58 protein-coding genes and 3 tRNA genes (1 of these 61 running past the window's edge) are annotated in these 57,671 nt (G+C 48.7%); 4 read left to right on the plus strand and 57 right to left on the minus strand.

Going from position 1 to position 57,671, the window contains the following annotated elements; all coding sequences use genetic code 11:
- Positions 1-107: 107 nt before the first annotated feature.
- Positions 108-4,511 carry an ATP-binding protein gene (locus NTY76_00650; protein MCX5677607.1) on the minus strand — a complete coding sequence of 1,468 codons (4,404 nt, stop codon included), beginning with the start codon at positions 4,509-4,511 and terminating at the stop codon, positions 108-110.
- A gap of 325 nt (positions 4,512-4,836) precedes the next feature.
- On the opposite strand from NTY76_00650, the gene NTY76_00655 reads away from it, so the two are divergent.
- Positions 4,837-5,322, plus strand: coding sequence for a transposase (locus tag NTY76_00655; protein ID MCX5677608.1), 486 nt, complete (start codon positions 4,837-4,839; stop codon positions 5,320-5,322).
- Between the two features lie 48 nt (positions 5,323-5,370).
- On the opposite strand, the gene NTY76_00660 is transcribed toward NTY76_00655, so the two are convergent.
- From NTY76_00660 to NTY76_00730, 15 genes are all read right to left on the minus strand, one after another.
- Positions 5,371-5,456: transfer RNA gene (locus NTY76_00660), tRNA-Tyr, on the minus strand.
- A 22-nt stretch (positions 5,457-5,478) separates the two neighbouring features.
- Positions 5,479-5,554: transfer RNA gene (locus tag NTY76_00665), tRNA-Thr, on the minus strand.
- 36 nt (positions 5,555-5,590) lie between these two features.
- The gene (locus NTY76_00670; protein ID MCX5677609.1) at positions 5,591-6,451 is read right to left on the minus strand and encodes an NAD(P)H-hydrate dehydratase; all 861 of its coding nucleotides are present in this window, start codon (positions 6,449-6,451) and stop codon (positions 5,591-5,593) included.
- Complete coding sequence (acpS, locus tag NTY76_00675; GenBank protein ID MCX5677610.1) at positions 6,448-6,834, minus strand: holo-ACP synthase; 387 nt, start codon at positions 6,832-6,834, stop codon at positions 6,448-6,450. Before acpS ends, NTY76_00670 begins: the two co-directional genes overlap by 4 nt.
- Entirely contained in the window at positions 6,831-7,541 is a 711-nt protein-coding gene (locus NTY76_00680) for a pyridoxine 5'-phosphate synthase (GenBank protein ID MCX5677611.1), read from the minus strand. Before NTY76_00680 ends, acpS begins: the two co-directional genes overlap by 4 nt.
- A gap of 2 nt (positions 7,542-7,543) precedes the next feature.
- Positions 7,544-7,981, minus strand: a complete 438-nt coding sequence (locus NTY76_00685; protein MCX5677612.1) for a YbbR-like domain-containing protein — start codon at positions 7,979-7,981, stop codon at positions 7,544-7,546.
- 13 nt (positions 7,982-7,994) lie between these two features.
- Positions 7,995-8,795, minus strand: coding sequence for a diadenylate cyclase CdaA (gene cdaA / locus NTY76_00690; GenBank protein ID MCX5677613.1), 801 nt, complete (start codon positions 8,793-8,795; stop codon positions 7,995-7,997).
- A complete protein-coding gene (gene folP, locus NTY76_00695) occupies positions 8,795-9,631 on the minus strand; it encodes a dihydropteroate synthase (GenBank protein ID MCX5677614.1) in 837 nt (278 codons plus the stop codon). The genes cdaA and folP overlap by 1 nt, the downstream gene beginning before the upstream one ends.
- Positions 9,609-11,492, minus strand: a complete 1,884-nt coding sequence (gene ftsH / locus NTY76_00700) for an ATP-dependent zinc metalloprotease FtsH (protein MCX5677615.1) — start codon at positions 11,490-11,492, stop codon at positions 9,609-9,611. Before ftsH ends, folP begins: the two co-directional genes overlap by 23 nt.
- An 81-nt stretch (positions 11,493-11,573) precedes the next feature.
- Positions 11,574-12,572, minus strand: coding sequence for a tRNA lysidine(34) synthetase TilS (tilS, locus tag NTY76_00705; protein ID MCX5677616.1), 999 nt, complete (start codon positions 12,570-12,572; stop codon positions 11,574-11,576).
- A gap of 10 nt (positions 12,573-12,582) precedes the next feature.
- On the minus strand, positions 12,583-13,851 hold the full coding sequence (locus NTY76_00710; GenBank protein MCX5677617.1) for an NAD(P)/FAD-dependent oxidoreductase: 1,269 nt from the start codon (positions 13,849-13,851) through the stop codon (positions 12,583-12,585).
- Positions 13,832-14,236 (minus strand): 8-oxo-dGTP diphosphatase MutT, encoded by a 405-nt coding sequence (gene mutT, locus NTY76_00715; protein MCX5677618.1) that lies wholly within the window; start codon positions 14,234-14,236, stop codon positions 13,832-13,834. Before mutT ends, NTY76_00710 begins: the two co-directional genes overlap by 20 nt.
- Positions 14,237-14,254: 18 nt before the next feature.
- The gene (locus tag NTY76_00720; GenBank protein MCX5677619.1) at positions 14,255-14,578 is read right to left on the minus strand and encodes a hypothetical protein; all 324 of its coding nucleotides are present in this window, start codon (positions 14,576-14,578) and stop codon (positions 14,255-14,257) included.
- A 41-nt stretch (positions 14,579-14,619) separates the two neighbouring features.
- A tRNA-Met gene (locus NTY76_00725) sits at positions 14,620-14,696 on the minus strand.
- A 64-nt stretch (positions 14,697-14,760) separates the two neighbouring features.
- Entirely contained in the window at positions 14,761-15,081 is a 321-nt protein-coding gene (locus tag NTY76_00730; protein MCX5677620.1) for a hypothetical protein, read from the minus strand.
- A 377-nt stretch (positions 15,082-15,458) separates the two neighbouring features.
- Between NTY76_00730 and NTY76_00735 the strand changes: the two genes are divergently transcribed.
- The 3 genes from NTY76_00735 (at position 15,459) to NTY76_00745 (ending at position 16,967) form a co-directional block, all read left to right on the plus strand.
- Positions 15,459-16,004: a hypothetical protein gene (locus tag NTY76_00735; GenBank protein MCX5677621.1), complete on the plus strand. Its 546-nt coding sequence runs from the start codon at positions 15,459-15,461 to the stop codon at positions 16,002-16,004.
- Positions 16,005-16,013: 9 nt separating this feature from the next.
- Positions 16,014-16,376, plus strand: a complete 363-nt coding sequence (locus NTY76_00740; protein MCX5677622.1) for a hypothetical protein — start codon at positions 16,014-16,016, stop codon at positions 16,374-16,376.
- A 99-nt stretch (positions 16,377-16,475) separates the two neighbouring features.
- A complete protein-coding gene (locus NTY76_00745; GenBank protein MCX5677623.1) occupies positions 16,476-16,967 on the plus strand; it encodes a pyridoxamine 5'-phosphate oxidase family protein in 492 nt (163 codons plus the stop codon).
- Here NTY76_00745 and larE read toward each other — a convergent pair.
- The 41 genes from larE to NTY76_00950 all read right to left on the minus strand — a co-directional run.
- The gene (gene larE, locus NTY76_00750) at positions 16,964-17,764 is read right to left on the minus strand and encodes an ATP-dependent sacrificial sulfur transferase LarE (GenBank protein MCX5677624.1); all 801 of its coding nucleotides are present in this window, start codon (positions 17,762-17,764) and stop codon (positions 16,964-16,966) included. The two genes, NTY76_00745 and larE, sit on opposite strands and share 4 nt — an antisense overlap.
- A gap of 4 nt (positions 17,765-17,768) precedes the next feature.
- Positions 17,769-18,872 (minus strand): tRNA 2-thiouridine(34) synthase MnmA, encoded by a 1,104-nt coding sequence (mnmA, locus tag NTY76_00755; protein ID MCX5677625.1) that lies wholly within the window; start codon positions 18,870-18,872, stop codon positions 17,769-17,771.
- Entirely contained in the window at positions 18,847-19,896 is a 1,050-nt protein-coding gene (locus NTY76_00760) for an FAD:protein FMN transferase (protein ID MCX5677626.1), read from the minus strand. The genes mnmA and NTY76_00760 overlap by 26 nt, the downstream gene beginning before the upstream one ends.
- The gene (locus NTY76_00765; GenBank protein ID MCX5677627.1) at positions 19,893-20,987 is read right to left on the minus strand and encodes an AAA family ATPase; all 1,095 of its coding nucleotides are present in this window, start codon (positions 20,985-20,987) and stop codon (positions 19,893-19,895) included. The genes NTY76_00760 and NTY76_00765 overlap by 4 nt, the downstream gene beginning before the upstream one ends.
- A 5-nt stretch (positions 20,988-20,992) precedes the next feature.
- On the minus strand, positions 20,993-21,793 hold the full coding sequence (locus NTY76_00770; protein ID MCX5677628.1) for a dihydropteroate synthase: 801 nt from the start codon (positions 21,791-21,793) through the stop codon (positions 20,993-20,995).
- The gene (locus NTY76_00775) at positions 21,794-22,732 is read right to left on the minus strand and encodes a 2-dehydropantoate 2-reductase (protein ID MCX5677629.1); all 939 of its coding nucleotides are present in this window, start codon (positions 22,730-22,732) and stop codon (positions 21,794-21,796) included. It lies immediately after the preceding gene.
- 8 nt (positions 22,733-22,740) lie between these two features.
- A complete protein-coding gene (gene panB, locus NTY76_00780; protein ID MCX5677630.1) occupies positions 22,741-23,583 on the minus strand; it encodes a 3-methyl-2-oxobutanoate hydroxymethyltransferase in 843 nt (280 codons plus the stop codon).
- A gap of 28 nt (positions 23,584-23,611) precedes the next feature.
- Complete coding sequence (locus NTY76_00785; protein MCX5677631.1) at positions 23,612-24,403, minus strand: dihydropteroate synthase; 792 nt, start codon at positions 24,401-24,403, stop codon at positions 23,612-23,614.
- Between the two features lie 17 nt (positions 24,404-24,420).
- Positions 24,421-25,338, minus strand: a complete 918-nt coding sequence (locus NTY76_00790) for an acetyl-CoA decarbonylase/synthase complex subunit delta (protein ID MCX5677632.1) — start codon at positions 25,336-25,338, stop codon at positions 24,421-24,423.
- 1 nt (position 25,339) lies between these two features.
- Positions 25,340-26,029: an AAA family ATPase gene (locus tag NTY76_00795; protein ID MCX5677633.1), complete on the minus strand. Its 690-nt coding sequence runs from the start codon at positions 26,027-26,029 to the stop codon at positions 25,340-25,342.
- Between the two features lie 47 nt (positions 26,030-26,076).
- Positions 26,077-27,969 carry an ASKHA domain-containing protein gene (locus NTY76_00800; protein ID MCX5677634.1) on the minus strand — a complete coding sequence of 631 codons (1,893 nt, stop codon included), beginning with the start codon at positions 27,967-27,969 and terminating at the stop codon, positions 26,077-26,079.
- A gap of 1 nt (position 27,970) precedes the next feature.
- A complete protein-coding gene (acsC, locus tag NTY76_00805) occupies positions 27,971-29,308 on the minus strand; it encodes an acetyl-CoA decarbonylase/synthase complex subunit gamma (GenBank protein MCX5677635.1) in 1,338 nt (445 codons plus the stop codon).
- 24 nt (positions 29,309-29,332) lie between these two features.
- A complete protein-coding gene (locus NTY76_00810) occupies positions 29,333-30,523 on the minus strand; it encodes a glycosyltransferase family 39 protein (GenBank protein MCX5677636.1) in 1,191 nt (396 codons plus the stop codon).
- Positions 30,524-30,541: 18 nt separating this feature from the next.
- Positions 30,542-32,734 (minus strand): acetyl-CoA decarbonylase/synthase complex subunit alpha/beta, encoded by a 2,193-nt coding sequence (gene acsB, locus NTY76_00815; protein MCX5677637.1) that lies wholly within the window; start codon positions 32,732-32,734, stop codon positions 30,542-30,544.
- Positions 32,735-32,749: 15 nt separating this feature from the next.
- Positions 32,750-33,616 (minus strand): methylenetetrahydrofolate reductase, encoded by an 867-nt coding sequence (locus NTY76_00820; protein MCX5677638.1) that lies wholly within the window; start codon positions 33,614-33,616, stop codon positions 32,750-32,752.
- On the minus strand, positions 33,617-34,483 hold the full coding sequence (locus NTY76_00825) for a bifunctional 5,10-methylenetetrahydrofolate dehydrogenase/5,10-methenyltetrahydrofolate cyclohydrolase (GenBank protein MCX5677639.1): 867 nt from the start codon (positions 34,481-34,483) through the stop codon (positions 33,617-33,619).
- Positions 34,484-34,507: 24 nt separating this feature from the next.
- Entirely contained in the window at positions 34,508-35,116 is a 609-nt protein-coding gene (locus NTY76_00830; protein ID MCX5677640.1) for a cyclodeaminase/cyclohydrolase family protein, read from the minus strand.
- The gene (locus NTY76_00835) at positions 35,103-36,797 is read right to left on the minus strand and encodes a formate--tetrahydrofolate ligase (protein ID MCX5677641.1); all 1,695 of its coding nucleotides are present in this window, start codon (positions 36,795-36,797) and stop codon (positions 35,103-35,105) included. The genes NTY76_00830 and NTY76_00835 overlap by 14 nt, the downstream gene beginning before the upstream one ends.
- Before the next feature lie 24 nt (positions 36,798-36,821).
- Positions 36,822-37,469, minus strand: coding sequence for a ribonuclease HII (locus NTY76_00840; GenBank protein ID MCX5677642.1), 648 nt, complete (start codon positions 37,467-37,469; stop codon positions 36,822-36,824).
- On the minus strand, positions 37,414-37,815 hold the full coding sequence (rplS, locus tag NTY76_00845; protein MCX5677643.1) for a 50S ribosomal protein L19: 402 nt from the start codon (positions 37,813-37,815) through the stop codon (positions 37,414-37,416). The genes NTY76_00840 and rplS overlap by 56 nt, the downstream gene beginning before the upstream one ends.
- Position 37,816: 1 nt before the next feature.
- The gene (gene trmD / locus NTY76_00850; GenBank protein ID MCX5677644.1) at positions 37,817-38,503 is read right to left on the minus strand and encodes a tRNA (guanosine(37)-N1)-methyltransferase TrmD; all 687 of its coding nucleotides are present in this window, start codon (positions 38,501-38,503) and stop codon (positions 37,817-37,819) included.
- Positions 38,504-38,530: 27 nt separating this feature from the next.
- A complete protein-coding gene (rpsP, locus tag NTY76_00855; GenBank protein MCX5677645.1) occupies positions 38,531-38,782 on the minus strand; it encodes a 30S ribosomal protein S16 in 252 nt (83 codons plus the stop codon).
- Positions 38,783-38,845: 63 nt separating this feature from the next.
- On the minus strand, positions 38,846-40,111 hold the full coding sequence (murA, locus tag NTY76_00860; GenBank protein MCX5677646.1) for a UDP-N-acetylglucosamine 1-carboxyvinyltransferase: 1,266 nt from the start codon (positions 40,109-40,111) through the stop codon (positions 38,846-38,848).
- Positions 40,099-40,800, minus strand: a complete 702-nt coding sequence (gene prmC / locus NTY76_00865; protein MCX5677647.1) for a peptide chain release factor N(5)-glutamine methyltransferase — start codon at positions 40,798-40,800, stop codon at positions 40,099-40,101. The genes murA and prmC overlap by 13 nt, the downstream gene beginning before the upstream one ends.
- Entirely contained in the window at positions 40,797-41,870 is a 1,074-nt protein-coding gene (gene prfA / locus NTY76_00870) for a peptide chain release factor 1 (protein MCX5677648.1), read from the minus strand. The genes prmC and prfA overlap by 4 nt, the downstream gene beginning before the upstream one ends.
- Positions 41,871-41,876: 6 nt before the next feature.
- Positions 41,877-42,149 carry a 50S ribosomal protein L31 gene (gene rpmE / locus NTY76_00875; protein ID MCX5677649.1) on the minus strand — a complete coding sequence of 91 codons (273 nt, stop codon included), beginning with the start codon at positions 42,147-42,149 and terminating at the stop codon, positions 41,877-41,879.
- 79 nt (positions 42,150-42,228) lie between these two features.
- On the minus strand, positions 42,229-43,476 hold the full coding sequence (gene rho / locus NTY76_00880) for a transcription termination factor Rho (GenBank protein ID MCX5677650.1): 1,248 nt from the start codon (positions 43,474-43,476) through the stop codon (positions 42,229-42,231).
- Positions 43,467-44,057: a dephospho-CoA kinase gene (coaE, locus tag NTY76_00885; GenBank protein ID MCX5677651.1), complete on the minus strand. Its 591-nt coding sequence runs from the start codon at positions 44,055-44,057 to the stop codon at positions 43,467-43,469. Before coaE ends, rho begins: the two co-directional genes overlap by 10 nt.
- A gap of 1 nt (position 44,058) precedes the next feature.
- Positions 44,059-45,438 (minus strand): glycogen synthase GlgA, encoded by a 1,380-nt coding sequence (glgA, locus tag NTY76_00890; GenBank protein ID MCX5677652.1) that lies wholly within the window; start codon positions 45,436-45,438, stop codon positions 44,059-44,061.
- A gap of 31 nt (positions 45,439-45,469) precedes the next feature.
- Positions 45,470-48,136: a DNA polymerase I gene (gene polA / locus NTY76_00895; GenBank protein ID MCX5677653.1), complete on the minus strand. Its 2,667-nt coding sequence runs from the start codon at positions 48,134-48,136 to the stop codon at positions 45,470-45,472.
- Between the two features lie 185 nt (positions 48,137-48,321).
- On the minus strand, positions 48,322-48,525 hold the full coding sequence (locus tag NTY76_00900) for a hypothetical protein (GenBank protein MCX5677654.1): 204 nt from the start codon (positions 48,523-48,525) through the stop codon (positions 48,322-48,324).
- Between the two features lie 53 nt (positions 48,526-48,578).
- Positions 48,579-49,115 (minus strand): RNA-directed DNA polymerase, encoded by a 537-nt coding sequence (locus NTY76_00905; protein MCX5677655.1) that lies wholly within the window; start codon positions 49,113-49,115, stop codon positions 48,579-48,581.
- Positions 49,116-49,125: 10 nt separating this feature from the next.
- Positions 49,126-49,677: a reverse transcriptase domain-containing protein gene (locus tag NTY76_00910; GenBank protein ID MCX5677656.1), complete on the minus strand. Its 552-nt coding sequence runs from the start codon at positions 49,675-49,677 to the stop codon at positions 49,126-49,128.
- 362 nt (positions 49,678-50,039) lie between these two features.
- A complete protein-coding gene (gene avd / locus NTY76_00915; protein MCX5677657.1) occupies positions 50,040-50,378 on the minus strand; it encodes a diversity-generating retroelement protein Avd in 339 nt (112 codons plus the stop codon).
- 61 nt (positions 50,379-50,439) lie between these two features.
- Positions 50,440-52,047: an SUMF1/EgtB/PvdO family nonheme iron enzyme gene (locus NTY76_00920; protein MCX5677658.1), complete on the minus strand. Its 1,608-nt coding sequence runs from the start codon at positions 52,045-52,047 to the stop codon at positions 50,440-50,442.
- A gap of 166 nt (positions 52,048-52,213) precedes the next feature.
- Positions 52,214-52,495 (minus strand): hypothetical protein, encoded by a 282-nt coding sequence (locus NTY76_00925; protein MCX5677659.1) that lies wholly within the window; start codon positions 52,493-52,495, stop codon positions 52,214-52,216.
- Between the two features lie 4 nt (positions 52,496-52,499).
- Positions 52,500-52,787 carry an AbrB/MazE/SpoVT family DNA-binding domain-containing protein gene (locus NTY76_00930; GenBank protein MCX5677660.1) on the minus strand — a complete coding sequence of 96 codons (288 nt, stop codon included), beginning with the start codon at positions 52,785-52,787 and terminating at the stop codon, positions 52,500-52,502.
- Positions 52,788-52,886: 99 nt separating this feature from the next.
- Positions 52,887-54,464: a hypothetical protein gene (locus NTY76_00935; protein ID MCX5677661.1), complete on the minus strand. Its 1,578-nt coding sequence runs from the start codon at positions 54,462-54,464 to the stop codon at positions 52,887-52,889.
- Between the two features lie 96 nt (positions 54,465-54,560).
- Complete coding sequence (locus NTY76_00940; GenBank protein ID MCX5677662.1) at positions 54,561-54,929, minus strand: response regulator; 369 nt, start codon at positions 54,927-54,929, stop codon at positions 54,561-54,563.
- Positions 54,930-54,975: 46 nt separating this feature from the next.
- Complete coding sequence (locus NTY76_00945) at positions 54,976-55,674, minus strand: pseudouridine synthase (GenBank protein MCX5677663.1); 699 nt, start codon at positions 55,672-55,674, stop codon at positions 54,976-54,978.
- A protein-coding gene (locus NTY76_00950) for a hypothetical protein (protein ID MCX5677664.1) crosses the window boundary here: on the minus strand, positions 55,671-57,671 show its 3' portion. It continues 291 nt past the right edge of the window; only the last 2,001 of its 2,292 coding nucleotides appear in the window; the start codon falls outside the window, past its right edge — the gene reads right to left on this strand; its stop codon occupies positions 55,671-55,673. The genes NTY76_00945 and NTY76_00950 overlap by 4 nt, the downstream gene beginning before the upstream one ends.

The following is a 57,671-nucleotide window of genomic DNA, read 5'->3' on the forward strand; positions in this document are numbered from 1 at the left end:
TTAGGAAACCTGTGCTCTATCCATCTGAGCTACAGGGGCGAAATAATTAATTCACCGATAAATCGAGGAGATTATAACAATTATTGCAGCGGGTGTAAAGGAAAGAGTTACGCGGCCGTGAGGTAATTTTCAACGATGAGCTTATAACGCTCCAGGAGGCTCTCTGTCTTGAACGGTTCTATGTGTTTCAGATTAAGGCGTATCCGATCAAAAAATTCTATGGTATCTTTTCGGAGATATTCTTCCAGCTCTGTTTCGCTGATCGTTCCCCCATCCATTTTTTCCGGAGGTTCGAAGAGCGTCTTGATATACCGCAGGACACGATCGGCTGAAGAGCCGTCGTCTTTCGCCGCCATGGCCAGAGCAAGTCCCGCCACGCCTTCCAGATGAAGATAACCTGTTCCTTCAAACGCTCCTTTTTCGAGCACAATAAGGGTCGCCAGGTTATTGTTCCTCTCGGCCGAACCCGGCTTCCACATCTCTTTGTAGGTATCTCTATCTAAAATACATACGAGCTTTTCTTTGGAGTAATTTTTATCTTTATTTGTGCTCGATCGGGCGATCGTATCTGGGTCGCACACCTGTATCCCGCTTTCGGGAGTAAGTAAACCTTTCAAATGTTCCGCATCGATGTCATTAAAGAGCTTCTCCGAAATAAGAATAAGCGGTTGAGCGCTTTCGGCGGCAGCCATACGCTCATTGTGAAGGGATTCCAGATACGCTGGCATCTCATCCCGGACCAGCGTCGTAAGAATTTCTTTTAAAGCATCCGTGGTTCCCTCCTGTACCTGCGCCCCCTCCCTATAAGCTTTTACATGCTCTATGGCCTGCTTCATCCTTATGGGATCGACAAGAGGGCCGATACGACGGCGCAGGGCATCATCCAGGTAAGCGGCGGAGAGGTCTCCCGCCGCCAGATCTTCTTTGAGACGGTCCTGTATCGCAGCGGCCTTCTCCAGGTCGGAAATCAATCCATTGAATTCGTCCCAATAAGGAAACAGCCCTTGCGAAGGGTTCAGTTCCTGCGTTCGATCGACAAGATTGCGCTCCGTAAGAAGCGCGGCCCTTAGATCGGCAGTAATGTGGGATAGCCTCTGGACTTTATCGTTGAATAAGTCGATCTCATCCTGTGACACAGGCCAGACCGTCTCAGAATCTCCCATAGGAAGATAAATAGTGAATGTGCTTCCCTGCCCCACCACAGATTCCTCAAGGATAATCTGACCGCCGAGCTGAAGGGCCGCCTTGCGGGCGAAATAGAGGCCGAGCCCCGTGCCCGCAACAGTAGCTCTTGTCGCTTCAAGCCTGCTCTCCTGTTTGAAAAGATGATCTCTTCTATCGGTCTCTGAAATACCCACGCCTGTATCCCTAACGCTTATCCGTACATATTTCCCGTTTTCAGCCTTATCGACTGTAACCACAATCTCTTCTCCATCGGGCCGGCTATATTTGATGGCATTTTTTACAAGATCAGCGATAAGCAGAAACTTTAATATCTCCGGATCGGTGACCGCCCTGACCACAGCATCTTTGTGTATATACGAAACGACAGGTATTCTCAGCCCGCTGGCCCGGGCCTGATTCTCTCCCAGTGCGATGCTCTTGCCTATTACTTCAATAATATCTATCGGTTTTTTATTGATTTCCTGGGCAATAAGATAATCGGTAAATGGTATCGTCTCTTCGAAGATCGGAAGGTATCCGTTAATGTAGAAAGCTGCTATCATTCTTTTCTTTTCTTCCTCCGGTAATTTAGCACCGGCATCGTCATGCTCTTCTTCCAACCAGGTAAAAAATGGTTTGGGGTCATTTAACGCGCCGGGCGCTGATTGGATTCTCTCAAAAATATCTACATTGTCTTCTTTCCATTCCGATAATGCCCGCGTTATATCCCTGAGCAACGCGGGTATCTCTTTTACGTCTTTTTCTATAGATTCGAAATTTATTATGGCCTGTTGATATTCATGATCATTGATAATATCTCCCAATGTCATAAGACGCTGTTTCTCGAAAAAATATCGAGCGATGACAGCAAACGAATCCGCAAAATCCTTAACCACATTCTCTCGCCCGCCAAAGTGAGCGGCATATACCTTTCTCGCATCATCCATGGTATCTGCCATGAGAAGGAGATGATAAATATTTATGGTCGATTGAGCGGCGCGCCCAAATCCCGTAATCGTAGCTGTCCGTTCCGAACCGTCAGGCGACTCAAGGCTGGAAACATCTCTTATCCGCTCATTAAAATGCGATAGGGCTTTGGATACTCTGACAGCTTTAGACTCTATTTCTCTGATCTTTTGCTCAGCGTCTCTAATCTTTAGCGCCCGGGCAGGATCGGTTTTCGATAGTCGAGCCGGTGCAACCACCGTCGCAGTTCCCAGTGCATGAAATAGGGCGGGAAGGCTTTCAACGATCCCTTTTAGTGTCAGAGCAGCAACCGCCTCAATCTTTTTAACCTCTCTGGTATGCGCCCTCAAAGCTTCCAATTCATATATCTTTTTTGCGGCGGCGCGGGACTGCCGAAAACCTGTCGCTACGGCCATTTCCTGCGCATAGGTAAGGCGGCCTACTACAGCAAACAGGAAGAGCGGCCTCTTATAATGATCTATCGCATAGCAATATAATACGGAGTTCCCCTCATTAGGACCATATCCTGTCGGCGCTTTCTTAAGATCGCTACTAAGAAGTTTTTTCGCATCCGCGATAGTCTCCGGAAAGTCCTTTACTTTATTGAATAGTCCATCCTCTTTCAGATATTCCTTCTCCAGATATTCGATCAGCTTCTGCCTATCGGATATCATCCACATGCCGTCTTTAAATTCGCAGACATCCGGAATTATGATCGGCTCTATTTCATTCGTAACCATCATCATCTCCAGAAGCCGTTTCTCGCCGCGAAGCGGCTCATTCTTCACCCCGGATGTACGAAGACCGCGCTGATAGCACGGCTCCCACTTGATATCCTGAGCGCTCTTATCGTCCGCCGCCATTATCTTCTTATCCCTGATCGGAAGATACTGGATCAAGCGGGTGCATCCGCTCGCCGCAGATATCGTATCGATCTCATCCACTACTTTCATTAATGCTTCGTCTATAGTAAGTGCCGGGTTAATTGAGTCAATCAGGTTTTTGCTTATTCCGATAAGTAAATCCGGAACCATTCGTTCATCGACAGCGCTATCCTCAAAAAACTCACCGAGCAGATAAAACTCGCCATATTCATCGTAATATGGGCCTATTATAACTCTCTTCCCATCAGTTGCAGCGGCCACGCTAAGAAGAAATTCCTTAGCCCACATGCAATGATAGTCAAACCTGATCTTTTTTATTTTTTTATCTGTATCGGTGGCGAGGATATCTGAAACGAGCCACTTAAAGAGCCATGTCGCAACACCGCGATTATCATATAACTTGTTGACCAAAAATTGGTTTATACGGATAGCGTCGCCTTCTATGCTATATGCAATCGTTGCCACTTCATTGCGTTCCGCTTCTATCCCCGCCGAGCCGCCGACTTCTGGCTCTTTTCCGGCGGCAGACTGAATAGTAGTCTCGATTTTAAAAAAGTTTTCCGGACCGTCGGGGAAAGTTTTGTGATCGCATCTCCACTTATCGTTTTCAATCGGCCCGAGAGGCCCATCCGGTAAGCGGAGCACGACTTTATTCTCACTCACCTTTCCTGACAAAAGGTATGCCCTCCTGCCGGTGTTATAAGACTTCTTTTTGATAAGATCCTCGACTTCATCGATTGAACAGGTCGACGGATCATTGATTATTGACCAGATAAAATCAAGATATTCCACAGAAGCTCTAAACCAATAATCGTCATCCGAATTAACAAGGTTAAAATCTGCCACTCTTTTTAATCCGGCGTCATTCTCCTCTCTCCATAGCCTAAGCGAGTCAAGCGTTTGCTCCCAGCGCTGCGGATCTTCTCCCATACGAATAAGATCCTGGCGCGCGGTGTTCTTAATATTTTCCGATGGGCTCTCAAGCAAATTAACAAACTTACTGATTTCCGGATTCTGAACCAGGTGACATTGCTTTGAAACGTATTGTATATCTTTTACGAATATTCTCGAAAGATTTTTATTAAGCCCTTCAATATGCCCTACCTGCTCATGTCCAGGCCGAAGAAGACGCGAAACATCAATTTTCGCAGGATCGTAGTAATAAAGATGATACCCTTCTGAAATATCGATCTGAACATAACCGTTTTCATGCACAAATGGAAACCTATCCTCTGGCCGAAATCTTTTGTTTTCAACCTCAATGATCCGCTGTACAGCGTCCAACGTCATCACTCCTGAAAGTATATGAGAATATTGGACATGTTCGACTAAATTAATGACGTAAAGGAGATTGGCTCTGACTGCAGAATTTTCGATATTAGAGAATGGCTCAGGGGCAAGAGTAGCCTTGTCGCTTGGGTTATTGTTCACATATGCCCAACCGATATCATGCAAGACGAATGACATAATTATAACGAGTATAATAAGTTTTTTCATATAGTTTGTGTTATTTATATATAGTTTATACATATATTCGAAAACTGATAATCATACGTTGTATTCTTCTAATATGATTCATATAGTATATCAGCTAATCTGTTGAAAGCAAGACAATTTACTGACTTTTTTATATTCTAATTTTGATGCACTATTCACTTCATCAGAAAGCAAAAGGGACGCGTACAAATTTACGATTAGACCTGTCCCCCTTCTTCCCTTTTTCACTATTGCAAAAAATTTTTGCAATAATTTTCGAGGAAAAAGCGTCTTATATAGTGTGGAAAGATAATATGGGAAGCAAAATAACAAAAAGGAGATTTTTGTGCCCAGAACTGCTAGGGTTTTTATTGAAAATGTTTGCTATCATATAATTGCGAGAGGCAATAAAAGGGAAGCCATTTTTTACGATCCAACTGATTTTCGCACATACCTTCATTTAGTACACAAATATAAGCTTAAATTTGGTTGCCGTATTTATGCTTTTTGCCTCATGTCCAACCATATTCACTTGATGCTTGAATCGCCTCAAGGGCTTAAAGCAATGAGCTCATTTATGCATGGCCTTCATCATACTTATGCAATGATATTTAACGGAAGATACAAAAGAGTTGGGCATTTATGGCAGAATCGTTACAAGAATCCGATTGTCCTTAAGGATGAATACCTCATACACCTTCTATCATATATCGAATTTAACCCTGTAAGAGCCGGACTTGTCAATAAACCGGAAGACTATATGTGGAGTAGCTATAGAGCAAGAGTGCTTGGAGAGAAAAACATTATTATAGATGATCTTAGTTCTTTTTAAGCAGGGACAGGTTCAAAGCTAATTTTGTACGCGTCCCTAAAACTATAGTGGTGGTGAGGGAAGGATTCGAACCTTCGAAGGCGTGAGCCGTCAGATTTACAGTCTGATCCATTTGACCGCTTTGGTACCTCACCGAAAACAATTTAATACTTAAAGTGGAGCTGGCAGAGGGAATCGAACCCCCGACAGCCGGTTTACAAAACCGGTACTCTACCAGCTGAGTTATGCCAGCCCAAATCCTGGTATCACCTGTGGTGCCACGTATGAGCTATGCTAGCGCCTTTAATGCTTCCGGCAATTTATTCAAAATATCCGTCGCTAAAAGGCTCAACGCGCCCTTATCTTTAAGAGCGATGTCGCCCGCCAGGCCGTGAAAATATACGCCAAGCGCCGCCGCGATAAAAGGTCCGGCTCCCTGGCCTATAAAGCTAGCTATCATTCCGGTAAGAACGTCTCCGGATCCGCCCGTCGCCATACCGGCATTACCCGTCTCATTCACGTATATGTCGCCGGTAGGAGCGGCAACCACTGTATTATGCCCCTTTAAAACTAAGACGGTATTATACTCAGCGGCGAACTTTAACGCAACATCTTTTCTATTTTGCTCGATATATTTAATATCCTGCCCGATAAGGCGCGCCATCTCCCCCGGATGGGGCGTCAGGATAAGCCTGGACTTGGCGGTTTTTAACATACTGACATGCCCGGCACAGGCATTGATGCCATCGGCGTCCAGGACCACCGGTTTTTCGACTTTAGCTATAAGATTCCTGACCAGGTCTTGAGTCTCTTTATTCTGGGATATTCCCGGCCCGATAGCAAGGACATCCGCCTTATCGCTGAAATTGATTATGTCCTTCTCCGCAAAAAGGCTGAGCGACCAATCTCTCGTCTCAAAGAACGGCCGCACCATGACTTCCGTGAGCTTCACCGCCATTATCGGAAATATACTCCTACCCACCGCGAGCGTCACAAGTCCGCTTCCGGAAAGCGCCGCCGCCTGAGCCGTGAGATAGGCGGCACCCGTGCCGCCACCCGAACCGGCAATCACGAGCACGTGGCCGAAATTTCCTTTATGTGCGTCGACGGCCCTCTTCGGAAAACTCTTTATCGCTTCATTTATATTCATTTAGCACCTTCTATAAGTATCACGTTGGCTATCGCGTAATTTTTGGAATGCGACATGCTGACGACTACATTCCCGACACTCTTCTTCTTTTTCAGCTTCAGCGCATCGTTATGAAATTCTATAATAGGCTTACCCTCTTTATCGTTCAGCACTTCTATCTCCGTCCATCTTATCGGATGTTTGCTCGGCTCGCCAAACGCCTTCACCACCGCTTCCTTAGCCGCGAACCTTGCCGCGAAATGCTGGTGCGCGAAACGCCTCGCTGTGGAATATTTTATCTCCCGGGGAGTAAATATTTTAGTCAGGAACGAATCGCCCCACTTCTTTATGGCATCCTTCATCCTGTATATTTCCACTATGTCAACACCCATGCCCAATATCATCTTATGATACCTATCATATCCTTTACGGCGCGGGCGATGCCGGTAAATACCGCACGCGCAACGATGGAATGGCCTATGTTCAATTCGTTAATCCCTTTTATCTTCGCGACAGTCTTTACGTTTTTGTAATTCAATCCGTGTCCCGCGTTCACCTTGAGGCCTTTTTCCGACGCGTAAGCGACAGCGCGCTTTAAGATATCGAGCTGGCGCCTTACGGCACCGGCGCCCTGCGCGTTCGCGTATTCGCCTGTGTGAAATTCTATGATCCTGGCTCCGACTCTTACAGACGCATCGATCTGTCCGGGTGAAGGGTTTATGAATAAGCTCACAGCTATGCCGTTTCTGCGTAGCCGCGCGACCACCCGCTTAATACGCGCTTCATTCCCCTTCACATCCAAGCCGCCTTCCGTCGTTACCTCCTGCCTCTTCTCCGGAACAAGGGTCGCCTGATTGGGCTTTATCTTGCACGCAAAATCCACAATATCTTTAGCGATCGACATTTCGAGATTAAGATTGGTAATAATCTTGCGAAGCTGAATAACGTCGGCGTCCTTTATGTGACGACGATCCTCGCGCAGATGGCAGACTATCGAGTCGCATCCGGCCCTAATGCACTCTTTAGCGGCCTCTACAGGACTCGGCTCATAAGTCTTCCTCGCCTCTCTGATAGTCGCGACATGATCTATGTTCACACCCAGCTTGACCATCATCACTGTTTCTCCACGCTCACTGTAACCTGCACAAGCGTCTCTTCCATATAAATCCCCGGCGCTATCGGATTTAACGGCACCGACCTGGTAAATGATTTTGTCACGCCCCGGACATCTATGGGCATAGTGTAAGCGAAGCGTATCTTCGACAGCAGGTCCTTTGTGCCGACTACTATGCAGTAATCCGGCGCAACGACCGCTTTGCGCGAATCCGCCATATAACCCCGCGGCGGAGTTCCGGTGAGTATCGGCTTTATTGAAAGTTTCTTCGCCGAGAGCCCTTCCGAAGGCAATATTTTATTCAGGAACTGCCTGTCCTCTTCACTGCCTTTATGGAGCTCATTGACTACGTAGAACCATAGGACTAGAGCCAGAAGGAGCGAGCCTATCTTAAGCCAGACATTCTTTGTGAAAAACTCTCTAATGGATTTTAGCACAAGCTTATATTGCCTATTCTTCCTTATTCTTACCGCGCTTTAAAAGCGATGTTTTTATATTAAATGGGTTTTTTCTCTTTTCGGCCCTATAGAAAAGATTTTTCAGCGTCCTGACCAGTGCCTCCTCGTCTAGCCCGTGAGTGAGTTTGCCGGCATGCGCTACCGATACCGCCCCTGTCTCTTCGCTCACAACTACACATACGGCATCTGTCTCTTCGCTTATACCTACGGCGGCTCTGTGGCGCATTCCGAGGGCTTTAGGGAACGTCTTCTCTTCTTCCGGCAGGGGCAGGACGCATCCGGCCGCAACCAATCTGCCCTGCTGAATCACTACCGCGCCGTCATGTAAGGGTGATTGAGGTATGAATATAGAAGTGAGCAGATAATTCGTAACCTTGGCATCTATCGGAGTGCCGCTTTCTACGTAACTCTTCAACCCCACTTCCCTCTCGATCACGATCAGGGCGCCTATCTTGCGCCTGGAAAGGTTTGCCGCGGCGCCGGCGATCTCCTCTATAAGCTCAACGTTGGTCTGGTGCATGCCAAGCTGTCCCAGCTGCGCCAGACCGCGCCTTAGTTCGGGTTGGAATATTACCACAAGGGCTATGATCGATATGGGAATCAATCTGGTGAGAACCCAGCTGATCGCATACAGGCCGAGCTGCTGAGTCACAAAGAATATCGCGCCCAATACAAGAAGCCCTTTAAGAAGCTGTTCGGAACGCGTGCCCTTTACAAATAAGAAGCTCATATATATGACATACCAGAGGATCGATATCTCAACTATTATCTTCCAGTACGGCAACACCTGCATTAATTTGCTCCTGACCGTAATATGCTGTCTGTCATAAGGGCAGCCTGTGCGGCCTCTTTAACATCATGAACTCTTATCAGGCTCGCGCCTTTCATTATAGCTATTACAGATGCCGCGATCGTGCCGATAAGCCTTCCTCCCGGATCTTTTATACCAAGGGCCTTTCCTATGAACGACTTGCGTGAAGTGCCGACGCATATAGGCCGCTTCAACTCTGTAAATTCCTCCAGCCTGTTCAGTATCTCAAGGTTATGTTCGAATGTCTTGCCGAACCCTATTCCGGGGTCTATTATGATCTTATCGCCGGCCACGCCTACTTCCTTAGCCATCTTTATCGAAATTTTTAAATCTTTGACTATATCTTTTACGGTGTCTTTATAACGCGGCCTTAACTGCATATTCCTGGGCGTGCCCTTCATGTGCATAATTATAACTGAAGCGCCATACTTCGCGACAACGGACGCCATATCCTTATCATATTTCAGTCCGGAGACATCGTTTACGATAGTCGCGCCGGCCCTGATGGCCTCTTCCGCAACCTCCGCCTTCATAGTATCGATAGAGATCGGGATGCGGGTCTTTTTCGAAACGGCCAATATCACAGGGATCACACGGGCCAATTCTTCTCTGGCGCTGATACCCCTAGCGCCTGGACGCGTAGATTCGCCTCCGATATCTATAATATCCGCGCCTTCGCGGGCAATTGCCAGGGCGCGTTTTACGGCCTTCGTCTTATCAAAGAAACTACCTCCGTCGGAAAAAGAATCCGGAGTCACGTTCAATACACCCATCACATGGGTGCGTCCGGAGAGATCAAGCCTTGGCAGTATTTTCATCCTTGGCAATTCCCAGAAGGGTCTTTATCTCGTCCACATCCATCACTTCTTTTTCCAGAAGCTTCTCGGCAAGCATCTTCAGCTTGTCTTTATGTTTGATAAGTTCATCTTTAGCCCTGGTGTAACATTCGTCTATTATCCTGCGGATCTCCTGGTCTATTACGAGCGCCGTCTGATCGCTGTAGTTTCGCTCCTCAATGATATCCCGGCCCAGGAAGATCTGCTCTTCTCTGTGGCCGAATGTGAGGTGCCCCAGCTTTTGGCTCATTCCGAACCTTGTGACCATCTTGCGGGCAAGGGCCGTAGCAATCTCAAGGTCGTTCTGAGCGCCGGTGGAAAGTTCATTGAACATCAACTCCTCACTCACTCTGCCGCCGAGTAAGCCCGTGATGCGCCCGAGAAGCTCTTCCTTGGTAACTATATATCTGTCTTCCAAAGGCATACGTATGGTATAACCCAGGGCCATACCCCTGGGCAATATCGAGACCTTATGCAGCGGATCGGCGCCCGGCATCACCAGAGCAAGAAGCGCATGTCCCGTCTCATGGTAGGAGACTATCAGCTTTTCCTGTTTTGATATGATCTTAGATTTACGTTCGGGGCCGGCCATCACCCTTTCAATAGATTCCTGCAATTCAGGCATCGTGACCGTCTCTTTATTCCGGCGCGCTGCCAGGAGCGCCGCCTCATTTACAAGATTGGCAAGATCCGCGCCGGAGAATCCGGGCGTCTGGCGCGCGATCACATTTAACTCAACCGACTTGTCGAGCTTCACGTTCTTGATGTGAACCTTGAGTATCGCCTCTCTACCCACTATATCCGGCCTATCGATCACTATCTGACGGTCAAATCTCCCAGGCCTGAGAAGAGCCGGGTCAAGCACATCGGGCCTGTTGGTAGCGGCTATCAGGATGACCCCTTCCTGCGTATTGAATCCATCCATCTCGACGAGAAGCGCGTTCAGGGTCTGCTCTCTTTCATCATGGCCGCCGCCGATACCGGCAAAGCGCTGGCGTCCTACGGCGTCTATCTCATCGATAAATATGATCGCTCCGCGGCCGCTCACCTTCGCGGACTTCTTCGCCTGCTCGAAGAGGTCACGGACTCTCGATGCGCCCACTCCCACAAACATCTCGACGAAATCGGAACCTGACATTGAAAGAAATGGCACGTTCGCCTCTCCGGCGACTGCTTTGGCAAGGAGCGTCTTGCCGGTGCCCGGAGGGCCCATCAATAAGACACCTTTCGGGATCTTTCCGCCCAACCGCTGAAACTTGCGGGGATCTTTCAGGAATTCAATGACTTCCTGCAGTTCCTGTTTGGCCTCATCCACTCCGGCCACATTTTCAAACGTGATCTTCACCTTCGCCTCTGACCCCAGCGTCACGCGCGACTTCCCGAACGCCATAAATCTTCCGCCGCCTTGAGCCGCGCTGCCCCTGTATACGAATAGCCATAGGAATAGGATGAATAGCACCATGGGCCCGAGCGAATAAAAGAGGTTCATCCAGAGCGTCTTGGGCGGTTTTATATCAAAATCTTTCACGTTCTCACGTAAACTTCTGATCATATCCTGGTCCGAATCGGGTATATTGACTATGAATTTTGTCCCGTCGGAAAGCGACCCCTTAAGGATATTTTCGATCTTTACGCAGGCAGTTATATTATGAGTGGTGTTGTTATCTTTCAGCATCTGAAAAAATTGCGCGTAGGGTATTTCCCTGGTAGGCTTTTCGGCCGGGTTCTGGCTGAAGGTATTGACCAGGTAGAGCACGCCCAGAATTATGAAAAACCAGATTATAAAGTTACCTTTACTTCTTGCCGGTGGTACATTTTTATTTCGATTCTTGTTCGGTTCCATTTATTTTTAGCTCCATTCTTATTTGGAAGTTATTTTAACAGAGTATTATTAATATATCAAGATATAGTCTTGCAAGCAAGATTAGATTTTAGCAAAACGGAGGGTCTTTTCGCCTCTCACGGCCTTTATGCCGCCGGGCAGATGGACAGAGCTGCCTTTCGCCTTACGATTGATAAGGGCCTCTACCTCTTTCCAATGCCTGAACGACAACTTCTTCACTTCGCCGCCGGCTTTCTCGAGCAAGTCGCGCAGGATCTCTTTCTGAATGGCTCTCGCCTGAACGATCAAATCCTTAAGGCCGATCTCGACACCGCCATCTTTTGAATAAGAGACCATCCCCTTGATTCCGGCGTTGGCCTCCTCTATGAATTCGAAATCTTCGCGCAGATGCTCCGCCATACTGAAGAGGGCACGCTTCAGGCGCGGATTGAATTTCTCAAGGAACGGAATGATCTCCCCCCTGATAATATTCCTGAAATATATCGGCTCGAGATTTGTATGGTCGATCCTGTAATCTATTCTTTCGTTATCCAGATATTTCACGATCTCCGACTTCTCGAGCTCACAGAGCGGCCGCACTACCTTGAGGTCTCCCTCATTTCTCGAAGGAGCAATTCCGACAAGCCCTTTTAACGAAGCGCCCTTTATCACCCGCATCAGAACCGTTTCGGCCTGATCGTCCAGCGTGTGGCCGGTCGCGATAACGCCGGCTCGCAGTTTTGCTCCGGCTTCCTTAAAGAACTTGTAACGCTCCGCGCGCGCCAGCTCCTCGGTCGAAATCCCTTTTAATCCGGCGCTTTTTAAATTCACTTTCTTATGGATGAATTCAAGGCCTAGCTCTTTCGCCATCTTTTTAACGAAGAGCGAATCAGCCCGGGACTCCTTACCGCGCAAACCATGGTCCAAGTTACAGACCGCCACTTTCTTAAGCTTGAGCTTATTCTTGAGCCGGACGAGCGCATGTAGTAAAAACACAGAATCCGGCCCCCCGGAACACGCCACCAGCACCGCGTCTCCCGGCTTCAAGAGCTCGTAGTTTCGGATAGTTTTCAGAACCTGTTCAATTAAATTAGTCGCCATTAAATCATCCTCAGTTAACTTGGGCAGCGGCGCCTTCACCTGCGAGATGGCCGGTCGAGAATGCCTGTTGCAAATTATAACCGCCGCTCGAGGCGCATCCGTCTATGATCTCGCCCGCAAAGTATAGTCCCGGGACTATCTTCGATTCCATAGTCCTCGGATTGATCTCCCGCGTCGAAACCCCTCCGCCGGTAACCATCGCCTCTTCTATGGGTAGCGCCCCTTTAATAGTCAGAGGCAATGCTTTAAATAAATTAAGAATTGCGCGCCTCTCTTCATACGTGATCTGGTTAGCCTCTCTTTCAGCGTCGATCCCCGCTAAATTCATGAAGACCGCTATGAGCCTCTGCGGAAGATAGCCTTTCATTACATTCTTAAATTGCATTCTACCCGGCCCTTTGAGATCATTCAGCATCCTCTTCTCCATCTGTTCTACGGTCAAGGCCGGCTTAAGATCGATCAGGAGGCGAACTTCCTTATTCTCCGATAGAAGCGTCACCACCTCGCCGCTTAAATCCAGGACAAGCGGCCCTGAAACACCGAAATGAGTAAACATCAGCTCGCCTATTTCAGAGACCAGCCTCTTCTTACCGCATTCGAACGTGAGACGTATATGCTCAAGCGCCAGCCCCTGCAGGTCCTTAACCCATTTCTCTTTTGTGACGAGCGGCACGAGGCCGGCCTTAAGAGGAACTATCGTATGCCCCAGCTTAGCGGCTATATTAAAAGAGTCGCCCGTCGAGCCGGTTGCCTTATATGACGCGCCTCCTGCGGCGAGGATAACCTTCTTTGCGATTATCGTATGGCGGCCCTCTAGCTCAAGCTGAAATAATCCATTCTTTGTTTTAATAGCCTCAAGCTTTGCCTTATACATTACTTTAACACCGTTTCCGGCGAGGCAATTCTCAAGGACCTCTACGACCGAACGCGCCTTATCGGTTACCGGAAATACCCGCCCCTGCCGCTCAGTCTTCATATCGAGGCCGTGGGACCTGAAAAATTCTATCAAATCGGCATTGAAGAACCTGAATAGGGCCGTGCGCAGAAACTTACCGCTTCCACCGAATTTTTCAATAAACGTTTCGATGGGCGCGGTATTCGTTATATTGCACCTGCCCTTGCCTGTGATGAGTATCTTCTTACCGATCGAATCATTGCGCTCTATCAGGATAACACTCTTCTTGAGCTCGCCGGCCCGTATAGCGGCCATGCTTCCAGCGGCACCACCTCCGACCACGGCGATGTCAAAAACTTCCGATTCAGGTGGTTCTTGCGTCATGACAAATATCTTTCATCAGTTTCTTCACAACCTTAACATCGGCCTTCGCGAAGTCGTATTCGCTTAATTGAGAAGGCTCGACCCATCTTAATTCATCGTGATCGAGCGCCCGGAATTCTCCGGAGAGATAACGGGCTTTGTAGACCAATAGCTCCAGCGGCACCAGCATATATCTGAATCTGCTCGCGCAGATGAATTCTCCGATCTCGGCTTCGATGCCGAGCTCTTCTTTAAGTTCCCGCTTCAGGCACTCCTCGGGAGTCTCACCGGGGCCTATCTTGCCTCCCGGGAATTCCCACCTGCCGCCGTGACGATCGCCTATGCGCCTCTTCGCTATCAATATCTTGCCGTCTTTTTCAATGACAGCGGCTGTAACCTTGAACACGTTAACGTCCCTCTCTTCTCATCTGCTGCGGTATCGATCGTCCCACGTCTCGTCCTTAAGCCCGTCAAGCTCTCCTTGCATCTCCTGGAACGCTCTCTTTTCCGAATACGCTTTGTTAAGATCGGCCGGATAAAGTGACGCATCGGCCCACTTATTCGCTCCCTCATCCCAGAAATAAACCACCTTCCTGGCGTCGAAGTCGATCTTTATCTTAACCAGCTTATTATCCACCTTAACGGTATCTTCTAGGTAGCGCTCTTTCTGATGCTGTTCAGCGTATGTGTGCGGCAAGGAGAAGGTTGCTGCTATTATGAGGGTTAAAACTATGACCGGGTAGCGCATTATTTTCCTGCTACTTCAACATAAGGGAAAGGAACATTAACTGGTAGCGGGGGTAGGATTTGAACCTACGACACGCCGGGTATGAGCCGACTGCTCTGCCAGACTGAGCTACCCCGCCACTATTTTCAAAAAGGGGCACTTATGAAATCGCTTTCACAGCCGCCCCTGAATCACAAGTAATTTTACGCCAACGCCAGCTTCTTCTCTATCTGCCCGAATCTTACCCCATTCTGCTCAATGGATGTATCCAGCTTGTGCTCTACTTTCGTTAGTCGCAACTCTACGTTTATCAGCCGTGAATCTATATTATAAACAACAATCTTTACAGTGTTTAATTCGGACTCAACGGTACCTAACCTGGCCTCTATGCGATCAAGCCTGGATACAATGCCAGAATGGCCCTCGGCAATAGTCTTAATGCCCGACTGCATGTCCTCGAGCAAAACTCTCGTTTCTTGATCAAAATCTGTGCTTCTTCCGGTCTTCATATTCTCTTTCTTCATTTTTTTAGCTCCTTTATTATAGTCTTACCACTTAAATTGTCAAATTATTTAACAGCCTCTCCCCCCATATATAAAGACGCTAAAAGTGCCAAAATTGTTGCAGATTATTTTAAAATAGTCTGCATCCCGTGGGCTTTCCGCAAAGGGATTGCAAATTTCTCAAAATCTTTTATTCCAAATTTGTCCCGAGCCCGCATCTAAGTGGCCGAGGGGCACGATATTTTAAAAAAATATTCCCGCTCGCTTTATTGATATTGACTTACTTCCCTCTGTGGCGGTAAAATACAAGGCATGAAGGATTACAATAAAGAACTTATTAGATAATATCATGGGCATTGGTGATAAACTGGTGCCCTTTTTATTATGAGGAAATAAAAATGAATGATTTTATAAAAGTCTCGCTAATCGGGATAATCGGCACTGTTATAGGTGGATTAATTTTATGGAAAGTTGTGTTAATGATAGAAAGCGTAAAAATAGATAAGGTAATTGCTTATCTCCCATATGCCAACGACTATAATTATCCTAACGGCAAAACCTATCTTAATGCTTCCCCTGCTGGTGATATGGAACGAGACATAAACCCGAAGAATCCCATACCGTTAAACATCAAAAAAGATGAACAGAAATTAACCCTCGGGGTGCGAAATATTAATTCAAAGACTATTAATGATATAAAACTATTTTTAACATTCCCAGATGAGTTTGAAGTAACAAGATTTCAGCCATGGCAGAATTACACAAATAAGAATTATAATATTGGATTGGGAAACATAAACAGCGGCATAGGTCACAATGCTGCTCAACCAATATTTTTTGCAGTAAAAAAGCCCGGTCGATACTACATTATATACACAATAACAGGAAGTGATTTAAAGCAACCTATAACTAAAGTAATGACCTTTAATGCCTATGAACAATAGGAAGTGTATATGAGCAACAAGACCAAGAAAATCATAACGGTTACCTTGCTGATCTTTCTCTCTCCCATCTTTATAAATACCTGTTATGCAAATTTAACCTATTATGATGATGTACGGGGTGGATTTTGGCAAGGGTTATGGCATGGCATAATTTCATTTATAAAATTGCCAGCAAGCGTATTAGCTCCGCAGTCTTTACACTTATATAATTCAAATAATAACGGTTTGGCGTATAATACAGGATTTTTTATTCCCGCCATTGCCGAGCTTGAGATGACAATTCCGTTGCTAATAGTTGCGTGGATTCTTCGGGGTATTTTTTGGGTAATTATGGCTGCAATAGCCTTATCGTTTGGAGCAGTAAAAACATAGAGTGAAAGATAAAAAAATATTAATTATAACCTGGGGCCATCCCATAAAGGGACACCCTGGAAATGAGAATCGCAAACAGCATAAAGGAGTGAGCAATACGTGAAAGACGCGCCAAAGATGTTAATAACGGAAAATATCAAAAAATTCTTGTTAAATAAAGAATTTGTAAGCGTCGGGACATGCGATTTAAGCGGCAGGCCTAATGCGGCGCCTAAATACGTAATAAAGATAGATGATGGCTTTATATACCTGGCCGATTATGTCAGAGGACATACATTTCAAAATTTAAAGATTAACCCTAAAATATCGCTCTCCGCCACCGATATGAAGACTCTGGAGGGATGGCAAATAAACGGTACAGTCAAAATTATAACCGAGGGGCCTCAATATAAGAAACTCTCAAAGACAATGATAGATATGGAAGTGCGACATACCGCAAGGCGTATTATTGAAGATGTTCAGGGAATACAGAAGCATAATTTTTTTGAAGTGTCATTTCCTAAAAAAGTTGTGATATTTAAAGTCAAATGCACGAAGATCACTAAGATCGGCATCACCGGAAATTTGCAAGTCAAAAGGATAAAGAATTAAGAATATCGGACCGCTTCATGCATGCTACCGGTCCGGTATCCCATCAGATCGATCGTTATATAGATAAAACCGAGCTTCCTTAATTTATTCGTAATTTTATCCCTCAACTTAATAGCTTTATTCTGATCCGACGGTAATAGCTCAAGCCTAGCGATATCTTTGTGCAATCTGACTCTTACCTGCTTAAACCCCAGACTCTTTAAATAACTTTCGGCTTCATCTATCCTCTTCAGGTTTTTCGCGGTTATCTTATTATGGAATGGAAGGCGAGATGCGAGACAGGCAAACGGTGGCTTATCCCAGGTCGGAAGCCTGAGACGCTTCGAATATCTTCTGATATCGGCTTTAGTAAATTTAGCCTCGAGAAGCGGGCTTCTTACGCCTAATTCCTTTGCCGCGAATCTTCCGTAGCGCACATCTTTCAGATCGTCGTAATTGGTGCCGTCGAGAAGGTAGCGCATTCTGCGCGATTTCCGCAAGTTATCGAGCTTCCTGAAGAGCTCTTTCTTGCAATAGTAGCATCGATTGACCGGGTTCGATTTGAAGTTCTTTATCTCAAGCTCTTTTGTATGTATCGTGATGTGCCTCGCGCCAATCTTCTTTACTATTCGCATCGCCTCTTTATATTCAGCCTCCGGATAAGTTTCGGAACGCGCCGTCACGGCAAGCACATTCTGCCTGCCGAGCGAGTCGAGGGCCACTTTTAGCAGAAACGTGCTGTCGAGCCCACCGGAATACGCGATCACAACGCTCTTCATGCCCTTCAGTATTTTTTTCAGCTTCTCTATCTTACCCATAAAATTATTGCGCTTCCTTAATCCAGCCGCCTCCTACAACAATATCCTTATCGTAGAAGACGACCGCCTGACCCGGCGTTGGCGCTGATTGAGGTTTGTCGAAATCAACCCGAACGACATCGGCGCCCATATTCGTGACAACAGCCTTCGCCTTCTTATGATTATACCGTATCTTAGCCATCACTTTCAGAGGTTTCTCTATCCCCTTTACCGATATCCAGTTGAGCCTGTCGGCAATAACGGTCTTCTTCATCAAATCTTCTTTCACCCCGACCACAACACGATTACTCTCAATGTCAAATGCCGTAACGTAGAGAGGCTCTTTATATGCTACACCGAGCCCGCGGCGCTGGCCTATCGTATAGAATGGTATACCCTTATGCTGGCCAAGTACTTTACCGTATTTATCTACGATCTTACCGATTTTTATCTCGACGCCCGTCTTCTCCCTGATATATTCTGCGTAATTCCGGTCCCGGATAAAACAGATATCCTGGCTCGAAACCGTATTATAGGTCTTTATCTTCATTCTTTTAGCGAGAGCCCGCACCTTCTTCTTTGTCATGTTGCCCAGCGGAAAGATCGCATGCTTTAACTGCTCCTGTGAAAGATTGAATAAAAAGTAAGACTGCTCTTTTACCTTATCCTTGCCCTCTTTAAGTAGAAACCGCCCGCTCTTCTTATCTAAGCCTGTCTTCGCGTAATGGCCCGTCGCAACGTATGACGCGCCGAGCGATCGCGCTTTCTCGAGAAGTTTTCCGAATTTAATTTTTTGGTTACAGATAACGCACGGGTTCGGTGTAAGACCCTTCAGATATTCCGAGCAGAAATAGTCTATAACATGCTTTTTGAAGTCCGCGCTAAAATCGACCACATAATAAGGTATCCCTAAATCCTCCGAGACTGCCCTGGCGCGGGTCACCGCTTCGAGAGAGCAGCAGGCGCGCAAGCTACTTTGCCCGCATTCTTCCTTCGGCCACATTCTGAATGTGATGCCGATGACGTCGTAGCCTTCTTTCTTAAGAAGCGCGGCCGCCAGCGACGAATCGACTCCGCCGGACAGCCCCACTACGACCTTTGTCTTAGAGCTTGCTCTTTTCTTTAACATTGTACCGCTTCCAAAATCCTTCCGTCATCTTGACATTAAAATGGCTGCCGGTCTTTTTAACCATCAAGGCATCGATGCCCTCTTCTTTCGCGAATCCTAAACCGTCTTCCCCCAAGATGCATAGCGCAGTCGAATATATATCCCCTATAGTCGGATCATCCGCTATCACAGTAACGCTAACCACACCATCGCCTATAGGCATCCCCGTCCTGGGATCTATTATATGAGAGTAGCGCTTCCCTCTCAACATGAAATATCGCTCATAATCGCCGGATGTATCAACACTCTTGTCTCTCACCTCAAGCTCATAGATGATCGAGAGCCTCTCCCGCGGATGCTGGATACCCACCTTCCAGGGTTTACTGCCGGATTTAAATCCGAGGCAATACATATCGCCGCCGGCATGAACGATAGCGCTCTTCACGCCGTTTTCCTTTAGTACTTTTATCGCCTGACCGGCCGCATAGCCTTTCGCGACTCCGCCCAGATCGATCGCCATGCCGGGCTTCTTAAATGAGATTGTAGATCCGGAACTGTCCAATACTACATCCCTTGAGCCGACTTTATCGATCGCGTCTCGAATATCGCTTTCCGATGGAATTTTTCCTTCGGCCTTCGCCCTGACCCAGATATCTATGAGCGGCTTTACCGTTATATCGAACACTCCGCCGGTCTTGAGGCCGTATTTGATAGCTTTACTTATGAGCTCAAAAGCCTCTCTGGAGATCTTTAGCGTTTCTCCATTTTTTAAACGATTGATCTTTGATATCTCGCTGTCGGCTTTGTATACGCTGAATACGCTTTCAACCCTGGCTATTTCATCGAAGGCCTTATCGATCGCCTTACCGATCCTTCCGGCATTGCCATCCGGGCCTACGGGAGCCTTGATCTGCACGATAGTGCCCATCAGAAATTCTTCTTTTTCTATTACCGGAGCGTTCTGATGGATAGCGCGCGTTATGATGAGCGCCAGGATGATCATTATAAATAATAATGAAATTGTTACTGCGCGCGGAGTAGTCATTTCAGGCTGGCGACGACCTTATCGATATCGAGGGACTTCTCGACCATGTCGACGATTATCTTAATCTTTTCGGTATCCTGGGGCTTCAACTTCACTACCATCGAATGTATCCGTGAGGCTATCTTGTATGTATCCTCTTTGGTGATCAGGACAGCTATATTTGATTTACTGAGATTCTTCACGCTCCCGCGCCCGGGCATGATCCCGCCGGATATGATCAGGCCGGAAAAGCGGCAGTTCTTCTTCATCTTGTCCGACTGAACTTTACAGACCGCCGCGATCAGGTCATCGCGATCGCCGGGTATTATCATTAAAGTATTATTACTTACAAGCTGCATCGCATCCTTGACGTTCATGGCCCCGATCAGCACATTCTCGACGGGCTTATCGAAACTGTCCCCTTCGTATAAAATCTGTATCTTCAGCTCTTCCTTTATCTCGCGCATCGTGGGTATATCGAGGATCTTCTGGTACGGCAGTACCCCGAAAACGTTCAGGCCCTTTTGTTCAAGGCCCTTCCTTGCCAGGCCGGCTATCCTCTCGTACTTACCCGGCAATACCTTATTGACCACAACTCCGGCAATATTTACCCCCTCTTTGTCAAAGAGCGCCTTATTGAGCATCATCTCGTCTATGGGCTTGCCTACGCCGCCCGATGAGATGAGCAGGACGTCCGCTCCAAGAAGCTTTGCCACCGAGGCATTGGACAAATTTAAGACGCTCCCCACGCCCGCGTGCCCGGTGCCTTCGATTATCACAAGATCGTTATCCGCGGCTACACGCTCATACGCGTCGGCGATCTGTTTCGCATGGTCCTCTTCGGCGCCCTTTTCGATGAACCGCTCGGTGAATCCGCGCTCTATCGCGATCGGGGACATATCCTTAATATTGCATTTGATCCCGAAGACCTCTTCGATAAGTATCGAATCTTCGTCGACCTTATAGCCCTGTTCCACGAGATAGCGCTGGCCGATCGGCTTGATGAAGCCGATCCTGTCAAAGCGCTTCTTCAGCGCCGCTATGAGGCCGAGCGATACGGTCGTCTTCCCGTCGTTCTGCATCGTAGCCGCGACAAACATCTTCTTCGCCATAAAAATTAGGTTAATTTTCCTTCGCGAAAAGCTTTGATATAATTACCGCAGTATTCGTCGATGCCCAGGAGGGCGCCGGAGGCGGTAAAGCTCGACGCTATATGCTTCTCGGTCGGATCGACTATCGCCGCGTCCAATCCCTCGCTCATTGCCATTGCCAGAAATATGGAATTTATGAGGCCCCTACTAGGAAGGCCGAACGAGACATTGGAAAGCCCGCATATCGTCTTAACGTCGCCCAAGCTCTTTATCATCTTTATCGACTTTAAAAATTCGCTCGCCTGGGCGGGCTCTGTAGATATCGGCCTGATAAGCGCGTCTATGTAGAGGTCATTTGTATTAAAACCTGCTCTCCTCACCTTTTCGACGATACTCTTAGCGATCTCGAAGCGCTCATTAGCTGTATCCGGCATCCCTTTATCACTCATCGTGAGGGCGACAAGCTTCGCTTTATATTTGATCGCTAGCGGAAGAATATTATTTATTCTCGAATCCTCGTCGGTTATCGAATTAATGAAAAGGCTCCCCGTAGACTTATAGACCTTAAGGCCTCTCTCCAGGGCAAGATAGTTAGGACTATCGATACAGATATTCACGCCCGGCACCTTGCTCTGAATAACGCTGATCACCCAGTCGATATCCTGAAGCTCATCGCCTGAGGTAACGGCGCAATTTACGTCGATATATACGGCGCCTGCGGCAATCTGGCTTTTAGCCTCCTTCAGAATATCGGCGGCGTTTCTCGCTTTTATGGCTTCACAGATTTTCGGCCTTGTAGAATTTATTCTCTCACCTATGATCAGCATCTACTTCTCCTTCGCTCTCTTTTCCCTGTTCTTTTCTATTGTCTTTACTAGATTGGTCAATACCTCATTGACCGGAGTCGGGATGTTGAGCGCTTTCGCCTGTCTCACTATGGCGCCATTTATAAAATCTATCTCCGTCCTCTTCTTATTCAATATGTCCTGAAGCATGCTCGATACGTTCGAGGAAGTCGCCCTGCAGACGGACTCCACCTTCTGTATCGGGTCATCATATAAAAGCTTTATGCGCTTACGCTTCACGACCTTTACCGCTTCCTGCACCGCGCTTCGCAAAATTTGCCGGCATTCTTCGTGTTCGATAAGCGCGCCGTTATTCAGGCGAGTGATAGCAGTAAGAGCGTTTATCCCGACATTGACGACCAGTTTACTCCATATTACGGAATCGATATCCTTGGAGACCTTTGCCTCAAAACCCGCCTTCGTCAATATGCCGGCGACTTCGCGTATCGCGCCGAGCACTCTGCCGTCCGCCTTGCCTATGATCGTGTCGCCTTTTCCCGCATGTCTTACATGGGCGGTTTCGATCAGGGTCGAGCCGTGGTTCGTGACGCCTGCGATCACCCTCTCCGGGCCGAAGTAATCGTTTAATATCTGAATGTTGCCAATGCCGTTCTGGAGAGTCAGGACTCCGGTCTTTTCCGATACTAGGTCCTTTATCCCTTTACAGGCATCCTCGGTAGAATAGCTTTTCACGCACAGGATAACGAGGTCGCACGAACCGATATCATTGACGTTCGCCGTCGCGTTAACCTTGACCGTGAACGGGCCGCTCATGCCTTCGACCTTTATGCCTTCGAGCGAGATCTTCCTGGCCCTATCGGCGAATTCGTCCAGCAGCCAGATCTCGTCCTTTGTCTTATTTTTCAATAACGCGGCTATCAGACATCCTAACGCGCCCGGACCGACGACTGTTATCTTCATCAAAGCACCTACCCCTTTTTAATTTCCTTCAACTCTTCCGCTTTTATCGTGAATGTATGTTCGGGTCCCGGAAATTCGCCGTTCTCCACTTCCTCTTTATACTTCTTAAACGCATCCGATATCAGAGGCAAAAGCTTAATATACTGTTTGACGAATTTCGGGACGAACCTGTCGAAAAGGCCTATCATATCGTTAGTGACCATTACCTGGCCGTCGCAATCAGGTCCCGCGCCGCAGCTTATGGTCGGTATTCTCAGCCTTTCAGTGACGAGCTTCGCCACCTTGTCGGGAACGCATTCGAGGACCACGGCAAAACAGCCGGCCTTCTCGAGCCTCAATGCCTGATCGATGATCTTCTCCGCCGACTCCCGGTCCTTGCCCTGCACCTTATATCCGCCGAGCTTGGAGACGGTCTGCGGAGTGAGCCCCAGATGTCCGAGGACGGGGATCCCTGCGTCCACTATCGCCTTCGTGACATCGAGCACTTCGTCGCCGCCCTCTAGCTTCACGGCATCGCAGAGAGCTTCCTTCATGAATCTTCCGGCGTTGCGTACAGCTTCTTCCTTGGAGACCTGATATGACATGAACGGCATATCGCCGACCAGAAAAGCGAATTTCGTGCCGCGGCGGGCTGCCTTCGCGTGATGGATCATCTCGTCCATCGTCACCGGCACCGTCGAATCGTAACCGAGCACCACCATCCCGAGCGAATCACCGACCAGGATCACGTCGATCCCGGCATCATCGATAATACGCGCCATCGGATAGTCATATGCGGTAAGCATCGTGATCTTCCTGCCTTCGCGTTTCTTCGCGGCCAAATCGCCGATCATTATTTTTTTGCGTTCCATCTGAATTCTCCTTCTTCTTGCGAAAAACTTATTTCCTTCTGTACGCTTCCAGGAATGAGTCGCAATAGATATGTTTGTTCAATATGAGCTCGGCGGCAATCATGGCGTCCATCAGCTCCTTATCGAGCGGATCGAGGATCGCGGCCGTCAACCCGTTGGCAAGGGCCATCACCAGAAATGTCCTGTCTAAGAGGCTGCGGTGTCTTTTCGTCCCCTGCGATACATTGGACAACCCTATAACGGTATTCGGAGCGGGATTAGAGAGCACGCTAAAATCTCTTATCGCGTCCATAACCTCGCGGCCCTGGCTTTGAGTCACGTTTACAGGCATAGCTATCGGATCGAGATAAAGGTCCGCGGGACTGATACCGTACTCTGTAGCTTTCGCGACTATCTTCGCGGCAAGCCCTAACCTGTCGTTCTTCGTATTAGGGATCCCCGTCTTATCCATAGCGAGCCCTATGACCTGCGCATTATATTTCTTCGCGAGCTCAAATACCGCGGACATCTTATCATCGTCGGCGCTTGTCGAATTGATGACCACGCGATTGGCCGCGACCTTAATGCCCTCTTCAATGACATCGATCTTTGTCGAATCCAGGGATAGCTGCACGCTGACAACCTTCTGGATATTCTCGACAAGCCATTTCATATCATCCTTCGGATTGTTCGAATATGGGCCGGTGTTGATATCCAGGATATTCGCTCCCGCCCTCACCTGCTCTTCCGCTACATGCTGGATGACATCGGCTTCTCTATTCGATATCGCCTTGCTGACATCTTTGTACATTCCATTGATAAGCTCGCCTATGACTATCATCTACACCACCGCCTTCGCTATTTTGTCATGATCCGGTCTATATAGTTCTTCACCGACTTAGCCGCATCCGGATGGCGCATCACTATCAGATCGGCGCCTGCCTGGATAAGTGACACAGCCGTCGTTATCTCCCAGTTTATGCCCTGAACCTTGCCGAACTCCTTAGCCTCCTTGGTCCTCCATGTCTCCGCTCCGACGAATACTATAAAAGGCATGGCGAGCATCCTGTCGCCCATAAATGCCGCGAGCCGCGCGCGCTCCATTATCGAATAGACATATTCCATTCCGTATCCGAGAGACGTCGTCGTGGGATGCATCACTATCCTCTTCGTGTCGAAACCCATGTCGCTTATAAGTATATTGACCTGTTTGGCGATATTTACATCGATCGGAGAGTCCGCGATTATCGAATGGCCGTCGGCGAGGCATGTGGCCGCGAGCGTCTTATAATTATTCTGCGCCGCCATGCCCAGGAGGCAATTCTCATCCTTAAGGGCCTGGCTCACCTTCGGCATTATATCGTTATCACGTTCATCGTCGCCGGAGCCCATCACTATCAAAGGCACGCCGGTCTGGTTCGAGATCGCTTTTAATATCGCGAGCGGCTCCTCCACCTTCCTCGCACCGTAGTCCGGATGCATACTCGCAAGGCGTACGCACAGGACTTGAGCGCCGAAATCGTTAACGCACACCTTCGCCCATTTGACCGGGTCTTTGATGGCGCTACCGTAAGGCTCCATAAGGTGCTCCGGCCAGTCATCGGGCGCGCAGTCGAGTATCTCATACGCTATGAGCGGCGGATTGGGCATCTCGCCTTCCTCGAACAGGAACGGCAGGGCAGTCTGTCCACCTATCTTCACTGCCTTATCGGGTCTGCCTATCTCGACCGTATTTATCGCTCCCGCGCACTTTTCCTTCACAAGCTCTATCGGCATTTCAATTCTCCATCAATTTTTCAAATATCTCCCCGATCCGGGAGCTAATCTCTTTACTCTCGAACCCGAAGATCGGCTTATCGGAAATATTCCACTCTACGAGCGCCTCATCGTATGGCACCGAACCTGCCATATCCATTCCTGCGGACGATATCTCGTCCTTTAATGCCGAAAGGGAACCCGAAACCCTGTTTATTATAAGATATGCCTTCCCTATCTTTATTTTAAGTTCTTTTGCGAGGTCATAGATCCTTTTCGCCGCGCGCACCCCTGCCACCGAATAGTCGCTCACAAGCACAAGCTTGGCGATTGCCCCGGTGGTGCGGCGCGATATATGCTCCATGCCTGCCGCATTATCGATAACCACAAAATCGTAATTATTGGTTATGCGGTCTATTATCTCCCTTAAAAGATTATTGACGTAACAATAACATCCGGGGCCTTCCGGAGCGCCCATCACGAGAAGATCGAAGTCCTTCGTTTCCGTAAGCGACTCCTGGACCTTCATCTCTATGAAACGGTCCTTCGTCATGCCCGACGGTATCTTATCCATATTTTTAGAGATATCTTCACACACCCCCACAATCGTCTCCGGGCTCTTGACGCCGAGCGAAAGCGCAAAACAGGAATTAGGGTCAGCGTCGATCGCAAGTATCGAGCCCTTTTCTTTGCGGATAAGCTCCGAGACGATCAGGCTCGCGATCGTGGTCTTACCGGTACCGCCCTTGCCGTTTACCGCTATAACCGTACCGATGGGAATCTCCCGATATCTGTATGCGGAAAGAAGAGTGACGCAATGTACTCGTCCATATAGCCCGGTTCCGCACCCAGGTCCAAAAACGTGATATTCTTATATAACTCGTTCGCTTTCTCAAAAGCCTCATGCGAAAGAAGCGACATCCGCGCCCCGGCAAGAGAAGAATTTCCTACAAACTCGTAAACGGATCTTTTGATATCCGGTAATAGCCCGATGAATATTGAATTTTCGATATTCAGATAATTGCCGAATCCCCCCGCTATGTAGATCTTCTTTACATCTGAAATATTCTTGCCGACTTTATTAAGGAGCGCGATGATAGCGCTGTATATTGCGCCTTTCGAACGTTTCAGGTTCTCAATGTCATCGTCCTGGATCACTATATCGCGCCCTATCGCCGTCTCAGGAGCAGAGGCTACTACAAACTCGTAGCTTGTATCGGCTTTCCGGATTCTTCCTGATCCGGTATCGCGGTTTATCCTGCCGTCCTTACCTATTATACCGCGTTTAAGCATCTGGCATAGAAGATCTATGTATCCGGAACCGCATATGCCTTTTGGCGCCGAATGAGAAATGGTGTCAAACTCCGCATTGAAATTAGCGTCGATCGCCACCCTCTGTATCGCCCCGCTCACGGCCTTCATGCCGCAGGCCAGGCCGCTGCCCTCAAACGCGGGTCCCGCGCTGGCCGCCGAGCCTATCATCCATTCGCGGTTTCCCAGGACTATCTCGCCATTGGTACCGATATCGACCAGAAGCGCCAGCTCTTCATTCTCGGCAAGCCCGCAGGCCAATATTCCGGAGACTATGTCGCCGCCTATGTAGGTGCTGACTCCGGGCAGGAACGCCGCTATCCCCTTCGGGTTTATTTCGATAGCGAGCTCCGCCGCGTTAACTGTGGGAAATACGCTCACAGTCGGGACATACGGCGCCTTACGTATGCCGGACGGATCTATCTTAAGAAGTATATGCATCATCGTCATGTTACCGGCGGACACAATAGCGTAAATATCGTTCAAATTGACCTTATGAGCGGCTATTAAATCCTCGATTATCTCATTTATATTATCAATAACGCAGGAGTTCAATTTCTCCATGCCATCTGGTTCGGATGCGTAAATTATCCTCACGATGACATCGGAACCATATGCGGCCTGTTTGTTAAAAGCTATCCTCGTGCCCAGGATAGCTCCGTCCTTCAGGTCGATGAGCTGCCCCACAACCGTCGTAGTGCCTATATCGAAAGCGAAGGCGAAGTTGGAGCCGGTCGTATCGCCGGGCTCAAAAGACAATATCTCCAAGACTCCGTCCCTATACGCAAGCGTAACCGTTATTTTAAAATCGTTCTCTCTCAAGACTTCGCTTAAATGCTTCACATTGGTAAGCTTTGTCGATAGACGCGGGTTACCGATCTTATGCTCGAGAGCGTTTACAATTCTATCGAGGTCGCTGGTATTGTCATCGGTCGTCGGTGGCGGAAGCTCAAGGTACACCTTGTTGATCAGAGGTGAAAAGCGAAATACCTTCTCCCTCTTTAGGATAACGCCCTTTGTGAAATCTTCGGCATCATGACTTAAATGCTCGTGCGTCTCCAGAGATTCTTTAGGAAAGGTCACTTCCAGGTCGCTCTCGACTAGGGTCTGGCAGGCCAGCACCATCCCTCTCTTCCTGTCAGCTTCTCCGATAAGGCGCGAGACCTCTGTCCTTACATTGCCTTTTTCGACTACCGCACGGCATTTTCCGCAGATGCCTTCGCCGCCGCAAGGCGCGCTCACCGCTATTCCGGCCTTAGTAGCTGCCCTCAAGAGGTCAGTCCCTTGAGGCACTACGATCGACTTACCCTGCGGCTTGAACGTTACAGTGAATTCGCGCATCCTAAGGCTTCCAATTTTTTAAATAATTGATTATGCCCGACGCCTCACGCGGCCCGACCGATATATTCCATCCGGAGACCTCTTCGAGCTTGCCGCTCAATACCGCGACGTATCCGGGTATCGTGAGCGTCCGGTGTGATACCATATTCTCGATCCCGCACTTCTTCAGCATTGCGGATATCTGCTCCGCGGTGAACTTCTCCGCCGCCCAGGCCGTCAGGACCGACATCCCTTCGGCATCGCAGCATATTACATAAGTCGGGACCTTGCTGGATTCGACCTCGGCGGCGACCGTAAAATACGTTATCGAGAAATTTGTTGTGACGAGCACAGGCGAGTCTTTCGTCACCTTGCCTATCTCGTATATCCTGGGCTCGACCTGGACAGGCTTCTGGGGGTCCTGATAGATATCCTGACGCGCCACGAGAAGCGGATATACAAATTCCTTATCCGTGTTCTTCATCACCACAATCCCGGCATATTTAGCCATATACGAGACCGCCTCGGCAAGCTCAAGATCCGGATCAGCGCTTTCGGTAAACGCTATGATAGGGTAGCCTAAAGGCCTGAAATTTTTTTTCAGCGCGAGGCGTCTTATGTATGTGAATTCCTGGATGCGCTTTGACAACCCCTCCTCCTTCAGATTGATCACTATCTCTTCTACTCCGCCTGTCTTAGCCTTAGTAGTGGCCTCGGCGACCTTTTCAATGCCGGCGCAGGTTACGGCGATGGGAAGATTATTTTCCGCGGCAAGCTTTATAAAGGCATCCGGAGATGTCTTCTCGCCGCAAATTATCAAAGGCCTCTTCTCCTTGCATAATTTCACGGCCTCCCGCATAGCCTGTGCGTCGTCACTATAAAGCGCAATAGGCAGTTTTGATACGGCCTCCACAGCTCTCACCGCCGTCAGGAATTTATTGCGATAGCCGGAAGAGTTCTTTACGCATATAAGGTTCACGCCTATCTGCTGGCCGACACGCTCGAACTTCAGAGCGTTTATTTTAGCGACCGTCTTACCGATCTCTTCTTCATCCATCGAGTCTTCGACAAGAAGGCCTATAGCGGCAGGATGGTAAAACTTCTGCTCATGGCGATACATAACGGTCTCATTGCCTACCTCGAACTTTGCCTCAGCCGTTCCTATCGTAACGAGTTTTATCGGCGGTTGAGAAGCGCTCTCGAGGGCCTCCCTGGCTGCGGCTGTAACATGCGGACACTTGTCGAGCGAAACTTTCTTCTGCGCGAGCGCCATCGCCATCGCCAGGCAGGTCGCGAATCCGCACTCCTTGCAGTTAGTCTTCGGCAGCAGCTTATATATGTCTAATCCCGACAATGCCATAGCTATGGACCCTCTAACCTTCTTTTAATGTTGCCATGCGTTCAGCAGGTTTACAGTCACCGGATCGTATACGGCGCACGTTAAGAAGATATGTTTAAATAGAAGAAAATCTGTGACCGCAACTGCCATAACAGCTGAAACGGATAACGCAAAAGCCTTATTACCGAATCTTGTAAATAACTTCGACATGAAGACGGCCGCAAGTATCCGTATCGGCAGGTCCAGGAATATCACATACCTCAGGTTTTTACTGAAGAGGCTGTATACCATATATGAAATTATGAAGAAAGTGACGAGATAGAAACTGGCGTCGTCCTGCGCGATATTTCCTGTAATGAATAAAACGAAGAAGCCGGCCGCCGCTATGACCGTAAGCGGCGAGATCAATATAAAATCGATCAGGTATCGTAAGAGCGACCCCGATTGATACATTCTGGCATATTCATTCGTCATCGGAGACGTAGATATGATATTCACCAGCCTGACCAGGTTATCCTGCCCGATAAAAACAAGATAGGCGACGGTAATAAAGACGAAAGCAGCCGCGATCGAGATCGCAGGTAATAGCACGTTCAGGCTTTTATTATAAAATGTTCGGTCCCAGAGTATAAAGAAAGCGAAGAAGGCCGCTAAGAGCACGGTGGACTCCTTGACCATGACACAGATAAAAAACGATACAATAAAAAAGATATAAGCCACGCGGCTCTGACGCTTAAGCGCAATATAGAAAGCATACAGGGTCAATAAAACAAAAAAATATATCGTACCGTCCTGCAACGCTCTTCTCGCCAGAGCGAGATTAAGGGGCGATACCGCAAATAGCATGAGACTCAACAGCGCTATCTTCTCGTCAAATAATTTTTTGGCGAATAGGTATCCGACAAAAAGCGACAAAATGCTGAAGAAGGCCGACATTCGCACGAGAGCATTGAAATCGAAACCATTAAGCATCTTGAGCCATAGGCCCGACATTACAATCTGTCCGATCCTTGTAGGGTTCGGGAATAGGTGCATCCCTGCATTCGCGATATACTCGATCGCCATGCCGTTTATCGAGGGCAGGCCCTTTTCAGCGAAGATATTAGCATATCGCAAATAAAAGCTCTCGTCTGGACCCATGTTATATTGACTGACGTTCAGGAAGCTTATCCTCAAGAGTATCCCGATCGCGAATGCCGCTATCAATAAAACCGTAAATAATTTTCTGTTTTCCATAAAAATTTTCTGTTTATCCTAAATCATGGAAGGCATGGAAAGCGCCGGGTGGCCGACTTTCGTCAAATACTCGACGAGCGCGGCGGCGTCGGTCGTCACGGTCTCATCCGCTATTTTATCGAATAGATCCGGTTCGCCGATCTCTTTGGCTCGCGCTTTAAGCCTGTCCGCCAGCGCCTCTTTAAGCTCCTTCGGCATCCAGACCACACGTTTCAACCCGCCATCGGCGGAGATGAACTTCTTGCTTATAATATAGAGCCGCCCCACACCCAGAAATCCCGGAGTTTGCGCGCCGCCGCCCACCGTGCTTGCAAGCGTCGTGAACTTCATCCCTGCAGGCGTTTCGCCCGTATACTCGCGATTGACTATCATCACGCCGTTGGCCTCCGGCACTATCGCCACAATACATTCAAAACAGCCGCACGAGGTCATGGGCGACTCCATTATCGAATAGACCGCCATCTCGGTTGTATGCTGATGGGAATTTTCGGCAACGAACTTATTGACCCCTTCCCATATGCCCTTATCATGGCTCAGGGTCTTACCCTTCTTTATCGGCTGGTTTCCTCCCGTCGGAGTTATCTCGTGGGCTGCCTTTGCGTCAAGCCATGAATACGCGCCGCACAGCCCGAGCCTCTCGGGGCTCACCACACATACATGGTCCGGCGCAAAACTCTGACAGAGTGTGCAGCTGTAGAATGTGTCGACAGACTCATCCGTCATCCCGGCTATCCTGTCATCCCTGGCTTCATATACTTTCTTCGCCTCAGGCAGAAGGCCCTTAACATCGCCTTCATTTGTATAGATAGTCACCTGCACCTTGTCGACGATCGCGCCATACTCATCGTGCAATTTCGTGACCAGGATATCGCCGAAGTGGCGAATCTTGAATCCGGCCTTTCGTGCGTCTTTTGAGATGCGGACCCAGTTCATATCGCGCTGGCCCATATGGAATATACCCATGGCGTAATTCAGAAATTTGTGGATCTGGCGCTCAAGTATCGGCTCGAATTCAGTGCTCATCTTCCTGCCAGCTACTTCGACCAGTATCCCGAGAGGATGGCTAGAGCCCTCTCCCATCTGATCCACTTCAGGACCTGTCACGATAATCTTGCCGTCCTCAACCTCGTCCATCTTCTTCATCCTCAGATATTCAAAAGCGGCCGAGTATTTGCCTCCGAACTGCACAAACATATCGGCCATCCTGACGCGCTCGCCTTCGAAGGCCGCCGAAAAAGGAACGGGTACCGGCACCTGAAGAACCTTCACTTTTATTCCGCGCGCCTCTATCGCTTTCTGGACGATTTTTTTATGGTCCGGTTCCCGGACAAGGCATTCTTCGTGAGCGCAAACTCCCGGCACGCTTATCTCGGGCAAGTCCAGATCGGTGATGATAGGCACTCCCGCGGCCAACGCTCCGGCGCCTGCGGCAGCCTTTATCTCGTCGACTCCGCCAAGCAGTAAGACAAATGCGGGAACCCTGTTCCTTACATAATCTACGACGGCAGCCGTATTGCCTGCTTTTATGCCACCGAACGTGAGCGCAGCGCGGATAGCGAAATTCAAAACATATACCACAGAAGCCGTGTCACGGCCGAACGGCACGACATAGCTCTCGAGGCCCATATGCAGGCCGCCCTCCTTAAGCTGTTCGATAATACTCACACCGTCGACACCCGAACCGACGAGCGTAAGTATATTCCTCTTCTGAAGGTCACGTACGATATCGACCGCGGTTCCGGCGTTCGGAGCCTTCCCGACGAGAACCGCTATGCCGGATATCCTTCCGTCAACAAGCTGTATGCCGAGCGCCCTGAGAAGCGTATCCGAAAAGAATCCCGGACAATCCGCCTGAGGTTCCGTGCCATACAGATAACCGAGCGCGCAAAGTATCTCACAGCATAATATCGTTCCCACTCCTGCATCGAGAGCTTCCTTTAAGGATGCACCGGCCCCGGCTTTGGGCAGGAATGTTTTTGCCGTCGCAAGGACTTTCTTAACATCGACGAGAGTCTTCACTTCGACTCCCAGTAGAGCGTTTGCGAGCGGCAGATAAAAAGCCGTCTCCGGAAAAGCTATACTCTGGGCTTCGCCTTTCTCTTTAACGGCTTTCAATAGATAATCATCGGCAAGGCCCGTAACCTTCCGCGCGCCTTCCACCATCAATGACACGACATCGTTTGCTGTAATTTTCGTCGCAACTTTTGACATTACCTTAACTCCCTTTTATAATCCCGCTGCGTCCAGGACGAGCGGCACTTTTTTGGCCCAGCCTATCGGCATTATGTGGATACCCTGGCACAACGGCTTCAGCTCTTTAATAAGACGCGCGGCGATATTGACCGATGCGACGGCCTTGTCCTTAGCCTCTTCCATCTCTTTTATCAGAATATCCGGCACGAATACGCCGGAAACGTTCTTATTCATAAAACGCGCCATGCCCGCCGACTTTAATAATACTATTCCGGCAAGGACGGGCACCTTCAGATGTTTGATCTCCAGCATAAACCTCTTAAAAAGCTCGATGTCATAGACGGCCTGCGTCTGGAAGAATCTGGCGCCGGCGGTTATCTTCTGCTCCATCTTGATTATCTCGGGCTCCAGAGGATCAGCCCCGGGATTTACCACAGCACCTAAACAGAAAGAAGGGCTCCCCGCAAGTGGATTGCCTTTCATATCTTTGCCGCCCTGCAAAGTCTTCGCGACCTCCAGAAGCTGCACGCTTCCCAGGTCGAAGACCGGTTTCGCCTCAGGGTGGTCGCCGAGCGTGGGATAGTCTCCGGTAAGTATCAGGATATTTTCTATTCCGAGAATGCCGGCGGAGAGCAGGTCGGACTGCAGCGCGAGCCTGTTCCTGTCGCGGCATGTCATCTGGAATATCGGCTCTATGCCTCTATCCTTGAGCAGATGGCAGACCGAGAGCGATCCCGCTCTCATCACGGAGCTCTGCAGATCCGTAACGTTTACGGCATCCACTCGGGTCTTAATCAGAGAGGCGTCGTCGAGGAGGTCTTTTACGTCTATTCCTTTGGGAGGGCCTATCTCGCTTGTCACCACGAACTTGCCGGAGGCGAGTTTTTCGCAAAAACTCATCTATCCTCTCCTCGCAAGCTGGGACTTGAACTGCTCTACGGTATTCCTCATCAGCATCATCGTAGTGAGGGGCCCTACTCCTCCCGGAACAGGCGTTATATACGACGCTTTCGCGGACGCGCCTTCAAACTCCACATCGCCGGCTATTTTTTCGCCCACCTTATTGATCCCTACATCGATGACTATCGCACCGTCCATCACCCAATCGGCCTTTATGAGCCCTGCCTTGCCGGCCGCCGATATCAGGATTTCGGCCCGGCGGACATGGTCGGCCAGCGATCCTCTCTGGCTTGTGGCAATATGGCAGACCGTTGTCGTAGCAAAATTATTCAAGAGCATCAGCGAGAGCGGCTTACCGACTATCTCCGAATGCCCCACGATGACCGCCTCTTTGCCGTATAAATTCACTCCTGTCGAGACCAATAGCTCCATCACAGCCATTGCCGTGCACGGGCCTATTGAATATTTTCCCGTCAATATCTTCCCTATGTTCTGCGGATGCATGCCTTCGGCGTCTTTCTCAGGCGCTATCTGCGAGACTAATCTCTTTATGTCTATCTGGCTCGGCGCCGGCAGCTGCAGGATCACGGCCGTAACAGAGGAATCCGTATTCAGGTCCTTTATCGCTTTTTCCGCTTCGGCCTGGGAGATGCCGGCCGGGAGAGATTTCAGCTGATATTCGATACCGAGCGCCTCGGCTGTCTTCTTCTGACTCCTGACATAGATGGCCGATGCGGCATTCTCACCCATCTGCAGGGCGACCAGCTTCGGCGAGCTGCCGTGCTTTGCCTTCAAAGCTGCGACCTCTGCCGTAATAGCGGCCCCTATCTTCTCCGCAAGCGGTCTTCCTTCCAGCAGCGTAGCCATATAAACACCCTTTCTAATCAACAGCTAAGAGCTGATCGCGTCCTCGCACATTTCCAATATCTCTTCTTTCAGCCCGGGCATCTCCTCTTCGAGGGCGGCCAGGAGATCATGGATATTGGATATATAATCCATATCTTTTATATATTTGAGATTTATATAAACATGGAATTTGGCCGAGAAGAAAGCCGCTTCAAAGAGTATCGCGGCTGTGGCGGTATCGGTTACGAGATTCCTGTTACCGTATTCCGCCAATCCCCGACACAGCTTGATGCATTTATTCGTTATCTTGCAAACCATAAACGGCACTTCCGCCGCATCCTTATAGAGATCTTCCAGTTTCGCGCCGTCCCCGGCCGCGCCCTTAAGAGCTGTCGAAAGCTTCATATAGGCATCGACATCTTTATCTATCAAGGCCCGAAGCTCCGAATCGAGCTTCGTAGTTTCCAGCAAAATGTCCGCGATCTTGTCTTCGGCGTCTTTATACCCCTCTTTTCCCAGCGTGAAGTTCGCAACCATTGACATCAGACTCGTTCCGGTTGCCGCGGCAAGCGCGGAGGCGCTCCCTCCTCCCGGAGCGGCCCTTTTTGCGGCAAGGTCATCGAGATATTCTTTTAACGGTTTATTTATGTACATATCTTATCCTGCCCTTCCGGTCTATATCGATATTTTCGCCTGCGGGATGCGCCGGAAGGCTCGGCATCGTGAGCATCTTGCCGCAAAGCGCATACAGGAATCCCGCGCCTATCGAAGGCTTCACATCCCTTACGGGTAACACAAAATCTTTCGGCGCGCCCTTCAGCTTAGGATCATGCGAGAGCGACAGGTGCGTCTTCGCCATACATATTGGAAGTTTACCAAATCCGAACTTTTCATATAAAGCGATGCTCTCCGAGGCGGCGGGTTCTAAGTGCACGGACTTCGCCCCGTACACTTTTTTCGCTATCACATCTATCTTATCCTTGATCGAAGAATCAGAAGAATATAAAAATTTGAATTTACTATTTCCCCGGCAAGCCTCCATTACAGCTGTGGCAAGACGTTCGGCGCCCTTGGAGCCGTACCGGTAGCAATCATTGACAACGCAGTCGAACGCACCGTGCGCAAGCGCTTTCTTTCTGACAGCTTCTATCTCTTTATCCGTATCGGTCGCGAAACGGTTTATCGATACTACGCAAGGGACACCGTAGAGTCTGGAATTCTCTATCTGTTTTTCGAGATTTGTGCATCCGGCCTCAACAGCTTCCAAGTTCTCTTTGATTATGCGTTTTTCCAGAGGCTTGCCCGGGATCATCTTATATATACCGGAATGTATTTTGAGCGCTCTCACTGAACATACCAGTACGACAGCGTCGGGCTTGAGGCCGCTCACCCTGCATTTTATATTGGCGAATTTCTCGAGGCCGCAGTCGGCGCCGAATCCCGATTCGGTCACTACGTACTCCGCGAACTTCATAGCTACCCTATCGGCAATGATCGAACTGTTGCCGTGTGTTATGTTGGCAAACGGGCCCGTGTGAATAAGGCAGGGTGTATGTTCAATAGTCTGGACGATGCTCGGCTTTATCGCCTCCCTCAAAAGAAGAGCCATAGACCCGGCCACCTTAAGATCTTCGGCAGTCACGGGCTTCTTATCCTTTGTCAGGCCTATAACGATCCGGGAGAGCCTTTCACGCATATCTTTGATCGAATCGGAAAGCGCGAGGATAGCCATTATCTCGCTCGCCGCAGTTATATCAAATCCCGTATCGCGTTCGACTCCGTTCTGTTCCTCGCCCCCCAAACCTATCCTGACATTGCGAAGCGCGCGGTCATTAACGTCTACTACACGTCTCCAGTATATCTTGTTCTTGTCTATATTTAACGGATTGTCCCGAAAAAGATGATTATCGATAAATGAGGCGCAGAGGTTATGTGCCTGGCCGACAGCGTGGATATCTCCAGTGAGGTGCAGATTTATGTCGTCCATCGGAAGGACCTGGGACCAGCCGCCGCCCACTCCTCCTCCCTTAATCCCAAAGAATGGTCCGAGAGACGGCTGCCTTATGCAGGAAACGGCTTTTTTGCCGAGGCGGTTCAGGGCCATTGAAAGGCCTATTGTGGTGACGGTCTTGCCTTCACCCAGATGCGTGGGAGTTATGCCCGTAATAACCACATATTTGCTTTTTGATTTGCCGGCTCCTTTTAAGGCTTCTAACGATATTTTAGCCTTAAAATCTCCGTAAAGCTCAAGGTCGCCTCTCTTTATGCCAAGAGACGCGGCTATCTGAACAATAGGTTTCAATTTTGCTTTTTGGGCAATCTCGGTATCTGTCATAGCAGGTTTATTTTAATATAAAGGTCAGGTGGGGTCAATACAATTCACCCCGCTGGAAAGCGCTTTTACGGGGCCGAAAGTCCTGCGGTGAATCGGGGAAGCGCCATTAGAAACTAGCGCCTTTTTATGCATTTTAGTGGGATATCCCTTATGCCTTGCGAATCCATACTGCGGAAATGTCCTGTCATATTCGATCATAAGCCGGTCACGCGTGACCTTTGCTACAATGGACGCGGCTGCTATAGAAAGGCTCGAGGAATCTCCTCTGATAATGCATTTTACGGGGCACCCGGCCAAAAGCCGAACCCTACCATCGACGATCACGTAATCGGGAGGTATTGCGAGGTTTGCCATTGCCTCGTTCATCGCCTTTATAGTGGCCTGCAGGATATTTATCTCGTCGATAACCTTCTCGTCCACCACGCCTATCCCTACTATGGCTTTACGTAATATCTCGCGATAGGCTTTTTCGCGCATACGCGCGGAAAGTTTCTTCGAATCGTCTATCCGCTCTTTAAAGCGGAAGTCCTTAAGTATAACGGCCCCGGCAACAACAGGGCCGGCCAAAGGTCCCCGGCCGGCCTCGTCTATACCCGCTATGAGCTTATAGCCTAAGCTATTTAGCCTCTTCTCGTGTGTCAGGAGCCTGTGGTGCGTCTTGCGACTGGGCATGCTCTACCTTCTCTTCGACCTTAGACGCTTTTCCGACTTTACGCTTCAGGTAGTAAAGTTTCGCTCTTTTCACGTCGCCCTTCTTCACGACCTTTATCTTGTCTATCGAAGGCGAATGTAACGGAAATACCATCTCGACTCCCTCGCCGTACGAGATCTTACGCACGGTAAGCGTCTCGGTAAGTCCCGTGCCCGCGCGCGCTATAGCGACACCTTCAAAGGTCTGGATACGCGACTTGCCCTCTTCGACGATCTTAAGCTGCACGTCTACTGTATCGCCGATATCGAATTGCGGAATATCCGCCTTCATAAATTTCGACTCCACGAACTTGATATGATCTTTCACTTTATTGTCCTTTCTTTTTTAATAGATCCGGCCTTCTCTGCCTCGTTCTCTTCACAGCTTCCGTCTTGCGCCACGCCTCTATCTTTTTATGGTCTCCGGATAACAGGACATCCGGAACCTTCATACCGTCAAAATCCGCGGGCCTTGTATATTGCGGATACTCGAGAAGGCCCTTCTCGAACGATTCCGAGACGATCGAATCCTCTCTGCCAAGAACTCCGGGTATCAGTCTCGCCACCGAATCGATCAATGCCATCGCGGGTATCTCTCCGCATGTCAATATATAATCGCCGATCGATATCTCTTCGTCGGCAAGCTCCCTTATCCTCTCATCGAAACCTTCATAATGGCCGCATATAAGAATGAGCTCTTTTTCTTTAGAGATGCTTTTTACCAGTTCCTGATCCAGCTTTTTACCCTGAGGCGTCAATAGTATTACTTTTGCTGTTTTTCTTTTTGCCGCCTTAAGATTGGCCAGGGCAAGGGCGACCGGTTCGACCTTCATCAGCATACCCGCGCCTCCGCCGAACGGCCTGTCATCGGCAGAGCGGTGATTATCGAAGGTCCAATCCCTTAAATCGTGTATCTTGATTTTAAGCGCGCCTTTTCCTTGAGCGCGCTTTAAGATCGATTCGCCAAGAACGCTCTCAAACATCTTAGGGAATAGAGTCAGGATATCTATCTTCACGAAACTCTCCTGCGTCAACAATTACAACTAAACGCTGACTTTAACTCCCTGCTTCTTCAATAGAGTCCTGGCTGCCGGAGAAGGTGTGGCGCCAACGCCGATCCAATACTCGGCGCGCGTTTTATTTACCTTCACCGTAGCCGGATTCGTCTTCGGATCATAGAATCCCAATAGCTCTATCGGCCTTGAGTCTCTTGCCCGATGCTTGTCGATCACGACTATCTTATGAACCGGCTTCTTCAGCGTTCCCGCTCTCTTTAATCTGATCACTACTGACATTATACTTCCTCCTAGTTTATTCAGCCGCATTGTCGGCTAAGTGCCGATATCCCTGATATCGGCCTATTTCTCTTTTTCTCTCCAGACCTTAGCGCCCAATGCCGCCAGTTTCTCTTCGAGTCTTTCGTAACCTCTATCCAGATGATAGATCCTGTGAACTTCCGTCCTGCCTTTGGCGACCAGGCCCGCCAGCACCAGGGCCGCTGAGGCCCTCAGGTCCGATGCCATTACCGGGGCGCCGCTCAAGTGCCTGACGCCTTTTATTATAGCGGTCGCTCCTTCTAAAATTATTTCGGCTCCCATACGATTAAGCTCGCTTATATGTATAAAGCGTTCCGGATATATCTTCTCGGTTATCACGCTTATACCGTCCGTGACGGTCATAAGGCTCATCATCTGCGCCTGCATATCCGTCGGAAAGCCCGGATAAGGCAGCGTGGTTATATCGATCGGCTTTAATTTTTTGACGTACCGCACCCTCAATCCGGACGGGACTTTCTTTACCTCCAAACCCGCTTCCTCTAACTTATCTATAAAGGCTATCATGTGATCGGGCTTCGCGTTTTTCAGCGTCAGATCGCCTTTGGTTATCGCGGCGGCGATCATATAGGTGCCGGCTTCGATCCTGTCGGGTATCACGGTATGCTCCGCTCCGTGGAGCGATTTCACACCTTCGATGATTAACCTGTGCGTCGCGTGGCCCTTTATCTTAGCGCCCATCTTTATAAGAAAATGTGTAAGGTCTACGACCTCAGGCTCGCATGCGGCATTCTCGATAACCGTGACGCCCTTGGCAAGCACCGCGGCCATCATGACGTTAGCTGTGGCCAGAACGCTCGAGCCAAAATGCCCGCCCAGATAAACATGGCCCCCGCACATCCGGCGCGCATCCGCCATTATATAGCCTTTTTCAACTTTGATATCCACTCCTAGAGCCCTTAATCCCTTCAGATGGATATCTATCGGCCTGGGGCCTATAACGCATCCGCCGGGAAACGAAACCTCGGCCCGCTTTCTCTTACCCAGTAACGGCCCGAGCACGCAGATGGACGCGCGCATCGTGCTCACCAGGTCATACGGCGCGGTGAATTTTTTGTATCCCGCGGGCTCGATCGTGACGACATCGCCTTCCTGTTTAGCCTTCACGTCAAGGTTCTTCAATATCTTGACCATCGTCGAGATATCGCGAAGCGTCGACGCGTTCCTTATCACCGATTTGTCATCGGTCAAAAGCGCCGCCGCGAGTATCGGCAGACACGCGTTTTTCGAACCGCTTATGTCAACGGTCCCGGTCAGTCTCTTCGAACCTTCTATGACTAATTTATCCATTCAGCTATTATCACCCTGTCGATCCCGTTAAAATCTTTTCTCGCACCCGAAAGCCTGAAGATGCCGCTCTTACCGATAATGTCGGCGACCGCGGCCCTCTGGCCGTAACCGATCTCCATCAGAGCATATCCGCCGCGTTTTAAATGTTTCGGGAGGGACGCGGCTATCCGTCTGTAAAAATCGAGCCCGTCCGCTCCGCCGTCAAGAGCTATCCTGGGTTCCCTTAAGACTTCTTCCTGCAATGTCAGGAATTCATGTTTTGCTATATAAGGCGGGTTGGATACGATTATATCGAACCGGCCTTTTATATCAGTAAAGAGATCACTGCACACAAATTCTATACCACCATAAACGCCGTTACGGACGGCGTTTCGCCTGGCGACTTCGAGCGCATCCGGCGAAATGTCAGAAGCGATTATTCTACAATTACTTAGGTTTTTTGTCAATGGCGCACATTTTCCGGCCATCAACGCTATCGCGATGTTGCCGGATCCCGTGCAAAGGTCCAGTATGTCAAGCTCATCTGCCTTGGAGGCGCTTAACCCGGCAAATTCGGCCGCAGCCTCAACCAGTAATTCCGTCTCCGGCCTGGGAATGAGAACGCGCTCATCGACCTTAAACTCCAGTCCGCAGAACTCTGTCTTGCCAATCACATACTGAATCGGCGTATACGGCTCAATTGTCTTCATATCGTCGCCTTAAGCCTGAGCTTCCTCTCTTCTTCCTTCAACGCTCTTATAAGTTCATCCATCTCGCCTTCCAAAACGCTTTCCAGAGCATGAGTCGTAAATCCTATCCTGTGGTCCGTGATGCGCCTGTCGGGAAAATTATAAGTCCGGATCTTCTCCGAACGGTCTCCTGTGCCTACCTGAGCGCGCCTGGACTTCGTTATCTTATCAGACTGCTCTTTCTGTCTGGCGTCGAAGAGCCTTGCGCGCAAGACCTTCATCGCCTTTATCTTATTCTTTAGCTGCGAACGCTCATCCTGGCAGGTTACTACAATGCCTGTAGGAAGATGCGTCAATCTGACAGCGGAATCGGTCCGGTTAACTCCCTGCCCACCGGCGCCACCCGATCTGAAGACATCCACTCTTAAATCTTCCGGCTTTACCTCGATATCAACTTCCTCCGCCTCCGGCAATACCGCTACCGTAGCGGCAGACGTATGGATCCGGCCACTCGCTTCGGTCTCCGGCACTCTTTGGACACGATGGGTACCGGACTCAAATTTCATCTTACCGTAAACCCCCGAGCCCGATATGGAGCAGATTACTTCCTTATATCCGCCTTTTTCGCTGAGGCTGGAATCTATAAGCTCCACCTTCCAGCCGTTCTTCGCCGCGTATCTCGAATACATTCTTAGGAGGTCTGCCGCAAAGAGAGCCGCCTCCACGCCACCGGTGCCGGCTCTTATCTCTATAATGATGCCCCTGTTTCCTCCGGAATCCTTCTCCAGCACCATATCTTCCAGGCTGGCCGCGGATTTTTTCAGGGCCTCACTGAGCCTGTGTTTCTCCTCCTCCGCCAGGACCAGGAACTCCTTATCATGGGTCTTGTCGCTGAGCACCTTCTCCAGGTCTTTAATATCCGCCGTCATCTTCATGTGCTCGTTATACGCGTTGATTATCGGCGTAAGCGAGGATAACTCCTTGGCATACGACTGGTACTCAGAGCTATTACCAATGACTTTCGGATCGGCCAATAACTCATGCAGACGGTCATACCTCTTTCGGCGCTCTTCAATTATCTTCTCGATCATACTTTATTAAGCGGTTTTACCTTCGCCGGGCTTTTCCTCTTTTTTCACTTCGGCCTTTTCAGCCTTCACCTTAGGCTTGGTCTTGCCCGCGTAGCGCTTCGAGAACTTCTCGATGCGGCCGGCGGAGTCGACCAGTTTCTGCGTGCCGGTGAAGAACGGATGGCACTTCGAACAGAGATCGACATGTATACTCGGCTTTGTTGAGCGGGTCTTTATCACCTCGCCGCAAACGCAGACTATCGTAGACTCTTTATATACAGGATGAATTTTATCCTTCATACTCCCCTCCTAGTTTATTCAGCCTTATTGCAGGCTAAGTGCCGATATCTCTGATATCGGCCTTATTTTATTTTTTGCTTTACTGGTTCATCGACATTAAAAATTCGGCATTCGTCTTCGTCTTCGACAGCTTCTCTATCAATAACTGCATAGCCTCGTCGCTATTAAGCTCGTTCAGCGCCTTCCTCATGAGCCATATGCGCTTCAGCTCATCGGGATGGAGCAGCAGCTCTTCCTTCCTGGTGTTCGACCGCTTTATATCGATCGCGGGATATATCCTCTTCTGGAAGAGGTTCCTGTCCATCTGGAGTTCCATATTGCCGGTGCCCTTGAACTCTTCGAATATGACATCGTCCATCCTGGAGCCGGTATCGATGAGGGCCGTCGCTATTATCGTGAGACTTCCCCCCTCCTCGATATTACGCGCGGCGCCGAAGAACCTCTTCGGCTTCTGCAGAGCGTTCGAATCGACGCCTCCGGATAGTATCTTGCCCGAATGCGGCACGACCGAATTGTATGCGCGCGCGAGCCGCGTAATCGAGTCAAGCAGTATCACAACGTCTTTCTTGGACTCGACCAGCCTCTTCGCCTTCTCGAGCACTATCTCCGCCACCTGTATGTGCCTCTCCGCCGGCTCATCGAACGTGGAGCTTATCACCTCGCCCTTCACCGAGCGCTGCATATCCGTGACCTCTTCCGGGCGCTCGTCTATCAGAAGCACTATCAGCACGACTTCGGGATAATTTGTAGTTATGGAATTCGCGAACTTCTGCAGGAGCACCGTCTTGCCGCTGTACGGAGGCGCGACTATCAGGCCCCTCTGCCCCTTTCCGACCGGCGCGAGGAGATCCATTATCCTCATCGATATCTCCTTGGGACTACTCTCCAGTATGAAGCGCTTATTCGGATAGAGCGGGGTAAGATTATCGAAGAGCGTCTTGTCCTTGGTCTCATCCGGATTTCCTAAATTAACCGCCTCCACCTTGAGCAGCGCGAAGTATCTCTCGCCCTCCTTCGGCGGGCGGATCTGGCCGCTGACCGTATCGCCGGTACGCAGGTTAAAACGGCGTATCTGGGACGGGGATACGTATATGTCGTCGGGCCCGGGGAGATAATTATAATCGGGACTCCTCATGAATCCAAATCCGTCCGGAAGTATCTCCAGCACGCCCTCGCCGAATATAAGGCCCTCCTTTTCGGTCTTGGCCTGCAGGATCTTGAATATGAGATCCTGCTTCTTCAGTCCGCTCATGCCGTTGACATTGAGGTCCTTCGCAAGCTTCGTCAATTCGGCGATGCTCATCGCCTTGAGCTCGGCTATCTCCATACGATTTCCTCCCATACTTTTCTTACCTGGCTTCTCGTCAGGCTTCTCGTCCTGTCGTTCCGCACGACGAAGTCCGCCATTTTCAGTTTTCTCTTCATTGATATCTGGCTCCTTATCCTCTTTAACACTTCTTCCCTCTTTATGTGAAACTTTTTTAAGCATCTCTCGATCTGCCTTTTTTTAGAACTTTTAACAACGACCAGTTTATCGACTATATTTAAAAGACGCGCCTCGATCAAAAGCGGCGCATCTATAACCACGACGGCGTTTTTACCGGCCGCCTTAATTTTCGCCTTTATCACCCGTATGACTTCGGGGTGCACTATTCTGTTCAATTTCTTGACCGACCGTTTACTGCTGAACGCCAGAGCGGCAAGCTTCTTCCTGTCGATCTCGCGGCCGGGCGCGAGTATACCGGAGCCGAAAGCGCCGATTATCTTTTTATATGCAGGCTTACCCTTCTTAATAACTCCATGAGCGATCGTATCGGCGTCTATGACGCTGGCTCCGAGGGACTTAAATATCGAGGCCACAAACGTCTTACCCGTGCCAAAAGATCCCGTCAGCCCTATTACCGTCACTCTATCGCCTCCGGATCTTATTATAGAGCCCTATATAATCCTTCGCCGAGACTTTCCATGAGAAGTCGAGCTCCATGACCTTCTTAACGAACTCTCTCCATGCGCTCCTGTGCTGGTGAAGGCTAAGCGCCTTCTTTATTGCCGCAAGAAGCGCCTCCGGCTTATATTCTTCGAAGGTGAATCCGGTGCCTTCCTTAGTATCAAGCGCGTATTCGCGTATGCTGTCCTTTAGTCCCCCTGTCCGGCGCGCGACGGGGATGGTGCCGTATTTGTAACTTATCATCTGGCTCAAGCCGCACGGCTCATATCTGGACGGGATTAAAAATATATCACAGGCCGCGTAAATCTTCTCCGCGAGGATAGCGTCAAACTTTAAATTTATCGATGTATTCTTCTGGTGCGCCTTCGCCATCTTTTCCAGGAGCACGTGGTATTTATGATCTCCTACGCCCAATAAAACGAACTGCACCTTCATACTCAAAATATCATTAATTATCTTCGCGAGTATATCCATGCCCTTCTGGTCTGCCAGGCGCGATATGATACCTATCATCGGAATATCGCAGTCGACCTTCAATCCCAGATCCTTCTGCAGGGCCTCTTTATTGATATACTTGTCGTCGAGGTTCTCTATCGAATAATTCTTCACCAGTTCGGTATTGGTAGCCGGATTCCAGATATCGTAATCTATGCCGTTCAGGATACCGTAAAGAACATCCTTCCTGGTCTGTAGTACCCCTTCTAAGCCGCAGCCGTATTCTTTCGTCAATATCTCCCTGGCATATGTCGGGCTCACGGTGCTTACCGCGTCGGCATAGACGATACCGGCCTTCATCAAATTGATCTGTCCGTAAAATTCGAAATAGTGTATGTGAAACAATGCCCAATCCAGCCCCATCTTCGGGAAATCATCTTTATGGAAGAGGCCCTGATAGGCTATATTATGGATCGTAAATAGCGTGCGGGTATTCGCGAAGAACGGGTCGTATTTATAGATGGTATTGAGGTATACCGGAATAAGCGCCGTATGCCAGTCATTGCAATGTATTATATCGGGCCTGAAGCCTTCCTTTATGCACCTCTCCAGGACCTGTCTCGAGAAGAACGCGAAGCGGTCGAGGTTATCGGCGTAATCTCCGAACTTATCGCCGTAGAGCTCTTTTCTGTTGAAATAATCATCGTTCTCGACCAGATAGACCTTCACGTTTTTGCCTATCGTCGTCTCGCTGTCAGCGGTTTTAACGGAGCGGTATTTCGGCATTATGACGCGCACATCCACGCCGAGGGCTTCGAGCGCTATAGGCAGGCTCCCTGCGACATCCGCCAGTCCGCCTGTCTTGGCGAACGGCACAACCTCGCTCGACGCGAATAGTACTTTCAATTTTTCCAATTCAGATCTCCCCTGGCGGCAACTAAGAGCCGTATTTCTCCTGCTCCAGCCAATTTTTGCCGACCTCTATATGCGCCTCGACCGGCACTTTCAATTTTATGACATTCTCCATGCCGTCTTTCACGATCCGGTAGCTCTCTTCCAATTCCTTCTTCGGGACGTCGAAGACGAGCTCATCATGGACCTGCAGCGTCATCTTTGTCCCCAATCCCTTCCTGGCAAGTTTTTCGTTTATGGCTATCATCGCGACCTTTATCACATCGGCCGCGGATCCCTGGATCGGCGCATTTATGGCGGTCCTCTCCGCGAACTGCCTCATCCTCATATCGGGGCTGTTTATTTCCGGGATATAACGCCGGCGCCCCAGAATGGTTGTAACGTAACCTTTCTCCCTGGCCTCGACCATCAGCGACTCCATATATTGTTTAACGTCGGGATATCTCTCGAAGTAAGCGTCGATAAACTCCTTGGCCTTACTCACGTCTATATTCAAGCTCTGAGATAGCCCGTACGGGCTCATCCCGTAGATTATGCCGAAGTTGACGGTCTTGGCCATGCCGCGCATCTCAGCCGTAACATCTTTTTCATCCACATTAAAGACCAGGCTCGCCGTGAACGAATGGATGTCTAGGCCTTCCCTGAACGCCTTCGTGAGGTGTTTGTCGCCGGACATATGCGCCAGTATCCTGAGTTCGATCTGCGAATAGTCCGCCGAAAGGAGCAGCCTTTCTTTCCCTGAGGGAATGAAAGCTCTTCGTATCTTTCGCCCCTCCTCGGTCCTTATCGGGATATTCTGCAGATTCGGCCCGCTCGATGAAAGCCTGCCCGTCGCGGTGACCGCCTGATTAAACGAAGTATGTATCTTGTGCGTCTTCGGATTCAGAAGATCCGGAAGAGAATCCACATATGTGGATTTAAGCTTAGAAAGCTCCCTGTATTCCAAAAGCGTCTGTGGCAATTTATGTAAGGAGGCGAGTTTCGTAAGGACCTCTTCGTCGGTGGAGTTCCCTGTCTTGGTCCTTCTGATCACCGGAAGCTTGAGCTTTTCGAACAGTATCTCCGAAAGCTGTTTCGGCGAGTTGATATTGAACTCCGCGCCCGCCATCTCATATATATTCTTCGTAAGCCTGGCCAGTTTCTTTTCCATCTCGGATGAGAGGTCGGCAAGATATTCTTTATCTATGGAAACGCCCGTTATCTCCATCGAGGCCAGGACCTCTATAAGTGGCATCTCCACCTTGTAGAAGAGGTCGTCCAGGCCCTTATCGGAGATCTCTTTCTCCAATATTTTGGCCAGGCGCAGCGTCACATCGCTGTCTTCACAGCAGTACGCGCATACTCTGCCGACATCGACAAGATCCATTGTGATCGCTTTTTTGCCTTTACCTATCAGCTCTTCTATAGGCGTAGTCATCTTATGGTTCAGATATTCGATCGAGATCTCTTCCAGATTATGGTTCGGCTTCGAAGGATTAAGGAGGTACGAAGCCACCATGGTATCAAAGAACTCACCGGCAAGTTTTATGCCATAGTTAGCCAAAATTATATATTCATATTTGATATTCTGGCCGATCTTCCTGACGGACGCGTCTTCAAAGATGGTTTTGAGCTCACCGAGAACGGTATCGCAATCAAAGTACTTATTAACTGGCACATAACAAGCACGCCCCACTTTCCATGAAAAAGAGACTCCGACAAGAGAAGCCAGCATCGGATCTTCGGATGTCGTCTCAAAATCGAATGCGAATTCATCCAGATCCCTTAGTTCTTCTACGAGTTTTTTGAATTTCTTGTCATCATCGATCAGTTCGTATACGGATTTAAGTGCTTTCTTGGGAGTGAATTCCTTTATGAGCGACTTAAATTCCAGTTCCTTGAAGAGCTCCAAAAGCTTTTCCTGATCGGGCTCTTTAAGAACAAGTGCTTTAAAGTCGATATCTATCGGCACATTCGTATCGACTACGGCAAGCTCTCTGCTCAAGACAGCGATCTTCTCATTTTCACGCAGCGTCTTTTTTCTTGCTTCGCCTTTAACCTTATCGACATTCTTCAAGAGATTATCGAGGCTCCCGAATTCACTGATGAGTTCTATGGCGGTCTTTTCACCGATACCCTGAACACCGGGTATATTGTCCGAGGTATCACCCATCAACGCCATTATGTCAGGCATCATATCAGGGGTAACGCCGTACCTCTCCTTTACCTTGCCCGCATCATAGATCAGGCCGTCTTTATTCGTGTTATAGACTTTTATATGGTTATTGACAAGCTGAAGGGCATCTTTATCGCCGGTGGCGATAAAGGTCTCGATATCGTTCTCTTCTGCCTTCTTCGCTATAGTTGCCAGGACATCGTCAGCCTCATAGCCTTCCAACTGGTATATAGGTATATTGTAGGCTGAGACCACTTTCTTGATATAAGGCATCTGTCCCACAAGCTCATCGGGCATGGGTTTACGGTGTATCTTATACTCCTCATATCTCTTATGCCTGAAAGTCGGACCCTTCATATCGAAAGCCACCGCCAGCATATCAGGCGCGTTATCTTTGATTATCTTGCCCAGCATGGTCACGAAGCCATATACGGCATTGGTCGGCTGGCCCCTGGAATTGGAAAGCGACCGTATGGCATAAAAAGCCCTATAGCAGAATGAATTTCCATCGATCAGAAAGAGTCTCTTTTTGGACATTACACGGCAAGCCTTATGAGGTATGTTTACAGAGGGATGCTTTCAACATTTATAATAGATTCTATTTTTTAGGGATTTAATCTCTCGGAAATCAATGCGAAAGAGGACGTCAGAACCACTAAACCTATATTAATTATACGGATATATGCGGTTTTGTCAACAAAAATTATGCTTATTACCTTATTTCAATGTTTCGCGTCACTGCCGTCAATGCGGCCCGTGTATTCATTCGAGGCATAGCCCTGCCCATGGCCGCCCCGATACGGACTGCCGTAAACAGCAGGACTGGCTGGATTTTTCAGATGCTGCCTGTTCAGCAATAGTACCGCTATAACAAGAAATATTAACGCCAACAATATTTGACTTATAAACACTACCGGCTTCTTCATTTATATGCCCCTTTCTTTCCTGAACCCTGACTTATCCACATTGTAGCTGACGTTTAAACGTCAGCTACAATCATGGTATCCAGTAATATATCCTTGAGCGAACTCTCGAGCTTTTTATGTACCAGATCCTTAAACAGCCTATGCCGCAAGCCGCCTGTACTGGCGTGCTTGCTGTGCGCCACCCAACAGCGGACGGAATCGCGGATCTCCTTCTCATTCATTTCGCCGTTTTCAAAGAGATGAGTAAATTTCCCGAGCCTTTTTCTGAAGCGCCTGACATTATCAGATGTAAGGCGCCTATAATCCTTATATATCCTGAACCCTAAGAACTTGATCCCTTTCTCGGTATTGTAAATCTGGGATTTTCCTTCATGCATCTGAAGCGCTAATCTCTCCTTTAAAAAATCCCTTATCTTACCTTTAACTTCAATAAGCGCTTTCTTATCATTGCCAAAGATCAAAAAATCATCCATATATCTTATGTAATGGCGAACCCTTAATTGAAACTTGACAAAATAATCCAACTCATTTAAGTAAAGGTTTGCGAGGAACTGGCTAGTCAGGTTGCCTATAGGCAAACCTTTTACCATAGCTTCTGTGTTACCCCCCCCCCCCGGCATTTTCCGCTATCTGCCTCGCTGAATCGATTATCCCATTGATAAGCCGCAGTAGAGGCTCATCCGTAATTCTTTTGGCGAGCATACTTTTAAGTATACCGCGGTCAATCGAAGGGAAAAATTTCTTCACATCCGCGTGAAGACAGAACCTGTTCGACTTTAAAAACCTCTGGGCTCTGTCCAGGGCCTTATGCGACCCCTTATCCTTCCTGCAGGCGTATGAATCGTAAATAAAAGTCCTGTCAATGAACGGCTCGATAACGTCATGCACGGCATGATGGACTACCCTGTCCCTGAAAGGCGCGGCGGCGATCTTGCGCTCCTTCGGGTCGTATACGTTAAAGACACGGTACTTCCCGTGCCTGTAAGTCTTATCCGTCAATTCCCTGTGCAGTTTCTCGATCTCCTCTTCAAGAAGGAAGTTAAAATCCGCTACCGAGTCCCTGTATCGCCGGGACCTCGCCGCCATATAGGCGGAACGATAGAGATTTTCTTTGGAAACTATCTGGGAATACAGGCCGGTTAATTTCTTCATATCCCTTTACTTCATTATAGTTATGGAACAAGAGAAGTCTTGGCACAGCGAATGCCGTTATTGTTGTTGCGATTAGCATTCGTGTTCGCCGCGTTGTTACGGTCCGATACACGAGCGTTGGAACTGTCGTTGTTCCAATTGCCGCCGCGGTAGCCTACAGCGCACAACAGCACTTACGGCGCCGCACCTGGATAATGCGTATTAGCGCCTTACAGAAATATATTTAAATATCTCCATAAGGCGCCGTGGTTAATTTTTTCTTTTGTCATAAAAAACAAAGAAGGAAGGCGAGCGCCTGGACTTCCCCTTTCCATATTCCGCTCCTGATATCCGTAAACATCAGGATTCTGGGCCTATACAATTCAAAGAGCGGACGATTTTAACCAGCCGCCGACCATCTTCCCTACCTCTATGGACGATTGGCAGAAAAAATCATAAGCATGTATATTGACGTATTTCATATCTTTGGCTATACGCATCATAAAACGTAAGGCATCTAACTTTAAATTTACTTTTATCAATATCTCTCTTTTATTTTTTGAATAAACAGCTTCGATCAACATCTCCAGTATATCCAGAAGGATCGTTTCGATCCTGTCCGCCAGTAAAAACCTCTGGTCCTTCGGAAAGTTCGCGATCTTGGGCAGCATCCAGAGGATCAACCGGTAATGCTTCTCGACTACGGGAGTTATTTTCTTCATTCAAACCTCAAAAAGGGATGTGTCCCCTTTTCAAAAATTCAAAAACCCAAAGAGCTACAAACTAAGGGGAAGTCCTGGCACAGCGAATGCCGACATAGTAGTAGCGACCAGCATCCGTGTACGCCGCGTAGATACGGTCCGATACACGAGCGTAGGAACTGCCGGTGCTCCAACCGCCGCCGCGGTAGCCTGAGCCGGTCGCGTTAGTTCCCGGCCAGTCGGTATTAGTTGTGCTTAAACTGCCGTCGCCGTGACTTCCGATAAATAACCTGCCGGTACTATTGCCTACGGTAACCGGCCTCTCCCATAAATTCCCTGAAAGCTCCATTATTCCGTAATAGGAACCGCCGGAGGCATATCGGCTTGAGGAACTGGTCGCGGCAAATCCTGAGCGCATAGGACCTGATACAGTACCGTTGTAGGAGCAATTAGCGTTGTTAGTAGCAGTTTCATTATTCGCGCCGGGATTTGTGGGCCCGGTAGGACCAGCGGTGGGAGCGGTTGGCCCCCAGGCGTATTCATTGGCTATCGGGTTCATCAGCCCTATAGACGCCTTTTCAAACTCAAGCTCTGTAAATGGCCGGAGTCCCGCCCAATCAGCATAAGCACATAAGTCGGGCCAGCTTACGTAGTTACAGGCTATCCATTCGCCGTCAGTGGATTCGTTCGGTGTGCCATTATTGTTGTAATCACAGTAAAACGTTATTGGGGTAGTGGCTGGAATAGCGGCATCACATCGTATTCCACTACGATAATTAGAAGCGGAAGCGATATTAGCGGCAACACTGGTATTTGCCATAACATATATATTGGTTACGGATGTTGTGCCCGAAGCCAGGGTTGTCCCGTTACCAGCCCTTTGGTTCTGCTGGGCACGGTTTAATGTATTCAGAAAATCCCGGTATTGGCCCTGGTTAACTTCATATTTCATCATGTAGAAACCGTTATAACCTTTGGGGAAAGCGGCAGGTATTGGGCCAGCCTGATCGCCGCCATAAGTATTTGAATTCGGATAATAGAGATTCCCGGTTGCTGTGCCCACAATAATAGAGTCTTCAGAGGATATCTTGTAAGGGCTGGTGGTGTTGGGATAGCTATAGAAAGCGTTTGTCTCAGTACCGCCTGAACCTACATAGAACGAACCCGTCGGCACATAGACCATTTCTATCGCCATAACTTTAACCGAGATAGAAGCCGAAGGAGAGACTCCATCTGTGGCGTAATCCCAGTATACGACTTGGTTGGTCCCGGGCCTGCAGAAAGCGCCTTTTTGATCGGCGCTTATTCCGGTACCGCTTTGGGCGTTATAGCTACTTACTGTCCCCCCTGAAATTAATGTGGCATGGCTCCAGGCTGTATCGGTACCGGCATTCGCGGCGTCGAAGTACTTCACGAATACCCAGGCCCGGTCGAAGAAAGTCTGGCCGTTATTGTCTACGGAAGTGAAAGAATTGTCCCAGACAACGTCGAACTTTACGCCTATCGTACCGTTCGGCTGGCCTGCGGCTTTATATAAGGAGACATTACTTACGATTATATTATTAGCGTAAGCCTGGGAGGTGAATATTGAATAATGGAAAGCGGAGAGTGCTACTAATAAGAAGAGGACGCGAAACTTAGAGAGAGAGAGAGAGAGAGAGGAAAGGCTACGGGCAAAACGTTTCAACATATTTCCTCCTGTTTTTTAAAAATGGGACACATCCCTTTTTCTAAAGAAAACACGAAAATCCAACTTACCTGATTATACTTCTCTCCCCCGTCTCGCGTCAACTGTTTAATAAAATTGGTATGGGGTCAGGTCTCCACTCTACACTTTTACCAGATTATTAATTTTATCATGCCTGCTTTAATAGCCTGCGTATTTCATCGTGATTACCATATGCGATGAATTCTATAAGGCCCTTCTGTTTTTTAATCAAAATACGCCTATTTGAGGCGGCATCTATCTCGAAATAATCATCCTTACCCGCCATCTTTCTTACTCGTAAATCGGCAAATATCATATCCTTGTTGTAATAATTGAATAGCTCGCGGATCTTTTCATCGATCCTGGATTTTTCAGAATGAGGAAGCTTCTTGTATACACGTTCAAAAGAAGGCTTGATAATAATCTTCATGCATTTATGATGCCTTATGAAGATGTCTTATAGCCGCATCAGCGCTGTCAAACGCCTTTCCTTTCGCGGAGGCAAGCTTTTCGATTTTCTTCCATTCCTGCGGTGTATAAGGGTTATCCTCTTTGATTGTTGTGGTCACTCTTAATAACATAAAACCACCTGAAGCCGCTTTAAAGGCTATTTCGGATCCTTCTTTAAGGCCGAGCAAAGCCCTCACGGCTCTTGGAATGGTAGTCTGACCTTTTGAGGTAATATGCGACATGTAATATCTGCCCTTATTAAGTGTTTTCATTTTCGCGCCGCTCCTTTCGTATTCATTATTCCTTACTTTCTTACTTCCTTACAATACAAATATACCACATTTCGCCGGTTTGTCAATAGGAATCAGGTTCTAACCCTTTTTAATGTGCTCCGAAAGGTAGTTACCCGTAAGATCATCAATGGCTTGCGTCAATTCCTGTATCCTCAGCTCCTTTTCGAAACGTAGCCTCATATCTACAGGCGGAGATGTCATGATCTCATACTGCAATCTTTTGCGCTCGAAGTATGCCCTTCTCAGGTCATCGAGAATATCATTCCTTAATTGAGTCGTAAGGCGCGAACGGACGTCTATATTGGTCTGGTCATCGGACCAGATCAGGTTCGCCAGGTCCCATGACACCGAAATATCGAAACCTTCATTGATATCATCCGGGCCCACTACCACGCGATCCCTGTCCGGGACGGTTGCGGCCGCGACTATGTTATAATTGTTGGATGTGCTGTTATCAAATCCCACGCTGACCTTCGGCGCCAACGCCCTCATCCGCGCGGCAGTACGCCACTCCTTTATCTTATCGGGGTGGACTTCATTAAACCTCATCGCAGCTTCCTGCAGCTCTTTAAAAGAAGGCTCGCCGTCAAATATCACCTTCATCGTCTTCAAGTTCTTCTCCACGTCCATATACTGGTTCTCTGTGAAATTTCCTATCTCTAATTTATAAAGGCCTTTGTCTGTGCCGGCCCAAAGCGTCTTCTCTTCCGCCTCTCCAAATACGATTTTCTTCACGTTCAGGGCTTTGTCCATGCCTTTGTATAGTTCGCTCCATTTGTTCTCATTCGCGGCGAACTCAAAGACTCCTTTAGTCGTCGCACAATACATTTTATCAGAGCTCTCCGAAACGAGAAGACAGTTTACGGTCCCGCGCAATCCCGTAGCGCAAAGGTATTTCCAGCTCTTAGCATTATCTTCCGAACATAATATACGTCTGGTGGATGCCGCATAGATCTTCGATCCTTTAAACGCAATGCAATTTATACCCGGATCGGCAGCCTTCTCCGGTTCTGCGGAATCGGATGCCTCCTCCGGAGTATCACCGATATCCGACGCGTTAATATAGACAAATACCCTCTGCCAATCATAGGAATGGTCTCCGGTTGAATATAATCCGTCGTCGGCTCCGGCATATATATGTCCGCCATTAAGCGCAATACATTTAACCCGATGGTTCTTCAGTATACCGCTTGAGTCGCGCCACCTGGCGCCGCCGTCGTCGCTTATAAACAGCCCCCGCTCGGTGCCGATCATTACCTTATCGGCATTACGGCCAGGAATATCAATGACGAGAACGCTCGACTTCTCCGGTATTATCGTCTTGAATACATTTCGCCAGGTCTTGCCAAGATCTTGAGATTTGAAAAGCCCGCGCCTGGTCCCGACAAATAAATTGCCGGAGTTACCGCTTATGCAGGCTATCTCATTATCGCTCGACGGAATAAAGAATATGGATTCCCATCTCGCCTTTGGCCCGTTTGAAGCATAAAGCTCGGTCCTGGTGGCCAAATATATCTTCCGGCCATCCACAAAGACGGACCTGGTATCGATATTGCGTATCGAGCCGTCCTTTGACGTCCACAGTTCCTGAGGATAAATGGTTAACGCGCCCAGCAGCACAAAAGCCAGTACAAAAATAATGCTCTTAATTGACATAAAAAATCCTCCATATTTTCAGGAGGAGATCATACCACAATATTGACTTTTTGTCAACTTAAATTTGATTTTTAATTAAATTAATAGAGCAGGCTTTTATTGAACGTGCTTGTTGACGAGTTCCAGTAGACCTTCCATGCTCACCGGCTTTATAATATAATCCGCCGCTCCCAGCTTTCCGGCATCGAACGCGTATTCTATATCGCTCTGCGCCGTGATTATTATAACGGGGATCGTAGATGTCCTGGAATCGGCCTTTAACCGTAAAAGAGCCTCGAAACCGTTGACTTTCGGCATAACGAGGTCCAGCAGTATGACTTTGGGCAGATCTTTTTTTGCCTTTTCCACCCCGTCATGGCCGTTATACGCTCCGATGACGTTATATCCATAAGCCTCAAGCCGCATCTTCACCGCATCGACAAAACCAACCTCGTCATCTATCACAAGTATGGTTTTTTGCGCCATAAGCTTCACTCCCCTTCTTTTAATGAGAGTATATCACATAATATATCTAAGAACAGGCCGAATATATAAATTTTTTATCCACCAGCCTGAGCTTTCCCTCTTTCAGATCCGCCAGGTTTACCCTGCCTATCCTTATGCGTAAAAGATCCAGCACCTTATACCCGAGAGCCTCAAAGAGCCTGCGCAGATGGCGCTTCTTCCCTTCGCATATGATCACGGTCAGTTGCGTCTTGTTCGGCCATCTTTTACTTATCGAAGCGGATTTCACTTTAAGGATCTCTCCGTAATCTTCAACTCCTCTTATCAGCTTCTTGATTATGGACTCTTCGGCATCGCCCTCTATAGTCACGATATATTCTTTTTCGATCTCAAACTTCGGATGAGTAAAACGGTGGCAAAGATCCCCGTCATTCGTAAGTATTATCAGCCCCCGCGAATTTTTATCGAGCCTTCCTACGGGATAAACGCGCCCGAACCGCTTCGGGATCAAATCAGTTATCTTCTCCTCCGCGAATTTGTCCTCACAGGTCGCCGTTACGCCCCTCGGCTTATTGAATAGGATATAGACCTGCTTTTCGGCGTTTAATAATTTGCCGCACGCCTTGACCGCGTCGTCATCCGATACTTCGAACCACGGTTCAAGCACGGGTTTGCCGTTTACGGTGACTTTACCGTCTTTGATAAGGAGCGCGGCATTCCTCCTGGAACAATAGCCACATCGAGCTATGTAGAGATTCAGCTTCATGAAAATATTACTCCCGCTATAAGTACGATTAAGGTCTTAAAGCTGAGCGCGGCTATCACAAGGCATGTCTTAGGTAAGCCGAGTATCGGGAGAAGGAATAACCCGGTTACGAGCGCGCCAATACACGAACCGAACAGGTCCCGGCCGTAATTTATGCCCGCCACATGTCCCCTCTCTTCCTCATTATTCAGGCAGAGCGCTCCGGCGATCGGAAATATAAAACCTCCCAGGAATCCGGAAAGCAGAGGTAGCATCAAGAATATGACATTGGACCCGAGCCAGCTCACAAACTCGCCGTGTGCGCATGAAAGGTAGCTGAGCACCGACAATAACAGGAGCGGATACAGCGAAAGGATACTTAAAAGAGTTATAAGCGCGTACTTATTCCTGGATTGATCTAGGCGCGACAAAACTCTTAGGCCGGACAGGCCTCCGAGGGCTATGCCCGCCATGAAGGCAGTCAGTATAATACCCAGTTTATAGAATATGAAACCGTAGATCATCTGGAACGAAAGCAGTATGATGATCTGGAAAGACATCTGGCTGAAACCGTTGACCGACACGGAAAGCATCGTCACGACCTTGCAGATCTTCTTTTTCTTCACAAGTATAAAACCCGCCGCAAGGATCGCTATCAGGACCAGTATCACTGCCGACCAGACCACTCTTTCATTGACGGTCTTCAGCGTCTTGGCCAGCGAGGAGTCTTTAAAGCGGGCGGCCCACGCCGTTATTCTGTAATAATACGATGAGGGCCTGAAATCACGGTTTATCCGTATGTTCCGGTCATCCTTGACTATCTTATCCGTATAGGAAATAAGCTCATTGGACATCCTCGAAACGAGGTAATATTCACGTACATACTTCAGTTTCAATCCCCTGGCCTTGGCCCTATCCATCAGGATATTGTAATCATAAGTGAGCACACCCTTTTTCGGCGATGCCAGGAAATACGCCGTTTCGCCGGGAATAACTTTGATATCCGGAAAGACCTTCTCCAATGTCGCGTATATCGACCTTAGGAAATCGGCAAGCTCAGGGCCTATATAACTCTCCGAGGCGCTCAGCCCGAACGACAGGACTCCTCCGTCATTCATTATATTTCTGACCTCGTTATAAAATTCCAGCGTATAAAACCTGTTCATCTGCGCCGTATACGGATCACCGAGGTTAATTATGACGCAATCATATTTTTCAGAGGTCCTCTTGATATAGCGCCTTCCGTCTTCGAATATAACGGACACCCCGGGATTTAAGAACTGCGCGCGATTCTCCGCGCTCAGATGTTCTTCGGCCATCTTCAGTATGAGCGGGTCGAGCTCGACATAATCTATCTTTTCGACCGGATGCCTGGCTATTTCGTCCAGGAGCCCACCCGCGCCTCCGCCTATCAGGAGCACCTTCTTTGGGGCCGGGTGCTCCAGGAGAGCAAAATGAGCGGCCTCTTCCGCTGTGGGCCTGTCCGGAACCGCATACAGATAAAGGCCGTTATCGAAGAAAGAGAATTGGTTTCCCTTTTTCGTCACGGCGACATTGCCGTAAATAGAATTTTTTGATGCCAGGAGTTCGCTCCCCCGCCATTCCACCTTCAGGAAATATTCGTCCAGGGCCTTCCACCCGCTGAAGAGCCATAAGATGATATATAAGGAGAATACCATTACCGCAAGGAACGGTATTATTCTGTTGGATTTTTCTTCTTTGCGCGACCTGGATAGCGTAACAGCCGAAATCAACATTAGCGAGCCCAGCGCGCCCATTATCTGCATCGAGTTCAAATACCGGATCAGGATAAAACTGGTGATGACGCCTCCTATCATCGCGCCGACGGCTTCCATGATATATACTTCGCCTATCCTGGACGCTCCGAGGCTGGGCTCGGGCCTATGGACACGCGATGCCAGCGAGAACATGAAGCCGAGGATCGTGCAGATAGGCAGCAGAATTATCAGGCTGGCGCAAGCTATCGGGAAGATAGGGACTATCTCTCCGGGGTTGAC

Source organism: Candidatus Omnitrophota bacterium, from assembly GCA_026387175.1.
Lineage (GTDB): Bacteria > Omnitrophota > Gorgyraeia > 2-01-FULL-45-10 > 2-01-FULL-45-10 > CAIMPC01.

What these genes read in the sequence shown, in the direction of transcription:
- NTY76_00650 (MCX5677607.1), bottom strand. Translation starts at nt 4,511, where the DNA reads ATGAAAAAACTTATTATACTCGTTATAATTATGTCATTCGTCTTGCAT.
- NTY76_00670 (MCX5677609.1), bottom strand. Translation starts at nt 6,451, where the DNA reads ATGAATATAAATGAAGCGATAAAGAGTTTTCCGAAGAGGGCCGTCGAC.
- acpS (MCX5677610.1), bottom strand. Translation starts at nt 6,834, where the DNA reads ATGATATTGGGCATGGGTGTTGACATAGTGGAAATATACAGGATGAAG.
- NTY76_00680 (MCX5677611.1), bottom strand. Translation starts at nt 7,541, where the DNA reads ATGGTCAAGCTGGGTGTGAACATAGATCATGTCGCGACTATCAGAGAG.
- cdaA (MCX5677613.1), bottom strand. Translation starts at nt 8,795, where the DNA reads ATGCAGGTGTTGCCGTACTGGAAGATAATAGTTGAGATATCGATCCTC.
- folP (MCX5677614.1), bottom strand. Translation starts at nt 9,631, where the DNA reads ATGAAAATACTGCCAAGGCTTGATCTCTCCGGACGCACCCATGTGATG.
- ftsH (MCX5677615.1), bottom strand. Translation starts at nt 11,492, where the DNA reads ATGGAACCGAACAAGAATCGAAATAAAAATGTACCACCGGCAAGAAGT.
- tilS (MCX5677616.1), bottom strand. Translation starts at nt 12,572, where the DNA reads ATGGCGACTAATTTAATTGAACAGGTTCTGAAAACTATCCGAAACTAC.
- NTY76_00710 (MCX5677617.1), bottom strand. Translation starts at nt 13,851, where the DNA reads ATGACGCAAGAACCACCTGAATCGGAAGTTTTTGACATCGCCGTGGTC.
- NTY76_00720 (MCX5677619.1), bottom strand. Translation starts at nt 14,578, where the DNA reads ATGCGCTACCCGGTCATAGTTTTAACCCTCATAATAGCAGCAACCTTC.
- NTY76_00730 (MCX5677620.1), bottom strand. Translation starts at nt 15,081, where the DNA reads ATGAAGAAAGAGAATATGAAGACCGGAAGAAGCACAGATTTTGATCAA.
- NTY76_00735 (MCX5677621.1), top strand. Translation starts at nt 15,459, where the DNA reads ATGAATGATTTTATAAAAGTCTCGCTAATCGGGATAATCGGCACTGTT.
- NTY76_00740 (MCX5677622.1), top strand. Translation starts at nt 16,014, where the DNA reads ATGAGCAACAAGACCAAGAAAATCATAACGGTTACCTTGCTGATCTTT.
- larE (MCX5677624.1), bottom strand. Translation starts at nt 17,764, where the DNA reads ATGGGTAAGATAGAGAAGCTGAAAAAAATACTGAAGGGCATGAAGAGC.
- mnmA (MCX5677625.1), bottom strand. Translation starts at nt 18,872, where the DNA reads ATGTTAAAGAAAAGAGCAAGCTCTAAGACAAAGGTCGTAGTGGGGCTG.
- NTY76_00760 (MCX5677626.1), bottom strand. Translation starts at nt 19,896, where the DNA reads ATGACTACTCCGCGCGCAGTAACAATTTCATTATTATTTATAATGATC.
- NTY76_00765 (MCX5677627.1), bottom strand. Translation starts at nt 20,987, where the DNA reads ATGGCGAAGAAGATGTTTGTCGCGGCTACGATGCAGAACGACGGGAAG.
- NTY76_00770 (MCX5677628.1), bottom strand. Translation starts at nt 21,793, where the DNA reads ATGCTGATCATAGGTGAGAGAATAAATTCTACAAGGCCGAAAATCTGT.
- NTY76_00775 (MCX5677629.1), bottom strand. Translation starts at nt 22,732, where the DNA reads ATGAAGATAACAGTCGTCGGTCCGGGCGCGTTAGGATGTCTGATAGCC.
- panB (MCX5677630.1), bottom strand. Translation starts at nt 23,583, where the DNA reads ATGGAACGCAAAAAAATAATGATCGGCGATTTGGCCGCGAAGAAACGC.
- NTY76_00785 (MCX5677631.1), bottom strand. Translation starts at nt 24,403, where the DNA reads ATGATAGTCATAGGCGAGCTTATCAATGGAATGTACAAAGATGTCAGC.
- NTY76_00790 (MCX5677632.1), bottom strand. Translation starts at nt 25,338, where the DNA reads ATGCCGATAGAGCTTGTGAAGGAAAAGTGCGCGGGAGCGATAAATACG.
- NTY76_00800 (MCX5677634.1), bottom strand. Translation starts at nt 27,969, where the DNA reads ATGCGCGAATTCACTGTAACGTTCAAGCCGCAGGGTAAGTCGATCGTA.
- acsC (MCX5677635.1), bottom strand. Translation starts at nt 29,308, where the DNA reads ATGGCATTGTCGGGATTAGACATATATAAGCTGCTGCCGAAGACTAAC.
- NTY76_00810 (MCX5677636.1), bottom strand. Translation starts at nt 30,523, where the DNA reads ATGGAAAACAGAAAATTATTTACGGTTTTATTGATAGCGGCATTCGCG.
- acsB (MCX5677637.1), bottom strand. Translation starts at nt 32,734, where the DNA reads ATGTCAAAAGTTGCGACGAAAATTACAGCAAACGATGTCGTGTCATTG.
- NTY76_00820 (MCX5677638.1), bottom strand. Translation starts at nt 33,616, where the DNA reads ATGAGTTTTTGCGAAAAACTCGCCTCCGGCAAGTTCGTGGTGACAAGC.
- NTY76_00825 (MCX5677639.1), bottom strand. Translation starts at nt 34,483, where the DNA reads ATGGCTACGCTGCTGGAAGGAAGACCGCTTGCGGAGAAGATAGGGGCC.
- NTY76_00830 (MCX5677640.1), bottom strand. Translation starts at nt 35,116, where the DNA reads ATGTACATAAATAAACCGTTAAAAGAATATCTCGATGACCTTGCCGCA.
- NTY76_00835 (MCX5677641.1), bottom strand. Translation starts at nt 36,797, where the DNA reads ATGACAGATACCGAGATTGCCCAAAAAGCAAAATTGAAACCTATTGTT.
- NTY76_00840 (MCX5677642.1), bottom strand. Translation starts at nt 37,469, where the DNA reads ATGCCCAGTCGCAAGACGCACCACAGGCTCCTGACACACGAGAAGAGG.
- rpsP (MCX5677645.1), bottom strand. Translation starts at nt 38,782, where the DNA reads ATGTCAGTAGTGATCAGATTAAAGAGAGCGGGAACGCTGAAGAAGCCG.
- murA (MCX5677646.1), bottom strand. Translation starts at nt 40,111, where the DNA reads ATGGATAAATTAGTCATAGAAGGTTCGAAGAGACTGACCGGGACCGTT.
- prmC (MCX5677647.1), bottom strand. Translation starts at nt 40,800, where the DNA reads ATGAAGACAATTGAGCCGTATACGCCGATTCAGTATGTGATTGGCAAG.
- prfA (MCX5677648.1), bottom strand. Translation starts at nt 41,870, where the DNA reads ATGATCGAGAAGATAATTGAAGAGCGCCGAAAGAGGTATGACCGTCTG.
- rpmE (MCX5677649.1), bottom strand. Translation starts at nt 42,149, where the DNA reads ATGAAGGATAAAATTCATCCTGTATATAAAGAGTCTACGATAGTCTGC.
- rho (MCX5677650.1), bottom strand. Translation starts at nt 43,476, where the DNA reads ATGGAGATAGCCGAGCTCAAGGCGATGAGCATCGCCGAATTGACGAAG.
- polA (MCX5677653.1), bottom strand. Translation starts at nt 48,136, where the DNA reads ATGTCCAAAAAGAGACTCTTTCTGATCGATGGAAATTCATTCTGCTAT.
- NTY76_00900 (MCX5677654.1), bottom strand. Translation starts at nt 48,525, where the DNA reads ATGAAGAAGCCGGTAGTGTTTATAAGTCAAATATTGTTGGCGTTAATA.
- NTY76_00905 (MCX5677655.1), bottom strand. Translation starts at nt 49,115, where the DNA reads ATGGTAAAAGGTTTGCCTATAGGCAACCTGACTAGCCAGTTCCTCGCA.
- NTY76_00910 (MCX5677656.1), bottom strand. Translation starts at nt 49,677, where the DNA reads ATGAAGAAATTAACCGGCCTGTATTCCCAGATAGTTTCCAAAGAAAAT.
- avd (MCX5677657.1), bottom strand. Translation starts at nt 50,378, where the DNA reads ATGAAGAAAATAACTCCCGTAGTCGAGAAGCATTACCGGTTGATCCTC.
- NTY76_00920 (MCX5677658.1), bottom strand. Translation starts at nt 52,047, where the DNA reads ATGTTGAAACGTTTTGCCCGTAGCCTTTCCTCTCTCTCTCTCTCTCTC.
- NTY76_00925 (MCX5677659.1), bottom strand. Translation starts at nt 52,495, where the DNA reads ATGAAGATTATTATCAAGCCTTCTTTTGAACGTGTATACAAGAAGCTT.
- NTY76_00930 (MCX5677660.1), bottom strand. Translation starts at nt 52,787, where the DNA reads ATGAAAACACTTAATAAGGGCAGATATTACATGTCGCATATTACCTCA.
- NTY76_00935 (MCX5677661.1), bottom strand. Translation starts at nt 54,464, where the DNA reads ATGTCAATTAAGAGCATTATTTTTGTACTGGCTTTTGTGCTGCTGGGC.
- NTY76_00940 (MCX5677662.1), bottom strand. Translation starts at nt 54,929, where the DNA reads ATGGCGCAAAAAACCATACTTGTGATAGATGACGAGGTTGGTTTTGTC.
- NTY76_00945 (MCX5677663.1), bottom strand. Translation starts at nt 55,674, where the DNA reads ATGAAGCTGAATCTCTACATAGCTCGATGTGGCTATTGTTCCAGGAGG.